Raw genomic sequence first — 57,671 nt, 5'->3', positions numbered from 1 at the left:
AGCCGGCAGGGTTTTCACGGCGGTAGCGAGCCGGCGGTTTACCGAACAACCGGGTAAAGGCTTGGGTGAAGCTACTTTGGCTGGCAAAGCCTGTACTCTGTGCCACCTGAGCAACGCTCAACTGAGACTCTTCAATCAGATCCCGGGCTAATTCCAATCGCTTCTTCAGCACATACTGATGAGGCGTAACGCCTGTTTGCTCTTTGAACAGAAAGTGAAATTGACTCTCACCCAAAAAGACCAGTCCCGCCAGTTGGGCAACCGAGATTTTTCTCGTCAGGTGTTGGAGAATGTATTGATCAATCACATCCATATTCAGCCGATAACTCTGACGATCATCTTTGAGCGGTTTGAAATGGCGATGTAGCACGCACATCAAGGTATCGGTACAGGCCCGGCTTAGCAACAAGTCATCGGGGTGTGCAGCCATTTCGGCGGTCAGTGCCTGAATCAAATTCTGTGCCTGGCGGTCAAGATGAAAATACCCAGACTGATCAAACAGACGGGCGATATGATCCTGAGTGTAACTGGCCTGATACAGTTCTGAGGCGACATTGAGCACCAAGATTTCATTATTGCCAATCCCAGAAAAGCCATGTTCCGAATCCGCCGTCACTAAGCAGCCCTGACCAGGGCAAACTAGATTTCCCGCCCCTTCAATATCAAACTCCGTCTGCCCGGATAAACCAATCACCACCTGGTTGTAACCGTGGTTGTGGTGATCCATCTGCTCCGGCAGTTTGACAATTTCTGAAGGTTTGAATATTGGCGAGTTTAGCTTTTCATTCATGCTAAATAACCGAGGATTTGGCGGTGATTCGTAGAGGGATAATACCATAAATCCCTACAGAGCTATACTTCGGAACAATGATCAAGTATGGAGAAATTACGGCCAGTGTCATTCTGATGCTATTCTGTTGATTTAAAAACCAGTTGCTTGAAAACCTCAAGAACCAAGCCAGCGACACCAAGCTAATAACATGTTAAGACAATGTTTACCTTTCAATGAGTTAACTAAAAATACACTATTTGGGTTTGCTCAAGATGTTTATTTGTTGAAACTTTGGCCACACGACAACGGCGTACGGCTTGATCATTGTTCTGTACCAAATAGTGTTGATCATGATCTAGCTTGATCATCGTTCCAGTCGGAAATACATCGCCCGTTAACAGGCTAGCCTTGATCATCGTTCCATCTACTTTCAATAAGTTGCCCTGTATATAGCGCGTATACTTTACTGGCAGGCCAGATCGAAACAATGATCCTTGATCATGTTTCCTTTCCCGACACTATTTGTGTTACAAATAGCTTTCTTAATAGGGATAGGCGACCATGACAGAACTGTTTGCACAACTACACTATTCATTTTCCATCACCGGCCCCATCTTTCTGATGCTTGGCCTGGGGATCTACCTCAAGCGTATCGGCATGCTGACGGAAGATTTTGTCGAAACCGGATCCAAGCTGGTTTTCAATCTCACACTGCCCGCCATGCTGTTTTTGAGTGTTGCCCGCTCCAATCTCTCAGAAATCGGTAACCCTGACCTGTTGTTGTTTGCATTGACAGCCAATATCCTAACTTATGCCTTGTTCGAGCTGTTGGCCAACAAGGCAATAAAACAGAAGAAGGATCGCGGGGTTGTGGTCCAGGGTGCCTTCCGTGCCAACACCGGGATCATTGGCCTAGCCTATGCCAGCAATGCGTTTGGTGACACGGGCCTCGCCCTGGGCTCACTCTACGTGGCCGTTATCACTGTTGCCTACAATATTCTTGCGGTTATCACCCTGTCGCGTTCAAACCCGAACTTACCGAGCCTCAATGCCCGTTTCCTGCTCCGTTCGATCATCAAAAACCCGCTGATCATCAGTATCCTCTTCGCGCTGCCATTTTCCGTGTTCACCATTCCCCTGCCAGACATTATCACCAAGTCTGGCGGCTATTTTGCAGGAATGACACTGCCACTAGCGCTGCTTTGTACCGGAGCCAGCCTTGACTTCAACCAACTGCGCCAAGAGCCGACCAATACCCAGTTTGCCAGTATCGGAAAGCTCATCGTCGCCCCACTACTTATTACGCTGGCGGGGATTGGATTTGGTTTCAGGGATCTCGAATTGGGTCTTATTTTCCTGATGAGCGCAGCACCGACTGCCGCCGCTAGCTATGTCATGGCAAGAAATATGGGGGGTAACGCTTACCTGGCAGCCAATATAATCGCAGTCACTACACTTGGCTCCATATTTTCCAGTAGCTTAGGGATCACTTTGCTAAGGACATTTAATTTCGTGAAATAATCACTCAATATAGTTTGGCTTTAATTACCCTTATCAAATCAGAGGATATTAAAGAGCGACATAACGACTAAAGTCTCAGAGATTTTGGTCGTTTTTTATTTGGGCATTCAATTTGCTGTAAAAATAACTGCACTTGGAAAGTAAAATGTAGTGCCAAAAAGAAAAAGATAAATATATAAAACCGGTCGATGCAGATGTATGCATATATGGACAACCGTCTTCATGCTTGCCGTCTCAATGGTTGACAACAATGAAAAAGGACTGAACTCGCCGGAAAAAAAACTATGCAAAGTTACTGAATAAGCTCTCGTTTTTATCTTTTTCATTATTTCAAACTCCGCATTGGCAACAGGTATGAATCAGACTAAGCATTTGTATGCTTTGATTTTCATAGGACATCCCTTGAGGGGATAATCATATTGTCAAGTCGGTGTCAATAGGTGATTTCCCCCCTTACTCCCCCTCGGTACTATTGCTATAGTACTTTCCGTAGACAGGGGATGGTGTTCACCGCTTTCTGTTTACAGTATCCAGCTTTGGATACATGCCAAGCGGGTTTACTTTGGTATACACCCTCATACCAAGGAATATGAATCTGATTGGATACCTCTTCTACACGTCGTACAGGATTGTGCTCTTCGGAGTCAAACTCTTGTCTTTGCCGACCTATTTGGTCGGCTTTTTTTTATCATTTTTTACAATTGTGCCCAAAAATCCGTCACTCAGATATTGTAACCTCTGCCCATTCAATTAAACTTCATTATTGCAACTGCTCTATTCTATTAACTCAGGCAAACGTAGTGAAAAATAAAGTAGAACCCTCTTTACTACATATATTTAATCAACTCCCAGGGTGTTGGGGATGTAAAGATAAGGATTCAGTCTTCGTTTATGCTAATTCCGAGTATGGGAACATCATTGGTGTGGATCACCATTTAGATTGTATCGGCCGTACCGATTTCGATATGCCAAGCCCAACGGTTGAATGTGCAGAAGCATTCCGTGAACAAGATAATCTTGTCGTATCATCCGGCAAAAGAATGCGGGTATTAGATATCCACCCCTATTCTGACGGAAGTTGGCGTGCACACTTATTCACTAAAACGCCGTGGATGAATGAAGAAAACGAAATAGTCGGCACCATCTTTTCTGGTGTCGAGCTCAAAGATACGGCAGTACTCGAAGTCGGCCACTGGATTTGCCGCGCAGCAGGTATCGATCCGAAAGAGCAAGCCTCCTTCAATCTCGAACTCAACCACAGCGCCATCAATCTCAACACCCGCGAATCCGAGGTCCTGTTTCTTCTACTCTACGGCAAAAAACCTCAGTATATTGCCAAGGTACTTAGCGTATCGGTTAAAACCGTCGAGAATTATGTCATTCGCCTGCGCGAAAAATTCAATGCACGCTCGAAGAATGAATTGATCGATATCGCACTCGATCTCGGCTTTGGCTCGCATATCCCAGAAAGCATGCTAAAACGCCAGCTATCTGTGATTTTGAAAGAGTAGCAGCACGCGGCTAACCACAAAACACGCAGACTAAGTTTGCCTTTTTGCAACCCAAAGCCTGTTTCCAGATCAATTTTTGTACTGGGCCGATTTTCTATAATTCGCCCAGTTCTTAAATTAAACGGCCGAAGAGCCAATTATCAGCTGGAAATACCATGAAGCAATTTACAATTACCTACGTTGTCCATCCTCATTTCAATATCCCTTGCAAATACCAAATCCAAGCGGTCAATGAGATCGAATCCATTGCCAGTGCTGAAAAGGCATTGAAAGTCCGCCACCCTGAAGGCGTCAGCATTGTCACCAGCCAACAACAATTGGCCGCATAAAAAAAGAGCAGCGATGGCTGCTCTTTTCATATTATTTTCATATTATTTTCATATTATTTTCATATTATTTTCATGTTCTATTTATATTAGTACGCTGCATTAGGGTGCCAGTCGTTCAACATCCCACACTAGGCTGTTTTCTTCACTGCGGGTATACAAAAATCTATCGTGCAAACGGTTCGCCCCGCCCTGCCAAAATTCAATCGAATTGATTTTCACCCGGTAGCCGCCCCAAAACGTCGGGACCGGCACGTCACCTTTGGCAAATTTTTCTTTCAGCTCAAAGAATTTGCTTTCTAGCGCCTGCCTTGCGGAAATGCGAGAGCTTTGCTTGCTGGCCCACGCCGCAATTTGGCTTTCTTTCGGGCGCGACGAGAAGTACTTCAGCACTTCCATCTTGGAGAGCTTTTCTGCCGTGCCGGTAATGTGGACTTGGCGCTCGAGTGGATGCCAAGGGAAATGCAAGCTGATCTTGCTGTTGTCAGCCAGTTGGGATGCCTTGCGGCTGCCTAGGTTGGTATAGAAGACAAACCCGTCTTTATCAAAGTGCTTCAATAACACAATACGCTGATAAGGCTGACCGTGTTCGTCGACAGTCGCCACTGTCATCGCAGTGGGATCGGTCAGCTTTGCCTCTATCGCCTGTTCCAGCCAGGTATTGAAAAGTTGTTCCGGCTGCTCCGGCAAATCATGACGGCGCAACCCACCCTGCGTATAGTCGCGACGAATATCAGACAATTCCATTGTTATCTCCGCTGATTCTGTAGATGTCTCTTATAACGCTGAAATTGTGCGCTTAGTCTTGCTGAAACACAAGTAAATTGCCCAAGTCTCTGATCTGGCATAGCAGGATGCAACCAAGCTCGACGTTTCCCCTTACTCAATTTGTTACCTTATACCCAAGTAACCTCAAGGTGCTCGGTTCAGCGAGAGTGTCTTGGGTATGGTAATAAAGGCCTTCATATGTCGAGCAAAAAACAATTCTTTTATTTCGCCCTGCTGATCGGCAGTATTGGCGCCATGCTGATTGGTTGGATCACTTTCTTGCAAATTCAACAGCACCTTAGCGAGAATATCACCGCCGATGTGGCCCAACTCGGCAACAAAATAGACAGCCAGCTTGAGCGCTACAGTCAACTGCCCGCAGTACTTGCCAGTGATCCGCGTCTTCTTGCCCCTCTCCTCGCTAACACCGGCAAGCACGCAGACACCTCCAACAATGACGCCCACCAGTCCGTCAACCAATTGCTCGCCCAGTGGAATCAAACCCTCGGCGCTGACACCCTGTACCTGATAGATATGACCGGCACCACTCTGGCCTCGAGTAACTGGCAGCAAGCCGACTCATTTGTAGGACAAAACTTTAGCTACCGTCCCTATTTCCAGCAGGCCGCCAATGGCCAAAACGGCCAGTATTTTGCCCTCGGCGCCCGCTCTGACAAACGGGGTTATTACTTTTCTGCACCGGTATTGCTCGCCCATCGCCCTGTCGGTGTACTAACCATCAAGGTTGACCTCTCACTGCTGGCTGATATCTGGCAATACGAAGACATCGAATATGCCATTACCGACAAACTGGGGATCATCTTCTATAGCTCAGAGCCCGAATGGCTCTATCATTCGTTGTTGCCTCTCGGCGAGGGCATCAGGCAGCAAGTTAAACAATCGCGACAATATGGCAAGGTGGATATTAACGCCCTGACCGAAGCGGACAGCTTGGCGGCATTCAACCAAGAGTCCGTGCAGCCATTGCGCATACAACCTGGCACACCAGCCAAAACCTACATCACCGCCCAACACGATATGGACAAGGCCGGTTGGTATATCTACGGCTTTACCCCACAAACCAAAGCCTTTGAATATATGGGGCAGGTGCTACTGCTGTTTGTTCTGATCTACACATTACTTTGCATCGCGATACATTCCTGGTGGCAGACTTATCGTGCCCGCATCGCGCTGGCCAACCTCAACAGCCGGTTGGAAAAACGAGTCAGCCAACGTACCCGCCGGCTGCAGGAAACCAACCAGCAACTCAAAATCACCCTGAGCCAGTATGAGCACAGCCAAGCCGAGTTAAAGCAAACCCAGGACGAATTGCTTCAGGCGGCCAAGCTGGCCATGTTGGGAGAACTCTCGGCGAGTATCAACCACGAAATTAACCAACCGTTGGCAGCGATCCGTACTTATGCCGAGAATAGCCGCAAGCTCCTGGCAAAACAGCGTTACGACACCGTTGGTCGCAATCTCGATGAAATTATCCAACTAAATACGTTAATTGCAGAGATTATTGCCCGGTTCAAAGTGTTTGCTCGCAAACGTAATTTACAGCAAACCACCTTGCGTACCCATGCTGCCGACTCCATCCGCTCGGCATTATCTTTGATGCGCAGTGCGCTGATCAAACAAGGCGTAATACTGCGGCTCGAAGATTTCCCCGAAGACATGGTTATCAATATCGATGCCGTACAGTTTGAGCAGGTGCTGGTCAACCTGATCCAAAACAGCCTGCAGGCGCTCAACGATCAGCCCGAGCCGCAAATCGGCATTACCCTCGAAGCCCATGCAGGCCGTGCGCTCTGCCGAGTATGGGATAACGGCCCCGGTTTGAGCCCAGAACAAAAACAACAGGTTTTTACCCCGTTTTATACCACCAAGGAAGATGGCTTAGGCCTTGGCATGACCATTTCCAAACGGATTATCGATGCCTACCAAGGCACACTCACCATCGGCGACCACCTCGGTGGCGGTGCCGAGTTTACAGTGACTTTGCCAATAGATAGCGAGATCAACCCATGAATATCCCAGTCATTTTTATAGATGACGAGAAGTCCATCCGCGACGCCCTCGGCCAGACCCTTGAACTCGAGGACTATGACGTCAGTCTTTTTGCCAGTGCCAAGCCCGCTCTTGAGCAACTCACTAATCAATTTTCCGGGGTGATCATCTCTGATATCAATATGCCGGGTATCGATGGCCTGACCTTTCTCAAGCAGGCGCTGGCCTTGGATCCCGAGCTGTCGATAATTATGCTAACCGGGCACGGGGATATCTCAATGGCTGTGGAAGCGATGCGACAGGGCGCGTATGACTTTTTGGAGAAACCGTTTTCAACCGAGCACCTGCTTGATGTGGTGAAGCGCGCTAGCGAGAAACGCGAGCTGGTCATGGAAAATAGGGATCTACGACGAGAGCTTGAAGTCCAAAGTGGACCGGGGCCCCGGATCTTGGGTAATGCCCCATCCATAAAACAGCTAAGAAGGATCTTGGCCCATCAGTCAAAAACGTATGCGCCATTGTTTATCCACGGCCCGAGCGGTTGCGGCAAAGCCTTGGTCGCCCGTTTTGTCCATGACCATGGCTTGCAGCCTCAACAGCCTTTTCTGACCATTGACTGCGACTCTACAGGCGCAGAATCCCAGCTAAGCGAACTCACAACCAAGCCAGCAGTGACTTTCGCAACACTGTATCTCAAGCACATTGACAAAACACCCTCTCAACTACAACCTACGCTGCTGCATTTTATCGAGTCTATAAGCAAAGCCGACAAGGCAGTCCGGGTTATTGTCAGTGCTGACAGCGACAGCCACCAACAATGCCAAACCGGCTTCCTCCATAACCTCTATTTCAAGCAGGGCTTCATTAGCATTGATCTGCCGCCTCTCAGCCAGCGGCAGGAAGATATTCCTTTACTGTTCCACAATTTCCTGCGAACGGACTGTAGTCGTTTTGGCCTTGAGCCTCCTCATATCGATAACCAGCTTGAACAGTGGTTGGCAGAGCAAAGCTGGACCGGCAATGTGCGTGAACTAAGACTGTTTGCCGAACGATATGCCTTAATGGGCGCCAAGGCGATTGAGCCCCAGCACCATGATCCTAACCAGCAAGCGCAAACGGCCACGCTGGCAGATCGGGTAGCCGATTTCGAATGTAAAGTGTTGCATGATGCCCTTAACCGGCATCATGGTCGGCTCAAAGAAGTCCAGCAGGAGTTGGGGCTGGCACGCAAAACACTGTATGACAAGATGAAGAAATACCACATCGACAAGAACGAATTTAAAGCCTAGCAAGCCAAGTTATGTCGCCATGGGTCAAACACGAATGTAACCTGTGGCGGCATTGCAGGTTTCTTCGAACCATCTTCCGAAAACAATATCTCTCATACAGCAAAACAACGAGTTACCAATAAAGTTTGGTAATTTACTCCTATGCAAAGCACGAATTGACACCCTCAGTCGCCTGAACGCTTCCATACACCTATTTCTCTTCAAGCTTGCTGAGATAAACTATGAATTTATTCCGCTATACCTATGCTTGGATTGCCAGCTGCCTAACCGTAATGCTGCTATGTTTCCTTGCTCTCTATGCCATGGGGATCCGATCCACCCTAGTCAGCGTGACTCAACAGCAGCTTAACTCTCATGCTGCCTATATTGAACACCAACTTGAGCGTACGCGCGTTGAGGCCGGTGCAGAGCAAACCAACGAACCAGATTACCCAGCTATACTAGCGCAGCTGAGCCTCGTCTCACCGCTAGTGGAAACACGGATACATGTATTGGCTACCAACGAGCAGTACACCAGCACTTCTTCATTTACTGGGCCAACGAAGAATACGCTACCAGACCAGTCGCGAGATAAACTGACAGGTACTGTGCTCTCAGACCCAACACTAGCTGCGCTATCATTCAGTACGGCTGCGTTCTGGCCTGACCTATCGGTACAACGGACACAGCTAGTTAACAGCAGCCAGGCCATCAGCTATAGTGCCTCAATGCCCATCGGAGTCATCAGCCATAACTTCGTCCAACAATTTATACCCGGCGCTTCCATGGGCATTGGCTTCTATCTGTTTTCGATGCTGACCCTATTTTTTGTTTTCAAACGAAAACTCTTGCCACTTAGCCAACTTGCGCAGCAATCGGCCTCGCTGAATAAGCAGCTCCCCGATATAGTACTCAATAGTCTCGAAGCCCAGGCATGGGTAAACATGCGGGGGCATTTCAAAAAACAGCTGGATGATATTTTCAGGCAACAGGCCCTTGAGGCCAACAAACTCAAAGCGCAGGCCTATCAGGATAAAGTGTCTGGCTTGGGTAACCGACACTATTTCATCAACCAACTCAACGCCTGGCTCGATACCCCCCAGCAGGGCGGTCTGATCTTACTTAAATCGACCTTGCTCGATGAAGTCTACCAGCAGAATGACTTTGAAAAAGGCGACAGCTTTACCCGTCAGCTTGCAGAGGATCTCAACAGCAACATTGTCCATGCACAAGTTTATCTTGCCCGATTATCTTATGACGAGTTCGCTGTTTTGCTTCCGAATATTTCCACAGAAAAACTCCAGCACATCGCCAAAGACATGCAGAAGGTTCATCAGCGACAGGAGAAGGCCTATCGCGGTGATACCTCCGACAGTGTCTTTCTCGGTTTGTTGATCATCGAACAGGCCAGCAATGCTAGCCACGTCCTAGGCCAGCTAGATAATATCTTGGCGCAGGCCACCCGAAATCCTGCTGAGCCAATCCAACTAGCCAAAAAACAACACCAAGTACCCAGCTTCGGCAAACAGCAATGGAAGTCTTTATTACTCGAAGCAATCGAAAACAATGCCATGGATTACAAGTATCAGCCCGTCATCAATGAGCGCCAGCAGCAATACCATTTCGAGGTATTCTCTTCACTGAAGTCTCAGCAATCACGTTACCATGCCAACCAATTCTTGGGGGCTATCGAAGATGTCGGAGCAGGGATGCTGCTGGATAAGCATGTCATCGCCCATCATATCAATATTCTCAATGCAGACCCGAGCCGAGGCCCATTTGCCATCAACCTCAGCACCAACAGTATTACCGACCCGGCTTTCAACCGATGGCTCGACCAAGCACTTGCGCGAAACCCGCATCTTGCTGAGCGCCTACATTTCGAAATCCCTGAAACCTGTTTCATCCGTACGCCAGATGCCTGCAGCTTGCTGTGTTCAGCCATTCGTTTCTATAAGTTCAAATATGGAGTCGATGGTTATGGTCGCTATTTTAAATCGCTGGCTTACCTGGAAGAATTCCGTCCCGACTATGCAAAGGTTGATTATTCCTATACCCATCAGCTGAATGATGAACTGAAGAAGCAGCTACTATCATCCATCTGCCGTACAGCGCACAGCCTCAATATCATGACGATTGCCACTCGGGTAGAAACTGAAACGCAGCTAGAGAGATTGTCTGATCTGTTCGTGAGCGGATTCCAGGGTTTCTACACCGAGCAGACACAGAAAGATAGACGAGCGTTCAAGTCTGCTAATCTACGTGTTCAGTAGCCGTACTCATCAGCCAGTATTAGTCAGTGAATTTTGATTGTGATTTACAGTGTAAATTTAATTTACACTGTAAATCCAATACGATCATTTAAAGGGGGGTGCACTGGAAGATCTGTTCAGATATATGGAGCTTGGAGGGGCCGTGGTCTTGGTCGATAAGCAGTGTTTCTTTTTCTAACCGGCTTTGCACGCCGGAATAGAGCCGGTTAACCGCAGTGATCATGACGCGAGAGCGTAATTCCTCATACTCATCGCGCAACTGCTGATAGTCAGCTTCAAGATAAGTGATTTGCGTTTTATGCTGCTCGGCAGCGTGCTGAATACGCTCACTTAGCTCCGCTGGTCGCTTGTGTTCAGGCAATTTCAGCAACTTAAGCTGTGCCTGCCTTATCTTCTCAACATTCTGGATCTCTAGTTGGTAATCTCGGTGCTTGTCCTGTACTTGCTTCTGTAAGGTCTCAAACTTGGTAAACGCATTGACCACTGTCGGGATGCCAGCAAGTGCACCGAGGTTAACAGTACGAATGCTATACCCCGCTTCGGTGATCCCACCGCTTAATGAGCCATGGCGCTTGGACTGATCCATCACGATAACTTCACCCTCTGCCCGTATCACGCTATGCAACACATGAAGGGTAAACTGCGCATTCTGGCCACAGGTAATTTCAGCAAACTGGGCAAACTTACTGGTCACATTGCCCTTTGCTTCTATCGTACAAGCTAACTTGGCGTCATGTTGCTTACGGCCAATTATCCCTTTAATAATTGAGATATCGCCACCCGCTTTGAGTTCTGCCAATTCGACGAATCCAGCCACCGTGATATTTCCAGTCGCAGAAACACGCATTCCAGGAGTCACATCACCGCTGATCAATATGCTGCCATCAAAATTAATATGCCCAGTTGCTACATTAACCCCAGTGAGAGTCAAGGCTTCATCAACCTGCATCCCCCGAGGTTTACGCACGGGAATACCGGATTGTTCCGCCAGTAATAGATTCGGATCATGGTCGCAGATCACTGTTCCTTCACCGGGCTGGAACTCATTGTCTTTACCTGGCTTGGCAGGCAATACCTTGCCTTGAACCGTAAAACCGGGCACACCATCAGTAGCCGGTATGCGTTTCATCAATGGCTGGCCCGCTTTGACGGTAATAAGTTCGCCTAAATCGCGCATGTCCACCTTGCCATCATCAGAAGCTTGCGGCTTAAGGATACGGTGGCTGGCATCTTCGACTAGCGCTTCAAATCGAGAATCTCGCCCATGTTCGGGTAAACGACCAAAGGCAATAGGGAGCGTCAGTTTCTCTCCGGGAGAAAGTTGCTGGGTTTGTTCAAGTAACTGCTGAAGTTGGGTTTTGCGGATCCCTTTAACAATACGGTTTTGCTTGAGGGCTTCGAGTATGTCTGATCCTGTGAGAGGCGCCCCGCCAAAAGGAGCCGTGACGGTAATTGATGCACGCATGAAATCAGGCTCAGCTTTGACAACCAAGCTTGCATTGCGCCGCTCTGCGATAACAATAGACGGCAAGTCAGAGCCAACAGCCTCCAGCTCCGCATCTTGGACAGTAATTGCCAATGCCGAATCAATGGCTTTTTCAAATAAGTAGAATGAATCAGCCCCAAGAATATGGAGCTGCTCTAGTAACAACGCCCTTGTCGGAACCGATTCATGGCCGGGGAGCGCCGCGAATAACACTGATTGTCCATCATCAGAGATACGCAGAAAAAGATCTGCCATATCAACTCCTTTTTCCTGCTATTAGCGAACACTAAAACGTAATGGTAGCTCCTCAATAGTACAGTAACGAAACAGTTACCAAGTATCTGTTAAGTCACACTTTTATCTGAAAACTATCTATATTATTACCATAAACAATAGATTGCATATGCATTTTTACAAGAAATTAATTAACTCATCAGACCAGAGCAATTGCTCGAATCTGTTGCTCACTGAGCCAACTGTCAGTTACGAAGATATAACTGTTATGCGAAGGATGCTTCTTATTAACTGAGATAGCGTCTTTTCTCAGGAATCCTTCCAGCATGCCCACCGGTTGCAGGTATAACTGATAGCAGGCAGTTAGTGGCAACGCGGCAGCAGATTCGATATAAATGCACTGACGGCTCAGACGATTGGCCGTGACCTTCACACCATAATCTTGGCTATCAATGGTCTCACCACTGCTGAGCAAATGACCGTAGATCCGGCCAGCAATACCGCCACGCCCTACTGAAAAGCACTTATCAACATCAGCATCATGGCAAATGGAAGGATGAAACATTTCTTTTAGCGCTGGGGGTAAATCTTTAACCAAACTCATGCTCTCTCCTTATTATTATTTTATGTCTGCCATAACGAGCAAAACAGGTAGGATGGCAGGCTCCCACGCTGGCCACAAATATTGCGGGGATTCTATAACCCTAGTCAACAAGTCAAATGAATACAAATCTTGATCACAATGGTCTCTAAACTAGGATTTACAGTGTAAATTTGGACAATAAAAAAGGCGGCTAACGCCACCTTCAATGAGAAAAATCAACACAGAAATTTACAGTGTAAATTGGGTTAACGTAATGACTGAAATTCAGCAATTGGCGAACGGCCACGTCGATGAAGAAATGCCAAAAAGCGAGAAGCACTTGTCGTGACAATACTCGATTCATCCACTTTCACTTTATCAAATAAAGCCAATGCAGAATCAAACTTACCGACATCGTAAGCAAAGTGTGCATCAGAACCCGTAGTGAACATCACGCCCACTTCTTTTCCAATTTCTGCAATACGTTCGCAACGAGGTTGACTGCCAACACGAGACCCCGACAATGAAGAATTATTGATCTCAATAAGCACATTGGCTTCGGCTGCAGCAACTAACACTCGCTCGAAATCAAAATCAAAATTCGGATTGCCTAAATGGCCCAACGCATCGACCCGACCAGAGCGGATCACATTGAGCAACGCTTGGGTATGAGCTTCTCGCGATGAGGGAGCAAAAACCGGTTCATGAAAACTGGCAAGGATCCAGTCAAGGTTATCTTCAACTTTAGGCAAGATATCAATCTCACCGTCAGTGTTCATGATATTTGCTTCGACACCACGCAAGACCCCCACGCCATGAAGAAAACGAGGCAGTACTTTCTGATTAGCAAAATGCCAATAATGAGGAGCACCAGGCATTGATGAAGCGTGGTCAGTCACACATAACAGCTGTAGACCTTTCTGTGCTGCTGCAGCTGCATTTTCTAATACCGTGCTGTAAGCATGGCCACTTGAAACAGTGTGGCTATGGGTATCAACAACAAATTTCATTACTTGCTCCTTGCTAAGAATTTTTCTGGATATCAGCACTGACAATATCACGTAGCGCTTGCTCTGCTTGCTTACGGCCGGTGAAATTGAATTGACTAACTATATCACCCCAAGGTTTACGCTGGATGACTTTAGCAACAACCAATGCCAATGATGAAAAATTTGATGGGGTATCTGGGTCCGTCAGCCGCTGCCAGACATACTGCTGCAATGCGGGTAACACCAATTCATATCCCAACCCGCCAGCACCAAATAAACGCAGTTGTTGCTCAACCCACTCACTCGGCAATGATACCGGAGCAGGTTGGAGTGAAGCTACATCGATCAACAGAGGCACGAACTCATCGGTTGGCATCTCTCTGTAAGCTTCGCAGGCATTTGCCATTAAGCCTGAAGAGAATAATAACCGGGCATTGGGAAACCAGCGCTGACTACAATCACTGATTGGCAACACACACATCAGAGAAGGGTAGCCACTTGCCGCATCTTTCTGTAACCCCAACCTAACCGGCTGATAGCCCGCGCGCTGCCAGAAGTGCAGGAGCTCGGGAAGATATCCAAAACTGGTTGCTAAAAAGTCATAACGCATTTGTGCCCAGCCCCGAACAAAGCCCAGCAATTGCTGGCCAACACCTTGTTGCTGGAACTCGGGATGAACAGCAATACGAAGAATACGCCCCGAGCGTTGAGTGGCCCCTTCGGCAATACCTAAATGGGCAGCAAGAGACTGAGCCAATAAATGGCCACGAGGTCGTCTTGTTCCGAGCTGAACTTGGTTGGCGAGTTCTTGGCTAAAACCGCCTTCGTCAACAACCAAGCAGCAACCTAGGACATGATCGCCATTGCGGCATAGCCAAATATGGAGCGAATCATCGTCAAGCAAATTCACCAAATCTGCCGGCGAGGTTTGATAATGGGCATTGACCAGAAGGCCAAATAAAGAAGAAAGCAAAACCGATGAATGAAGCAACGCCGATTTATCCAGATATTCGTAATGCGCAGTTTGAGGATCAAGCCCGGCAGTCACAATCTCTGCATCGAGTAGTAGCGCAGTGAAAATCCACTGCTCCAAAGGATCATTGTCAGCCCAACGGATAGCTTGCTTCATTTCAAAGCCACGCCATTGTGGCATAACATTATCAAGTTGTTGGCGGAACTTAACCGCAAAGCCACGGCCTGTACCCTCATAACCATGGACAGTACTGGAGAAAACCAGTCGATTAAATGATTGCAACAAAGATTGCAGCACAGGAGATGGAATAGCCGCAGCTTCATCAACCATCACCACATCAGCAGATGGGAGCTCAGACAGTAAAGCATCCGGGGCAATAAACTCGATACAGCCTTTGCCTGCCTCAAGCCGCTTTTGATCGGAAAATGGCAGCCCGAACTGCAAAGCGACATGTCGGAATACCGTTTGGCTCGCAAGGTAGGAAGGGGCCGTAACAACAATCTTGATATTACGATCGGCCAATAAACTGGCCGCTGCCAAACCGAGAGCCGCCGATTTGCCCCGGCCGCGATCCGCGGTTAATACCAACGGGCGCTTGCGGTGACCGGTGACTACTTTTCGAATAGCTTCAACCGCACCCACTTGGCAAGTGGTCAATGCGCCAAAAGGTAAGGCTTCTGTGCTTGCAGCTGAATGTTCTGGCTCAGAGGTTGCAGCTCCGTTTGAATCGCGCTGAATAGCATTACGGTTAGCTGGCAATGTCGGCAAAGCTTGACCCGATTCCAACCAGACAACATCCGGCTTTTTCAGCAACAGATTAAGCCGATGGTTAAACTTAGAACCAGTATTCTCAAACCATTCATCCGGTAATAGCAGCAGCAGGATCCCACCGCCAACCACGGTGCCAGATAAAGCACCAAGGGCTTGGGCATCCAAACCTTGATGACCATTGATCGTAAGCATCTGGCATTCACGTCCTAGCCATAGCTTGGCCTTTTTGAAAGGAATACTTTCGCAACCATCAGATAATGGTTCGCCGCAGAAAAGTTGATCCGCATAATACTGGCTGAAGGCTGCAACCACTTCTTCCGACCACACTTTACAGCCCTTTGCGACAACAAGATGGCGGATATTTTGCTGGGCCGCACGCTCTGCGAGCATACGACAAAAATGAGAAAGTTGGGACATGCTATGACTCAATGGCAAACAACACCTGATAATACCAATATGCCGATAACGGTGCGAAAAAAACCACGCCCTAGAGCGTGGTTTTACAGGAATAATCGTCAATGGCCTTGGCTTTGGGCACTTACCCGATACAAGCGCCGACGATTATTTGAGGTAGTCAGCCAGATAAGAGAGGATTTCATCCGCCTGGCGTTCAGTCAGCTTTTTCAGTTTCAGCTGCAGTTTATCACCATCGCGCAAATAGCTGATTTTGCCTTTGATCAAATCCTGCGGTTTGGGTTTCTCGACTTCGACTTTAGGCTGTAGCGTCTCACCGATTTGTTCAAGTTTGCTTGTCACTTCACGGGTGATCCGCGTAATGCCAGAAGCATCAATACTCTTCCACATCGCCTCATCGCCGGATGAGATCTCGCTAACAAACAGCTTTTGTTGATCTTTGTTGAGCCCAAAGAACAAACGGTGCAGTTTAACAATCGTTGGACGACCGAGCTCACCAACACTTGGGTATGCCATCAACAATTCCATTGGCAACGATGCCGCTTTCAAGGCACCACTGACCAAGGCCTCACTGCACTGGCAGTACTTCGCCAACTCTTTTTGATCGGCAACTTTACCACCGTCAAGCAACGCCTGCATTTCCTTACCACGCTCGAAAAGCGATAAAGGCTTGTGGGCATTGGCCACATCGGACAAGAATTTGGCATGTTCGCTGTTAATTCCCTTACCGACATAGATAAGGAAATCCTTCTCAGCCAGGATACACGACATGCGACGGCGGCTACCATCGAGGACTTCAATCCTACCATCGTCTAACCAGCGGCCTACCGCAGGGTATTGCTGACCTCGATCTTTAAGCGTGTTTAGGATATCAGCCAGTGCATGTTCGTTCAGGAAAGCCTGTTCACGGGCATTTTCAGCAAAAACACGTGTTTTATCAGCAACCTGATTAGCCTGGATTTTAACCAATTCAAACGCAACAGTTTCCTCGCCGGCAACTGCCAGCTCAATCACCGACGCCTTGTCGCGTGCAGCAGTCTGAGCTTCCGTCGGCGTTGTCGCGCGACGCTTGTCCGCTTTGCCAAACAAGCGTGCATTCAGATCTTTGGTTTTAATCGCCATCCGCTAATTACTCCCGGTTCAGGTTAGCCCAGTGAGAGTGCATTACGCGCTCTAACTCCAGGCCAACACGTTGGATCGCTTCTTGCGCTGTCGAAAGGGTCTTCTTACCCCCTTCAAATTCGGCTGCCGTTAGGTCGAACACAGTGCTGTAGGTATCGGCACAAGTCTCGAAAGCACGGCTACGCGGTACCGTGGCCATCATGACTTGATCACGAAGCAGGTAATTCATCTCGGTCAGTACCGAAACCTGCTTCTTGTTATCGTCCTCGAACATGGTCGGCATCAGGCGAATAAACTCCAAACCATGCCAATCTTCGGGGAACATCTCGTAAACTGTAGGCAAATGCTGGAAAAAGTTAACTGTCGATGCCCAGTCAAGACGCTTGGCAGCACATGGAATAATCAAGGCATTGGAGGCATACATGGCGTTCCAAACCAAAGGATCAATGTGCGGGCCGGTATCAATCATGATGATATCGAACTCGTCGGCAATCGGGTCGATCACCTTTTCCTTCAATAGGCGAACAATGTTCAAGTCCTGGTTTTCAGCCAAATCCTGCCACGCGTCAGCATTGAACATCGCATCTTCAGGGAACGCCGCAATGGTTTTCAAGTTTGGGTACTGGGTAGGCATCACCACATTCCCCATCAGGAATTCTTTGTCGATTACCTGACCCTCTGGCACATTTTCCAGCATCACATCGACTGCGGAGTAGATGGTTTCCTGATCCCCCACACTGATCTGCGGGTTAAGGAATAGACGTAATGAACCCTGTGGATCAAGGTCAATCAAACAGATACGGTAACGCTTATCGAGATCAAGCGCCAAACACGCAGCAAGGTGAACTGCTGTCATCGACTTGCCCGTTCCACCTTTCTGGTTCTGGACATTGACAATCCACGGCTTGCGACCGGCACCCTCACGTTCATAAAAAGCAGGCTTCTTGGTCGCTTCCATCAACTTGTGCGCTTCTTCCAAGCTAATGGAATAATGGTTGGCGTTATTTTTCGTAAATTGATGATCATTGGCTTCCATGCGTGAAATTGCATCATCAAGCTTACGACGGGTTAGGCCTGAGCGACTTTCCATCAATGCCTTTGACATTGGGGGAAACGCTTCTTCGCGGCGTTCTTCCAATACAATCTCAATACGGTCCGCCTGGACCTGTTTCGTCTGCTCGGCGATATTGAGCAAGTTGTCTATGGTTTGTTCCCTGTTCATTGTCTTTATTCACCTTGAAACATTTTGCTTTATTGTACAGCAAAAAAACACCAAAACAATAAAAAGCTGAACAACACCATGTGATATTTATCTCAGCATAAAGCATTAACAAGAGCAAAAAACCGACGTTTTTCATTGGATTTTTGATGCTCATCGAAGGTGATTAACTTGAAATAAGTGACAAAATAAAAGTGTTACAGCGTCACTATTTTACAATGTAAATCCCAATATGGTTCGTTTTCACCGGAAGCGTGATAATGTCTGGCTATTTTACGGTGAGTGCGTATTTGACTATCTTTCATACTAAAATCAACTTGCTTAGCGCCAAACATGAAAACAAGCTAAAACGATGATGAAATCGATCAATTTCATTATGATCACAAGAAAGCGGTATTTTCGAAGCACAACGATCAACGTGAAATCACTCAAAACCCTGATCTCGCTGAAGACCAATAAACATTTGCTTGATCATTGTTCCAAACAAAACTCACTGATCATGAAGCATGATCAAGGTAAAATAGAGGCTTAGCGTGGTACCAAAAACGAGGCTTAACGATCGGAAAAATGATCAAGCAAATGAGAGTGTAAATCGGACAGTCTCAGCCAATTCCCGAAAGCATGGAAAATGATGGGTAATTTACGGTGAGTGTAGGTCTGATAAGGGCTTAGCGCATAAATATCCACGTGAAATCCAGGCCAACAGCCTGTAAATCGCCACTTTGCCATGAAGTTGAAATACATCGCCACTGGCTTGATCATTCATCCATGCCGGACACATGCTAAATCCCAAGTAGAATACGGAAAGTGTCAAATCAACTTTGGCTAAAATTGCACCATGAAAAACCATTGAAAGGGGGAACAGCCCTGATATCGGCTCGAATGACACCACCGTGATCATTTTTCCGGGTAAAATTTAATAGAAATGGCAGCACCAAACGCGACAACAACAGCTCGTCCTTGGTTTTATGCCCACATTTCAGAAACCGTCTGTGGATAACCTGTGCAATTACCATGATCATGCTTTCATTACTGCGATGATCATGCTTACAGATTGATGATGATCATATTTCCAGCCCTGGTTTGATCATCGTTTCAGTAAAACGTTGATCATTTTTCCACAATCCTTATGATCATGCTTTCGATCGGGTGATTTTTTATCTTATTAAATTTCAACCATTTACGAAGATTTAGTCAACCAGATCATAAGATCAGTTAATCAATAAGATCAAAATAAACAAAAAGATCAGTTTAAAAAAAGCCAATAAAAGATCTTTCTTTCTTGTTGTATTTCTATTAATCTTTCACGGAAAAATGATGCATCTACGGCTAATGACAAATGAACTCCGCGCTTTCAGCTAACAATAAGAATACTGACAAGATATTGATCCCCGCTCCACGATCCCACAAAGACGGGCATTTGTTTTCGATCCCGGCTAACTTGATCGACTGGCTTCCGCAATACCAGCACTTCAAAGGTGTCACCAAAAGTATCATTGAATTGCTTAACTTGATTTCATTGCGTGGCCTATCCAGCCATGACGGGATGGTATCAACCACAGAGTTGGTCGAAGCTACAGAAGGTCAGTTAACCCGCGCTGCAATCCAGCAGCGCTTGCGGGCTGCGGTAAATATTGGTTTGTTTAAACAACAGCCTGTGAGGTTCGAAGAGGGCCTGGCAGGCAAGACCATGCTACATCATTTCATCAACCCGGCCATGCTGATCTCCCAGCTTGGTACCGGCAGCCTTAACTCAGAACAATCGAAAGCGAAAGAGAAACAAAAACGTTCGAAGGCCTTGGCCCAGAACCATGTCAATCGCCAGCTGCTGAGTGAGCACGGTTTGGGTACGCCACCAACAATGCCGGATGAAGCAGATCAAATAGTGATCTCACCCACCAGCTGGGCGGGGATCATCGATCAGGCTTTGGCACCGCCTCGGACCAAGAAAAGCTATCAGAAATCAATGGTCGCAATCAGTGGTACCAAAGCGATCATCGAGACACGTTCGTCAAAATCGATCATGACGGTCGACGATCTGATGACCTTGTTTGCGCTGTTCACCCTGACAGTCCAATACCATGATCATCATATTGCCGACTATGAGATCCAGTCGCGTAATATGGGCAATAAAACCCCGGTATATATCACCGATATTCTTGCCTTGCGAGGCAAGAAAGACAGTGGCCCGGCACGAGATTCGATCCGTGAAAGTATTGATCGTATTGAATTTACTGACTTCCAGTTGCATGAACTTACCGGCCGCTGGATGAGCGAGAACATGCCGGAAGGCTTCAAGAGTGACCGCTTCCGCTTCCTGGCCCGTACCATTACCGCCTCCGAGGAAGCGCCGAAGGAAGGCGATGACGGTGAGATCCGGATCAAGCCGAATCTTTACATTCTGGTGTGGGAGCCCTCGTTCTTTGATGAGCTGCTGACCCGGGATTATTTCTTCCTGTTCCCGCCGGAAATCCTGCGCCAGCATACCCTGGTGTTCCAGTTGTACTCCTTCTTCCGAAGCCGGATGTCGCGCCGCCTCAATGATTCGATGATGCTCAGCGAGCTAAACCAGAAGTTGGCCCGCAACATTGAATGGCGCCGCTTCTCGTCCGATTTGATCCGCGAGCTGCGCAAGTTGGCGGAAGACAAGATCACCGAACATGTCTTTGCCGTAAATTTGTGGGGTTACCACCTGACCATCACACCGCATGAGGAAGACAAGCGCTATTGCGATTATCAGATTGATATCCGCTGTGATGTCGACGAAGTGATCCGGTTCTCGCGGGCGAAAACCACCAACGAAGGCAAGCGTACCATGGCGCCGACCATGCCTAACCCGCTGCGCAATGAAATATTGCCCAAGCAGGAGCTTGATCAGCTTTCCGAGATCATCGATGGGGAGTTCGAACCCATCCAGCGCAAGGAAAGCCGACCTAAGGGCCGTTTGGGCCGCCGGGTGAAGCTGCGCAAGCACTTGGTTGAGATTAACGCCGATGAATTGACCATTACTCTGTCCAAATATACCTCCTCAGAGGCTCTGCAACGCAGCATAACGGCTTTATCGGCAATGAGTGGACATTCTATTGCCTCCATCAGCGAAGAGTGTCACGGCTTGCTGGAGAAGCTTGACTGGCTGAGAGTCGGTGGTGAGGTAGTAGCCTACGAGACCTTGAGTAAGACCATCGAGCTATACAACAGCCAGCATGACGAAGGCCATCTGTCGATTGAACGACTGATTTCGGGTCTGGCGGTGAGACGCAAAGTCTGCCAGCTGGTTTACGAGGGCCATATCAACGAACAGGTGATGAATGCGCTGAGTGATATTGCCAGCGGTAGCTAAGTTCGTACTTTGATTAATAAAAAAATCCGGTTAGCCGCTGCTGACCGGATTTTTTTATGCCTTTTGTTCAGCTAACTTGGGTATATTATTGCTATTAATCCAATTATTAGGATATGTCATGGAGTGGCTCAAAATATGCCGGCGCTGGCAGGGGGGCACATTGTTCGCATTGGTCGGCGTGTTAGCCGGAGCGGCTAATGTCTCAGCGAGTGAAACCCGCCCTCAGATCGGCTTGGTACTCAGCGGCGGCGGTGCCAAAGGCGCTGCCCACATTGGGGTGCTGTCGGTGCTGGAGGAAAACCGGATCCCGGTCGATGTGATCACCGGAACCAGCATGGGGGCGTATGTTGGTGGTATGTATGCGATGGGCTTATCAGCTCAGGAAGTGCGCTATAAAACGATGGCGGCCGATTGGCAAAGCGGGTATGAAGACCGCGTTGGTCGAAATGATCTTGAGCTTCGCCGCAAGCAGCAGAACGATAACTACCAAATCTACACCGATATCGGCATCGATCTGAAAGGGAACTACCAATCGAAACCCGGCGCTTTTCAGGGCCAGGGGATGGCGACCCTGCTCGGTAACCTGACCGATAATCTGCCAGCTCTTACGAGCTTCGATAACCTGGCTATTCCATACCGGGCTGTGGCGACTGATATCGTGAAGGTCAAACCGGTTGTGTTGGACAAAGGCCATCTGGCAACTGCCATGCAGGCATCGATGACGGTGCCGGGGGCATTGCAGCCGGTAAGGATAGACAGCCGGATCTTGGTCGATGGCGGGATCGTCAACAACATGCCGGTCGATGCCGCGCAGGCGCTGGGGGCTGATACGATCATTGCGGTTGATCTCCGTGATGCGCTGTTCGAAGAGCAACAGCTCAACAGCGCTTTCAATATTATCGGCCAGCTCACCACCTTCATGACCAATACCAGCTCCGATCAGCAAATGGGCTTGATGGGAGAGGGGGATGTATATCTCCAGCCGGATGTCTCTTTCATGCTGGCACCTGATTTTGACAAGATGGAGCAGGCCTACTTGGCTGGGCGTAAAGTGGCCACGGAGGCGCTACCACAACTAAAGCCCTATCAGCTGTCCGAGGCTGACTATAAAACCTATCTGCGCGAAAAACTCGACCGCCGTTCGCAGGTGCAGGCCAGTCCGGCGTATTACATTGATCGGATAGAGATTGCCAACCACACCGAGCGTTCAGATCAGGCTCTACTTGAAGTGATGGCTCTCGAGGCTGGGCGGGTGATCACCAACCATGAGATGGATGAGGCGGTCAAGAGGCTCAACCGGCAGGACGTGTTCGAGCGGATCACCTACCAAATCGAGCAACAGGACGATGAGAATGTGCTGGTGATGGATGTGCGCGAGAAGTCCTGGGGGCCGGGTTACCTCAACCTCAAGTTAGCCTTCGAGGATGATTTTGCCAACCGCTCGGACTTTGCTTTTGGTACCCAGTATATATACACCAGCCTGACAGATAAGGGCGGCGAGTGGCAATTTGAATGGCAGTTGGGCAGCTGGAAGAAGATCGATACCAGCTTCTATTTTCCACTCGATTACAAAAAAAGCAGTTACACCTCGTTTGGCGTTAACTGGAACCGCGAAGTGCGCGAGTTTATTTTGTCCGAGGAGCAGGCCGACTTGATAGGCAGGGAGCCGGGTAGCAGTGCCGAAACCGAATACAGTGTATACAGTGGCTATGCTGAGTTGGGTTGGAACCTCCAGCCATGGAGTTCGCTGGCTATCGGCTACCGTGGAGGGGTGGGTGAAGTCAGTGAAATCAATATCAGCAATACCCAAGACTATTCGGTCCATGGCCCTTATGTGTCTTTTGTTTATGATGATCTGGACAGTTTGTTCTTCCCGCGCGAGGGGGTAATGCTCCGGACTGAGTTTGGACTGGGCTCGAGCCGCAGCTCTATCAATGATCAGGATACGGTGTCGAGCGAGAGTGTTTATGGCCAGCTGAAGTTGATAAAACCGTTCAGCCATGACAGGCATAGCCTTGTCACGACCTTCCAGGCCGGAGGCTATGACGGTGATGATCTGCTGCCGGTATATGTTCAGGACTTGGGAGGTTTGTTCAACCTCTCGGGTTATCACCGCTACGAGCTCAATGGCCGCTACAAGTTATTCGGTGCCCTGGTCTATAGTTACCGCTTGCTGGATAACAATTTCGGGGCCGTATCGATACCGGTTTATGTCGGTGGCTCACTGGAGCGCGGCGGGGTATGGGATGACCAAGCGGATATCGATTTTGATTCCAGCTTATCCGCTGGCAGCCTGTTCTTGGGCTTGGATACCCCAGTAGGTCCTGTCTACCTTGCTTACGGTATGGCAGAGGATGGTCAGAATTCCTTCTACCTATCGTTGGGAACTACCTTTGATTAATAATAAATCCATTAATTCAACCAAATAGGTATATCCGGCGGGGGTTGCTCCCTGAAATGCCGGTATATACCTAGAAGGTTTCATCAAAAATGGAACCGCGACCTCATAGGTGAACATTGTTTTGTTATTCCTGACATTTTCCTGACATCAGGCCCGCGAGCTGAGGCAAAATTAACAACGGATATAACCTTTGTCCCTTTCGAGAGTTAGGTTTTCACTGGTAAGGATACTGGGATTTCCTAGTCACCCTCTCGGAATGCAATATATGAGTTATTTTGCGAGCCATCGACCGGCTCGCTTTTTTTTGCCTGCTATTTCCGGTAAAACCCCACCAATTTGCACCGACCTGTAACTCCCTTTCTATACTGACTATATCAGCTGTAATTTTTCCCCCTCCCTCAGAAGGATACTGCGTGCGATTGAAAGGGACTCTGATCAGTCTATTGCTTCTCGTTGTGCTGGCGGGTGCCATCACGTACAAGGAATATTTCTCTTCCGGTGCGGCTGCTGGCCGTTCGATGCCCACGCCTAGTGTGGTGGTGGCCGAAGTGGAGAAAAAACTGGTCCGGCGTGAAGTGGAAGCGCTCGGCACGGTGAAATCCCGCGAGTCGGTGATGCTGACGGCCAAGGTGACCGAAAAAGTGGACCGGGTGCTGTTTGAGGATGGCCAGTCGATCTCGCGCGGACAACTGCTGGTCACGCTCAATGCCGACGAGCAGCAGGCTAAAGTGCGGGCCGCCAAGGCCAACCTCAAGGAGCAGCAGCGAGAATATAAGCGTATTGAAGGCCTGGCCAAGCGCAACACGATTGCCCGCTCCGAGCTCGATGCCATCTATACCGATATCGAGGTCGCCAAGGCCGTGCTGGCACAAAACGAGGCCGAGCTGGCTGCTCGATATATCCATGCGCCATTTTCCGGTGTTTTGGGTTTTCGCCAGATCAGTCCCGGCGCGTTGGTGACACCGGGGGCGGTGATCACCACTTTGGACGATATTGCTACCGTCAAGCTCGACTTTTCTATTCCCGAAGCCTTTCTCGGCTTGGTCTCTCAGGGGGCGGTGATCGAAGCCCGTGCCGCGGCCTATCCCGATGAAATCTTCCTTGGTCAGGTAGCCAGTATCGACAGTCGCATCAATCCCCAGACCCGGGCTATCGTGATACGGGCTGATATCGCCAATTCCGATTTGCGGCTACGGCCCGGCATGCTGATGACCCTTTCGTTGATTGTCGGTGAACACCAGGGGTTGGTGGTACCGGAAGAAGCCCTGGTGTCCCGTGTGCAACAGCACTTTTTGTTCGTGGTGGACGAGGAGGGGGCCGTTGAGCAGCGCGAGGTCGAAATCGGCTTCCGTCGCCGGGGGGAGGCGGAAGTCGTGGCCGGGATACAGGAAGGTGAGCAGGTGATCACCCGCGGGACCCAAAGGGTGAGGCCGGGGCAAAAAGTGAAGATCCGCCAACAGGAGCGCTTCACCTACCGGGAGGCGGGCTGATGTGGCTGTCGGACATTTCGGTTACCAGGCCGGTATTGGGGTCGGTAATCAGCCTTCTGCTGGTGGTGTTTGGATTGGTGGCCTTCGACAGGTTGCCGCTGCGGGAATACCCGGATATCGATCCGCCGGTGGTGAATATTTCTACCAGCTACCGGGGTGCGTCGGCAGCAATTGTCGAAACAAGGATCACCCAGCTGGTGGAGGATAGCATCGCCGGGCTCGAGGGGATCCGAGCGATCAGCTCGCAGAGCGAGGATGGCCGGTCCGATGTGACCTTGGAGTTTTCCATCGGCCGCGATATTGATGCGGCCACCAATGATGTTCGTGACCGTATCGCCGGCATTCTCAACAACTTGCCAGACGAAGCCGATCCGCCGGAAGTGCAAAAAGCCGCCGCCAGCTCAGAAGTGATCATGTGGCTCAACCTAGTGTCCGACCGGATGGATACGCTGCAGCTGACTGATTATGCCCGCCGCTATCTGGTCGATCGCTTCTCGGTCATCGATGGTGTCGCAGGGATCCGGCTCGGTGGTGGGAAATCCTATGCTCTGAGGATCTGGATCGACCGCCAGAAGTTAGCGGCAAGAGGCTTGACTGTCACCGATATCGAAGATGCCCTGCGCGATGACAATGTTGAGCTACCTGCAGGCTCGGTGGAATCCGAAAGCCGGCAATTTACGGTGCGCACCCAGCGCAGTTTTATCGTCCCGGAGGACTTCGTTCGGCTGGTGGTCGGCACGGGAGAGGATGGTTATTTGATCCGGCTTGGGGATGTGGCTGAAGTTGAGCTGGCGGCAGAAGAAGAGCGGATCACTTTCCGGGGCAATACCCAGGATATGATTGGGTTGGGGATCACCCGCCAGTCGAAGGCCAATACGCTGGAAGTGGCCCGGGCCGCCAATGCCTTGGTCGACCAGCTTAACCCGACATTGCCGCCGGGGATGGAAATCAAGCGCTCCTATGATTCATCGGTGTTTATCCAGGCGTCGATCGATGAGGTCTATAAGACCCTGATGATCGCCCTTGCTCTGGTGGTGGTGGTGATTTACCTTTTTCTTGGCAGTATGCGCGCCATGCTGATCCCTGCCTTGACCTTGCCGGTGTCGCTAATTGGTGCCTTCACGGTGCTCTATGTCCTCGGCTTTACCCTTAACCTGCTGACCTTGCTGGCATTGATTTTGGCAATCGGGATCGTGGTCGATGATGCGATTGTGATGCTGGAGAATATCCACCGCCGGATCAGTACCGGCGAGCCGCCACTCAAGGCTGCGTACCTCGGGGCGAAACAGGTCAGCTTTGCCATCATTGCCACCACCGTGGTGCTGGTTGCGGTCTTTCTGCCCATCGGATTTCTCGAAGGGGACTTGGGCAAACTGTTTAGAGAGTTCTCGATTGCCATCAGCGCGGCCGTTATTCTTTCCTCGTTGGTGGCATTAACGCTCAGCCCGATGATGGCATCGAAACTGATGCAGCCGGTTGAGCAGGAAAGTGGCTTGGTACGGGGGATCAGCCGGGCTATGGCGGCGTTGACAGCCAACTACAAATCGATACTTTCCCGTGCCATACAGCGCCCTGTTCGCGTCATCGTGGTGTTGCTGGTAGTGCTGGCAACCTGTGGCTGGCTGCAGTACAAACTGCCGTCTGAATTTGCCCCGCGCGAGGACAGGGGGGCGATGTTTATTATCATCAATGGCCCACAGGGGGCGAGCTTTGATTTTATCCAGCCCTATATGGATGAAGTAGAGCATCGCCTGATGCCTCTGGTGGAGTCAGGCGAGATCAAACGGCTGTTGATCCGCGCTCCGCGTGGCTGGGGGCGGGTTGCCGATTTCTCCAATGGTTTTGCCATTGTGGTACTTGAAGACTGGGCCGAGCGGCGTCCGGCAGGAGCTATTATTGGCGATATCCGCAGACGACTGGGTGATTTGGCGGGGATCACGGCTTTCCCGGTCATGCGCCAGCCGTTTGGCCGCGGGGTCGGCAAGCCGGTGCAGTTTGTACTGGGGGGCGGCAGTTATGAAGAGCTGGCGCAGTGGCGGGATATCTTGCTCGATGCCGCAGCCAGCAACGCCAATATCGTCGGGCTGGATCATGACTACAAGGAGACCAAGCCACAGCTGAGGATCGTGATTGATCGCGACCGGGCGGGCGATCTCGGTGTTTCGCTCAAATCAATAGGACAGACGCTGGAATCTATGCTCGGCTCCCGCCAGGTAACCACGTACACCTGGCGCGGTGAGGAGTACGATGTGGTGATCGAAGGCCAGCGTGAGCGACAGAATACCGCCGCGGATCTGGCTAATCTGTATGTCAGGGCCGAGCAGGCCGATGAGCTGGTTCCGCTCTCAAGCCTGATCAGTGTCGATGAATATGCCGGCGCGCCGCAGCTCAATCGCTATAACCGGGTACGGGCAATCACCCTCGAGGCCAACCTTGCCGAGGGGTATACCTTGGGTGAAGCGCTTGGCTATCTCAATGGTTTGGTTGAGGAGTTGCTACCCACTGACGCCGTGGTCAATTACAAGGGCGCTTCCAAGGATTATCAGGACTCCAGCACCTCGATTGTGTTCATCTTTGCCCTGGCGCTGCTAGTGGTCTTTTTGGTGTTGGCGGCACAGTTTGAAAGTTACATCCACCCATTGATCATCATGCTTACCGTCCCGCTGGCCACGCTTGGGGCGCTGCTCGGGCTTTATTTCACCGATCAGACCCTCAATATCTACTCGCAGATCGGACTTATCATGCTGATCGGCCTGTCGGCAAAAAACGGCATATTGATTGTCGAGTTTGCCAACCAGCTGCGCGATCAGGGCATAGCATTTGACGATGCCTTGCTCGAGGCTGCTTCAGAGAGATTGCGGCCAATACTGATGACGGCGATTACCACCATTGCTGGTGCTGTCCCTTTGATTCTGGCCACCGGCGCGGGGGCGGAAAACCGGATTGTGATTGGTATTGTGGTACTTTGCGGGATTACTGTGGCGACCTTGTTCACCTTGGTGGTGATCCCGGTGATGTACCGTTTGCTGGCTCGCCACACTCAGAGCCCTGAGCATGTTTCACGCCAACTGGCGCAGCAGATGGAAGAAAGTTGAGGGAGAGGAGTGGGAAAATAGATGAGAAAGCCTCGAATTCATCAATAAATGTGCTGTTTTATACTGGATCTGAGGCTGTTGATACGACAATTCCGCATGATTTCGTTACTATCACAGCAAGACTTATTCTGGTGATATTGATATGAAAATTTCTGTTGATGGCGGCTCGTTCAAAGTCGCGATTGAAACTGAATTCGACGGGCTTATAGATGAAGCCGTAGCAATTTATAGTGAGACCTTCGAGCAGGCAAAAAACAACGACAAGACGATTTTGCGCCTTTTGCAAATCATCCTTGAGCACCGTGACACCGATGAGGCTATCGGCTACGCCGTTTTGGGCCTGCTCGGTTGGTACCACGCCAACATCAACCCGGTTGAAGATCAGGACATCGAACTGAATCTGCCGAAAATCCTACCGCACTTGATCAACCCTGCGGGTGATTTGACCGCAACCAGTGCCAGCGAGGGAAGTACTTTCTTGCATTAACAGGCCCTGTGTCGCTCTGATATTGAATCACAGAAAGAAAAGCCTGACGGCACTGCCGTCAGGCTTTTTGTTTGGGAGCTACATTGGTTAGTATTCCCAATGCTCGATACTGTGAGCACCGAAGAATTGGTTTTCAAAGTAATCTTCGCAGGTACCTTCTCGCCAAACATCGGCGGTTGCACAGTGGAGACCGCCACCAAAGGCATAAGCATCGCGCAGGTCGACAGGAATGACCTCAAAGCCAAGTTTGTCGAACTGTTCCATCTGAGGATGCTCAGAGGCTTCAACACATACTGTTTTGTGATCAAGGATCAAGGTATTCATTGATAGCCAGGTACTTGAGTAACAAAGTGGTGGTGGGTTATCCCAAGCTGGTGCTACGGCTTCAACAATCTCCCAACCGTTCTTCTCGAAGATATCACGTTGCCCTTTAAATAGTGGGCGGTGTGGATTGAGTAACATCAATCCAGGGCGTAATGGGCAGAAAGTCGCATCAATATGGATTGGATGGTTGTCCTCAAAGCTGAGAGTATGTACGCGGTATCCTTGTGGCTCGTACTTGCGTTTAATCCAACGTATCCCTGCTAAGTTGGTTGTCAGCCCGTGCTGGACAAAAATGTCTTTGCCCAAACGCATGACATCCGCCGCATCGAATAGAATATCATGCTCGTTGGTGCTGTACTCCTTGCGTAGGGAGCGCGCCATGGTCTCTTCATCGGATAAATATTCATAAGCGGCAACGTAGTCCATCCGGAAACTTTCATCGGCTAGACGAGGACGTGGAGCCTGTTCGATTAGGCAATTAGGGTCTGACTCGAAGTATTCGCGCAATAGGTCCACATAGGCTAGGTATTCGAAGTAGCGGCTCCTGAAGCTCATCGGTGCCATCAAAATGCTTTTGCCCATGGTGAGCAAGCAATCTCGGGGTGGCATGCAACCGAATCCGGAGCTGATAGTAAAGTCCGGTGTGGTGATACGTTGATGCCAATCAACCGCTCCCGGGCGGTCAACAATGATCCCGCGATCTTCCAAGATTTTGGCAAAGCCATTTAAGCACTCATTGGCACGGTCAATGGTTTCCTGGGTTCGGCGGCCAGCTTTGCTGCCTCGCATTGGCGAGTCTGCAGGGATCTTTTCATTACTGGCTGGGCAGGCTTCGGGGATGTGTTGGTTATCGGCGATACCGACGATGACATGGCGGAGTGGGTCAAAATCATTATGGGACTCTACGTGTAACCCTTCTCGGACATAGGGTACGCCTGATTCTTTCCTCTCTAGGGGCTGAGATGCATTTGGGTATAGATCATTGGAAACACTCATGACAAACACTCCACAAAATAAACTGATTAATGATGTTGGTTGAATAACACTGTGTTGCTATCCATGAGCTCTATTTTGCGAAAATAGCGGTTTTCTAATAGCCAAAAAATGCCGAAAACTGGTGTTTTTCTGCTGGTTTAACTCTAGGTAAATAGCGGTGAAATTTTTGTCACTCAAAAAGAATAATTACCCATGGTTAATGAAATAATTGGGTTTACGGTCTGGGGTTGAATTATTTTTATGTCAAATTAACCATATTTGAACTATTGGTCAGGGGGATATCACGCTTTAGTTAGCATGGGCTGGAGATTTATTAAAACAGTGGTAAACATAGCTACTACTGTCAAGAGAGGTGAAGGCCATGTGTCCACGGGTTATTGCCAATACTCCGAAGTTTCTGATGTTTGACCTGCAGAAAGTCAATGAAACTGAGCATATGATATTCGGCGCCGACTATATTTTGGTTGCGCCACGTACCGCTGGGTGTACCTTGCACCTTGCATCGACTCATTACAAGCTGAAAGTCGGTCAGTTAGTGTTATTGGCACCATTCAACCCTTTCCGCTTATCTTTGTTATCGTCCGGCGGGCAGGGGAGCGCTGACTGTGACGTCTTGCACTTTAGGTTAAATGCATTGGGACAGACTTTTGTCGATAGCATCCAGTTCAAACCCATTAAACAGATGCTGGATGATTCCCGCAGTGGACTGTTGTTTGAGGACCGGCAAAATGAAGCTATTCGGCAATATATCGAGCCGATGGAAAACACGTTCGACTTTATTCAAGTGCTGAACTTACTTGGGCTACTGAACCATTTAGCCGTTAAGCAACCTATTCAGCGCTTAATTAACAATTGCGTCGAAATATCCAATTCTAAGCGAGCTGAAGATAGGGTGCAGTTGGCCCTTAAATATATTGACCAGCATTTAGGGGATCCTATATCGGTTGCCAAGGTGGCCGATCAGCTTCACATGGCAGACAGCACATTCTCCCGTTTTTTCCACGCCAATATGGGTATTACTTTTCGCCAATATCTAATTGAGCTGCGGGTAAGGCAGGCTGCCCGATTTTTGGTGACAACGGATTGGAGTATTTCCCATATTGGTACGGAAGTTGGGTTTTCATCATTATCTAACTTTAATGCCAAGTTCAAAGGGTTACTTAAGGCGACACCGCGAGAATACCGGGCCAAGCATATTGATATGAGAAAAGATATTGATACTTCACGTTCTGTGGTTGGCCAGGTGACCAAACAGTTTTTCGATAATGTTTGCTGATTGAAGAGGAAAACGGGAAAACGCAAAAACGCAAGGATGCGCTTTCCCTCTCAGTATCAGCCTACCTTGGCCGGAGAATGTGCGCAGGGTGTTGGCGCTGAGAAACGAGTGATACAAACCAGTAGCTACCGCAGGCCAGGAATGAGGCATATAGCGGAGCTTCTACCCACCCAAGGTTGAATTTCCAGAACAGAAGGCAGCCAGAGAAGAACCCTACCAATATTGAGGTGAGTGCGGCGTAAATATTCGTTTTTACCACCTGGGCCAGCAGTGTGGGGGCGACTAAAGCCGCCATCAAGGTACCGGAACCCAGGATAGCTAGCATTGATAACATAAAGGGTGGCGCCACCAGCATCAGCAGGAATCCGGTCAAGCCCAACAGAATAACCGCTAGCCGGTTAAGCCTTAGAAGTTGGCGGTGATTGAGGGTACATTTTGGCCAAACTGCCTGCCTTAGATCGTGGGAAACAGCACTGGCGATGGCATGCAGCACCGAGTTGGCGGTGGACTTCATTGCAAACAGGATAAACAAGGTAACAATCGCTGACACCGCTGGGGATAGAAATAGCATCAGGAATGTCGGCATGGCCTCATCCGGGGTGGCCAAGTGGGGAACCTTGATTTTGACATACAGCCCGGCGAGGGGAACGAGGCTAAGTAAGCAGGCTATAGGGGTCATATAAGCGGCGACATGGTGGAGCTTGGTCGTCTTGGCTAGAGCCATAAACCTAATAGACATATAAGGTAACGTGGCGCTGTAGATGAATGCATAAGGCAAGACCAAAAATACATGCCAAACCGAAGTTCCGTAGGGGCCAGAATCTTTTGGGGCAAGCAAGCTCGGATCAATAGTGTTGAGCCCTTCAAGCAACTGGCTGGGTGACAAGTCTGCAAATATGGTGACCACAATAATCAAAGCCGAGACACACATGCCGATAACCATAAAACAATCGGTAAAGGCGACGGCTGCCAGACCACCAATCGAGGTATACAGAATAATGATTGCCACCATTAGCAATGAGGCTGATGTCACATCAATTCCCAACCATTGACCGGCAAGAAGCCCCAGGGCTTTGATTTGCCCTACGAGGAAAACCAAGAGCAGTAACACTGTGATGATTGCGGTAATGGCTTGGGTGAGCCGTTTTATTGACTCAGGGCCACCATGGCTGCAGGCGATGTACTCAGGGATGGTCAGGCTACCTATTTTGCTCGCACGCCGATGTAAGAATCGAGCACAGAATAAAACGGCAAAAACCATTGCCGGAGCGAAGAAAAAATTACCCAGCAGCTCAACGGCACCGTACTTATATGCCACCCCCGGCGAGCCCATAAACCCCCAGCCAGAGAAGCCGGTAGCGACGATGGTCGCCGCCCCGACGAAAGGGCCTAGGGTGTTAGCGGCCAGTAAGAAGCCGCCTTCACCATTACCTTTTCGGACAATTTTATCGCTGTAGAGTGCGAGCCCGGCCATCACAATGACGGTGATTAGCAAAAGACTCCAATTTAGCCAGGCATCCATGTTCGCCTCCTAGTGTTCAAATTGCGCGTGTTTGGGTAGCTGTTGTTTTTTCCTCATGCCGATGACCACTTCTCCCATTCCGCCACCAATGACGAGCAGTCCCCCGATAGCTTGGAGCAGCGTGAGCGATTCACTGAACAGCAAGATCCCGATACCGGCACCAACGACGGTTTCCAGATAGGAGACACAGGCCAACTCCGCGGCCTTAAGGTGTTTTGCAGCAATTGTGAGCAAGGACAGGGCACCAAAGCCGATAAAGAAGCCCATCGCAATCAACCAAACCCAAGAGGAGGTATCCATCTCTGCTAGCGAAGGCGGGCTGATGAAGAAGTAGACACCGATTGCCACGGCACCAAACAGGAAGTTGAAGAACGAACGCACATCTGAACTGACGTCAGCGCGGTAGCGGCTTAGGAATAAATACAGGCCATACCCGACACCTGATGCAAGCCCGAGCATGTCGCCGATAAAGGTCTCCCGAGAGAAAGAGAGGGTGATTATCAAGCCTGACTGGCTGTCATAACTGATGATGCCGATAACAAAAAGGCAGCCGATGAAAACGGCAGTAAGAAGCATCGCAGTCAGCCGTGATATTTTCTCTTTGAGGAAGATAGCTGCGAGAATGGTTGAAAACACCGGGCCGGAGTAAATCAGAAATACCGCATTGGCCAAGGTGGTGTATTGCGTTGCCGATACATAGGCTGCAAGGCAAAGGCCAAGGCAGGCGCCACTGGCAATAACACTTGGGGTTAACTTGGTCGAGGAAAGTAATGGTACTTTCCGCTTGTATAACAAAATGGCCAAAATGCAGATAGCACCGACTGTCATTCGGGTAAATGCAATGACATCTCCGGAGGTGTTGATATTACGGGCAAATAAGCCAACAAACCCCATCAGCGTCGCAGAGACGATCATGGTGCTATATCCTAGCGTCTTCGTATTCATGTTCACTCCTTGGAGCTATGCTGGTGGTGAGATGGCGCTAAGTTGCCTCCTCCTGTCCATTCCAGGTAGCCAAAAATTATTGCGACAATGATACAAAGCGTCACCATCGCAATAATGAAGGCATCAATGGACCAGTACCCCGTTAGCATGCTCTATCCCCTTATCTTGAAATGGATGTACTCGATATATCGCCGGCAGATATATACAGATCACTCAATATATTGCCGACAGGCAGGTAATAAACTAGTTAAAAGCTGCTGTAAAACTGCTGATTGCTGCCCTTGGCGGATTGATGTGATGTCGGTTGAACAATGCGGGAAAAGCAATAAGCCTGACGGCACTGCCGTCAGGCTTTTTGAGGTTTGAATGTTGAGGCTTGGAGTGTGCTTTAAACCACTTGGGTCGTATTGGCCACGACCTTGTTGTTTGGCTCGACTTCATTGCTCAATGCTTTCTGGTCTAGGCGTCCGCTTAGGCGGGTTAGCAGCAAGGCAACAATAACAATTGCAGCGCCGGCCCAAGGGGTATGCATCAGTCCAGCTTCGGCGACGATGTGGCCGCCACCCCATGAACCAAGGGCAATACCGATGTTGAAGGCCGCGATGTTTAGGCCAGAGGCGACATCGACTGCATCCGGGCTGACTTTCTCAGCCAGTTTTACCACGTAGACCTGCAAACCCGGTACGTTACCGAAGGCGAAGGCACCCCATACCAAGATGGTCGCAACAGCTGCAATCGGGTTGTAAGCGGTCACATTGAACACCAATAACGTTACCGCGAGGCCGGTGAAAATAATGGTCAGGGCTTTGATTGGGCCCATCTTGTCAGCCATTTTACCGCCCCAGATGTTACCGATAGCCACGGATACACCGTAGACCAGCATGATCAGGCTAATTGCACCGGAGTTGAAACCAGACACATCTTCCAAAATAGGTGCCAAATAGGTAAAGGCTGTAAAGGTACCGCCGTAACCTAGCGCAGTGATGGCATACACCAGCAGCAGGCGAGGCTGGGTCAATACATTTAGCTGTGACGATAGCTTGGCCGCTGGTGGCTGCTTGAGGTTGCCTGGGACCAAAAATGCACTACCAATCAGGGCAATTAGGCCAAGCAGGGCAACAATCAAGAAGGTTGCCTGCCAACCAAAGGTCTGGCCGATATAGGTACCTAGTGGTACACCGGTTACCAGGGCCACAGTCAGGCCGGTAAACATGATGGCAATGGCACTGGCGGCTTTCTCTTTCGAGACCAGCCCGGTTGCGATGGTTGAGCCAATGGAGAAGAACACCCCGTGGGCCAGGCCGGTCAGGATACGTGCCAATATCAGGGTGTTATAACCCGGGGCCTGCCATGCCAGCAGGTTACCGGCAACAAATAGGCTCATGACTGATAGCAGGACAACCTTGCGGTTCCATTTACCGGTTAGGGCAGTCAAAACCGGGGCGCCTACGGCAACACCCAGGGCATACAAACTGACTAGCAGGCCGGCAGAAGGTAGTGAAACATTAAGGTCGGCTGCCATGGTTGGGATCAAGCCCACGATGACGAATTCTGTGGTTCCGATAGCAAAGGCGCTTAGCGTCAATGCCAATAGTGCTAAAGGCATAGTCTTTCTCTCTATTGATGTAATCAAACCGCCGCTTCGACCTTGTTTAAGGTCTCAAGGTTTTCAGCTTTATCGCTAACCTTTCGCGGCACTCTCTCTGTTGGCAGGCATTATTCAAAAAATTGCTATTGCTAAAAACAGCACCTTTTACAAATGATTTTTGCTATAAATGAAAAAATGCGAAGGTGTTAAAAGACGTTGAAAGGAAAGGTGCCATGCTAACGCGCTCTGATGATTTGGAAATTTTACTGACCGTGGTCGATAGTGGTGGTTTCTCTGCCGCTGCCGAGGCATTGGATATCCAGGTGGCACGGGTCTCAAGGGCCGTCAGTAAGGTCGAGAAACAGCTCGGCGTGTCTATTCTCAACCGTACCACCCGCAGGGTAGAGCTGACTGACGAGGGGCGGCAGTTTATCGAAGCGGTGAGGATGGGCTTGCAGCATATCCAACAGGCCGAGGAAGACATCATGCAGCGCGGAGAGTTGCCCAAGGGGCGGCTAAGGGTAGATGCGGCCAGCCCGTTTGTGTTCCACCAGCTGGTTCCGTTGATCCAGCCGTTTAAAGCCGCTTACCCTGAGATTGAGCTCGAGCTAACGTCCAATGAAGGTTTTGTCGATTTGCTGGAAAAGCGAACCGATGTGGCGATCCGTATCGGCAAGCTGGATGATTCCACCTTGCATGCCCGGCCACTTGGCAGGAGTCCGCTCTATATTGTCGCTTCGCCGGAATACCTTGCCAAGCGTGGTATCCCAAAGCAGGTCAGTGAACTTGGCCAGCATGATTTGATTGGTTTTGCCGGTGCCAAAATCCTCAATCGTTGGCCGCTCAAAGGATTGGATACCATCAACCCTTCGATGATCTCGAGCAACGGCGAGACAGTCCGCCAGCTGGTGCTGGCCGGTAATGGTATTTCGTGCCTGTCGGGCTTTATGGTCAATCAGGATTTGGAGGAGGGGAGACTGGTCTCTGTGCTGGAAACAGAAAAACTGGTCAATACCGGCCGCGAGCAGGTCAATGCCGTGTTCTATAAATCGTCCTCGGTGGCAAGACGGATCTCGGCCTTCATAGATTTTATCCAGCCGCAATTGACGCTGTAGCTATGTAGTTTGCTGTGAGTATCAAAAAGCCAGCACTGGAGGCTGGCTTGATAGGTAATGGCAATAGAGCTATCGCCTAGAACGGATAGTGGTTGAACACATCCTCAATCATTTGTTTTAGCGGAGCGCCATTTTCATCGTCATCCGAGCCGTTGACGCGGGCATAGGTGCGAAGCCCTGAGATCTGTACCTGGATATGGCGGGCCAGTTGGTGCGGGTCTTTCTCTTTGTCAATCTCACCCAGCTCCTGGGCTTCGACGATCAGCTTTTCGAATTCACTTTCCATTTTGCGGAAAGAGCGTTTGGCCTCTTGCAGCAGTTCCTCATGCTCGCCGGTGAGCTCGGCCACCGTCTTGGCCAGCATGCACATGCCGCTCGGTGCCCCGTGCTGGGTGTTGATCACCAACTGCTCCATGAACAGTTTCAGGGCAGCCACGGGCGAGGGACTATTTGCTCGGCAAGCGGCCAACTTTGCCACCCCTTGTTCGGTGTAATGTTGCAGGGCTTCTTTGAACAGCCCCTCTTTGCTGCCGAAGGCGGCGTAAATGCTGCCGGGACGCATATCGATGACGTCTTGCAGGTTGCGCATCGACGTCGCGTGAAACCCTTTTTCCCAATACAGGCTCGTGGCTTTGTCGATGACTTGCTGACGGTCAAATTTTGCATGGTTTGCCATGATGAGTTTCCAGCCTAATTTGTGAACGATAGTTCAATTTTAAGCTGAACATGGACTCAAGTCTAATTTTGTGTTTTTCCACCAATTAGACTTGGCTTCTTGCATAGCCCATAGCCCATAGCCCATAGCCCATAGCCCATAGCCCATAGCCCATTCCCTTACAATACCTGCTCGCTGGCTACCAGCTCGACACGGGTCGAGACTGCATGCAGGGCGATGTTGTGGATCATCTCATCGACCGTGGTGCAGCAGTCCATCAGTATTGAGACCTTGTACTTTTCGGCGGCTTTTGAGATTGCGGTGTGGGTTACGCAGTTCTGGGTCATCATGCCGCAGACCAATAGTTCATCGACACCATGGCGGCTCAGTACCTGCTCGAGGTTGGTCTGCTCGAAGCTATCGGCAAAATGCTTGATCACCACTTCACCTTTTGGTGCTGCTGCCATGATCTCTGGATGGATCTCGGCACCTTGGGTGCCTTGATTGAAAAATGGAGCGAGGCCCATCGCCGGATCAGCAAGGTGCTGGATATGGATCACCGAGATGTTTTGCTGGTTGGCTTTTGCAATAGCTGTTTTGATATTGGCGAGGGTTTGCTCGGTATTCCACAGCGGGAATTTACCACCTGGGAAATAGTCATTCTGTAGGTCGATTACGAGTAGTGCTTTCTTAGACATTAGCGGACTCCGGTTACGTGTGTGAGTTTTAAACCAAGGGGTTAAACAATGAATATGGAGCCAGTATAGGGATTGATTTGTGTGTTTCTCAGTGTCTAAAATGACATAAATAAGGTTAAAACTGACAAAGAGCCTTTCCCCATGAATTCTTCTGTTGTTTCTATCGCCATTGTCCAGTACCCCAACAGCCTCCGCTCGGCGGTATACGGCTTGGAGGAGCTTTTTGCCATGGCGAACCATGCCAGTAAAGAGCAGGTGATAGATGTAACTTTCAAGGCTGAGCTAATAGCCTTTGATACGCCTAACATGCCTGATCCGGCCCCCTTGGATAACAAGGATGCAAGCTATGCAGTTGTGATATTGCCGCCGAGCCAACTTGGCGATGATTACCTCACGCCTCCCAAAGCGTTAATTGAATGGCTGGGTAAGCAGCACCAACAGGGCAGTATTTTGGCATCGGCCTGCGCCGGGGCATTTATCCTCGCCAAGACCGGATTGCTGGCAGGCAAGCCAGTTACCACCCATTGGGGATTGGCACCGTTGTTCCGGCAATATTTTCCTAGTGTGGAGCTAGCGATTGACCAAATCCTTGTCAACCAAGGCGATGTGATCACCGCCGGGGGCATGATGTCGTGGCTTGACCTGGGGCTTGAGGTTGTCTCGCAATTGGGTTCGCCAGCACTGATGCGGCTGGTGGGCAAAATGCTGGTGGTCGATACCGGCGCCCGTGAACAGCGCTATTACCAGCAATTCAGCCCCAGTTACCAGCATGGTGATGGAGCTATCGTGGCGCTGCAGCACGAGCTCAACAACGTCTACAGCCAGCCTATGACGATTGCCGGCCTGGCGCGCCGTGCCAACTTGACTGAACGGACTTTGTTGAGGCGTTTTGTCAAAGCGACCGGTTTCAAACCCACCCAATACCTGCAGCGTCTGCGGGTACAGAAGGCCTGTGAGTTGCTGGAAGCAACCATCGAGCCTTTCGAGTCCATTGCCTACCAAGTTGGGTATGAGGATGCAGGTGCGTGCCGCAAAGTCTTTATCAAGGTAATGGGGCTGAGTCCTGGCGAATTCAGGAAGCGCTTCGTGGCAAATCGTACAGCTTAAATAGGCCGTGTTGATTATTTCATTTTCTACAAAAGTTATTTGTCATTCTTGCTATCAATGAAAAACTGATGACTTGCTAGACTGCCCCCATCCTAATTGAGAGGGCAGCAGTTATGACCAAGTCACTATTCCAGCCGATGACACTCGGCCGCCTTACCCTGAAAAATCGCATTGTCATGCCTCCGATGACACGCTCACGCGCCAGCCAACCGGGCGATGTGGCCAATGATTTGATGGCAACTTACTACGCCCAGCGCGCCAGTGCCGGCTTGATTGTTTCCGAAGGGACCCAGATTTCATCGATGGCCAAAGGCTATGCCTGGACTCCGGGTATCTATACCCCGGAGCAAATCGCTGGCTGGAAAAAAGTTACCGATGCGGTCCATGCCGAAGGTGGCGCTATCTTTGCCCAGCTATGGCATGTCGGCCGTGTGACCCACCCTGACAATATTGGTGGCGAGCAGCCTATTTCTTCATCGGCGATCAAGGCTGAAAACGTCAAGGTATTTATCGACAACGGTACAGATGCACCGGGTTTTGTCGATGTGGTTGAGCCGCGCGAGATGACTGTTGAAGAGATCAAGGACGTTGTTGAGCAGTACCGCCAAGCTGCCCTTAATGCAGTAGAAGCTGGCTTCGATGGTATCGAGCTGCATGCCGCCAACGGTTACCTGATCAACCAATTTATAGACTCAGAAGCCAATAACCGCACCGATGCCTATGGTGGCAGTCTGGAAAATCGCCTGCGCTTTTTGGAAGAAGTGGTAGCCGCCATGGTTGAAGCCATTGGAGCTGACCGTGTGGGTGTTCGCCTTGCGCCTTTGACGACGCTTAACGGCACCGTTGATGCCAACCCGCAAGAAACCTATACCGCCGCTGCAGCGCTGCTAAACAAGCACAATATTGTGTACCTGCACATTGCTGAAGTGGACTGGGATGACGCGCCAGATACGCCTAAATCATTCAATCAGGCGCTGCGTGAAGCCTTCCAAGGCGTACTGATTTACGCCGGCCGCTACGATGGCGACAAAGCCGAGCAGGCCATTGGTGAAGGTTTGGCAGATATGATTGGCTTTGGTCGCCCGTTTGTGGCCAACCCGGATCTGCCTGCCCGGATTGAAAACGGTTACCCACTGGCCTCCCATGACCCAGAGACCCTGTTTGGTGGGGCTGAAAAAGGTTTGATCGATTACCCAACTTACCAGGCTGAAACCAGCCCAGAGTGTGTTTAAGTTTTAGCTGGAGAGAAACAATGCTATTTGAATCATTTAATTACGGTCAGCAGTCGTTCGAAAACCGTATTGCGATGGCCCCTATGACCCGTTCGCGTACCTCGCAGCCGGGTGATGTGCCAAACGACATGATGGCAACCTACTACAAGCAGCGTGCCAATGCCGGTTTGATTATCACCGAAGGCGCGCCAATCTCTGCGGTTGGCCGTGGTTATTCGATGACCCCGGGTATCTATACCCAGGCTCACATCGACGGTTGGAACAAAGTCACAGAGGCTGTACATAGTGCCGGCAGTAAAGTCTTTGTTCAGCTTTGGCACGTAGGCCGCCGCAGCCACGAAACCATCGCCGGTGAGCAGCCGGTATCGGCATCGGCGGTAAAAGATCCTGATCAGGTGTTTGGCCCATTGCCAGAAGGCGGCTTTGGTATGGTGGAAACCGATATGCCACGCGCTTTGAGCGAGCAGGACATCCAGGACACCATTGCTGATTTTGTCCAGGCGGCCAAGAATGCGATGGAAGCCGGTTTTGATGGCGTTGAGATCCACGCTGCCCACGGTTACCTGATTGACCAGTTCATGCGTATGGCAAGCAACCAGCGCACAGACCAGTATGGTGGCAGCCAGGAAAACCGCATGCGCTTTATGCTGGAAACCGTTGAAGCTGTTGCCAAAGAAATCGGCAGTGACAAAGTGGCTATCCGGGTGTCACCGCACGTGATTGAGGGTTATGCCGAAGAAGATCCGGAGATTATCGAGTTGACGCTTAAAGCATTGGCAAAACTGGCACCGATGAACCTGGCCTATGTCCACTTCTCGGAAAATATTTCACGCTATGTAGAAGCGCCGGAGTCATTCCGCCAGCAAGTGCGGGAAGTGTACCCGAACCCGATTATGGTAGCGGGCAAGCTGACCAAGGAAACGGCTCAGCAACTGCTTGATAAGCAGTATGCCGACTTGGTGGCCTTCGGTACGCCGTATGTCACCAACCCAGACTTAGTGCAGCGTTTCAAAAATAACTGGCCGCTTACCGAGTTTGATGCTGATGCCCGCCTGACCCTTTATGGAGGCAATGACAAGGGTTACATCGACTACCCGGAGTACCAGCAAGCTCAAATCCAAACGCAGGCCCAGCCAGCCTAGCTTGTAAATCAGCACATTAATTGTACGTGGCATTAACGGAACGGCCCCAACCATGCATTGCCAATGGTTGGGGCCTTTTTTTGTTTTGTTGCCTAATTAACTGATGGTCATTTTCAGCACATGCTCCTCGCCCGGCTGTAAACAAACCGGTTGCTGGAATACTGCTGGCTCGACACAGAACATTCTGAGGTAGTCATCGTCTGTCAGATCTGCCATTGCTGCAGCTCCTTCCCGCCAAGGCGACCAGGCCACCAAGCTGTCATGGCCGGTTGCGGCTATCTGCGTTGTTCCTTGTGGCAATGAAAGGACACAGTTTGTTTCTGGGGCGGTATAAACATGATCCAGCGCCTTGGCAAAGGCCAGGGTGCCATTTCCATTACAGGGAGTGCCGTTATCCACACTGTCGAGATATAGCCGGCCTAGGCCTCTCAGCTCGCTTTGGCGGATATCGTCAGTGGCAAAGTAGCTATGGAAAGCACCGGTGAACGACCAAGGTTTGGCGCCGGTGTTTTTGCTGGTCAGTCTTAATGTCAGGGATTCACCGATAGTGATGTCTAACTGCAGCTCAAAGTGGTGTGGCCAAAGTGACAAAGTATGCTCATTGGCACGGAGTACCAGCCGAAGCCGGGCCTCTTGTTCATTGCTTTCACTGTGGTCTAGGTTCCACAGTGACTGGCGGGCAAAGCCATGGGCGGTTTGTGAAAGTGGGTCGGGACCCGGCTTGTGGTTTCCAAACCATGGCCAGCATAGCGGGATACCACCGCGTATAGCAGTGCTGTGGTTGAATATGGCCTTTTCACCCAGCCATAATCTTTGATGGGAGTTGGCCGGCTGGAAGCGCAGCACCTGGCCACCAAACAGTGAGATATCGGCCGTTGCTTTGGGATGGCGGACATGGATGACAGGCACATCCTGGATGCTACCAAGGCGAATGGTGTTCATGTAATAGGACTCTCTTGATTGGATTCGATCGAAAACAGTGGAACGATGATCAAGGTGACATTCGGATCGTTGCTTGATCATCGTTCCAGAAATCGTGCACTAGCCGTTGTCATTGGGATCCGTGTAGCCGCAGGACTGGCGGATCACTAGTTTCGGCGGGATGATGATCCGCTTTTGCGGTTCGGTATTGCCGCGAATACGCTCTAGCAGTGCTTCACCGGCACGGCGGCCGATCTCCCTCGCCGAGACAGATATTGTTGTCAGGGCCGGGTAGGTGTCGGCGGCTTCCGGGACATCGTCAAAACCGGTAATGGCAATATCCTTGCCTGGCTCGAGTTGGTGCTGGCGCAAGGTACGGATCGCCCCGAAGGCGACAATATCGTGGTAGCACACCACCGCAGTAACTTCCGGGTGATGCTTGAGTAGGGTTTCCATTGCCGCAGCGCCGCCATTACGGGTTGCCGGGCAGGTGGCCATCCAGCCCAGTTGCGGGGTGATGTTATGCTCGATTAGTTTGCTCATGTAGCCGCCCATCCGGCTGGCCCGGTTTTTCGACGCTTTGTCACCGCCGATAAAAGCGATGTGGCGGTGGCCGAGATCAAGCAGATGTTGGGTGACCAGTTGCCCACCATAAAAGTTATCGGTGCCGACATAGTCATAGTCGGTGCCTTCAATATCCCTTACTGCCAGGATCACCGGCAGCTGGCGCCGTTTGAGGGTGGCAAGGAACTTCTGATCTGTCCCTTTGGCCGGGCAGAGCACCAGCCCGCCGGCTTTCTGGCTCAGCAGGGACTCGATAAATTTCTTCTGCCGCGCAACGGCATCTTCGCTGTTGGCTAAAAACAGCATCAGGTCGTTGTCTTCCATCTCCTGGCTGAGTCCAGCTGTCATCTCGCTGTAGAACGGGTTGGTAATATCATTGAGCAGCAGGCCGATCTGGTTACTGTGCTGGTTACGCAGGTTGGCGGCGGTTTGGTTGTAGACATAGCCCAGCTCATCAATCGCCTGGAGCACGCGCTGGCGGGTCTTGTCGGAAATTCTTCCTTTATCTCTCAATACCATAGACACGGTAGCGGTGGAGACACCACAGTGTTTGGCAACATCAACAATGGTAGCCATGATAGATTTAAACCTAAGGTTAATCGTTTAATCTAATCATAATGGTTGAAAAGCGACCTTTTTGTGACATTAATCACGTCAAAAAGCCAAGGTTAATCGTTTAAACCATAACTGAGTGGTTAAACACATTAACCAAATTGATGGCTGGTGGTTAATCGATATATCTTCACCTCAACGAATTGATGAGGTGCAATCATGAGCTATTTGAACAACCAAAAAGCAAACTACGACAAATTCCCCCATATCGATGTGGCAGGTTTCGCCGGCCAGAGTTGGCAGGGCTGGGATAACCTGTTTGATGCGGTTGACAGCAAGGTCCACGCTTTGGGCCAAGACAAAACCGTACTGGTTGTCGACTGTTACCCTGGTGTTAACCTAAACGATTTGGAGCAGGCCCTGGCGGCTGCATTCCCCCAAGCTCTGCTGTTGTGCTCAGAGCAGGCGAAATACCCAGAAGAGAAAATCTTCGCCATGATCGAGCGCCATATCACCGATGACAGGGTGTTTGGTGTGATTGCCCCGCACAAGTTGGTTGAGTTCTTCGATGATGAGCAGGTTTATGCCCTCAAGCGCAATGTCCATGAGAGCCAATCGAAGCTGGTGGTGGTTTATGGCCCGGGTGCCTCGTTGATCCACGATGGCGATGTCCATGTCTATGCCGATCTGGCCCGTTGGGAAATCCAGCAGCGCTACCGCCGTGGCGAAATTGGCAACTGGGGTGTCGAGAACAATGACGAGGATGTACTGCGCCGATACAAGCGTGCATTCTTCATTGAATGGCGTGTCTTCGACCGCTATAAAACCCCGCTGCTCAAGCGTACTGACTTCCTGCTTGATACCAATGTGGCTGATACCCCGAAATTGATCAGCGGCGAGGCATTCCGCGCCGGTCTTGATCAAGCGACCAACCAGCCTTTCCGCCTGGTACCGTTCTTTGACCCGGGCGTATGGGGTGGCCAATGGATGAAGGAAGTGTGCGACCTTGATCCGGACAAACCAAATTACGCATGGTGTTTTGACTGTGTGCCGGAAGAGAACAGCCTTTACTTGATGGTCGATGGTATCCGCGTCGAAATCCCATCACAGGATTTGGTGATGCTGCAGCCGCGTGCGTTGCTGGGTGAAGAGGTCCATGCCCGCTTTGGTGCCGAGTTCCCAATCCGTTTCGACTTCTTAGATACCATGCAGGGACAGAACCTCAGCTTGCAGGTCCACCCGCTGACCGAATACATCCAGCAGGAGTTCGGCATGCACTACACCCAGGACGAGAGCTATTACATGCTTGACGCTGGTGATGATGCAACGGTTTACCTCGGCGTGAAAAACGATGTCGACCCGGATGCGATGATGGCCGATCTGCAGGCCGCGCAGCGCGGTGAAAAATCGTTTGATGACGAGCGCTTTATCAATAAGTTCCCAGCCAAGAAACATGACCACTTCCTGATCCCGGCAGGGACAATCCACTGCTCCGGCAGTAATGCGATGGTACTGGAAATCAGTGCAACGCCGTATATCTTTACCTTTAAGCTGTGGGATTGGGATCGCCTGGGAATGGACGGCTTGCCACGCCCGGTTCACCTTGAGCATGGTAAGGAAGTGATCCAGTGGGACCGCGATACCGATTGGACTGAAGAGAACTTGGTCAACCGTGTTGATTTCATTGGTGAGGGCGATGGCTGGCGCGAAGAGCGCACCGGTTTGCATGAGCGAGAGTTTATCGAAACCCGCCGCCACTGGTTCAGCAAGGCTGTGACCCACCACACTGGCGGTAACGTCAATGTCCTCAACCTGATTGAAGGCCGTGAGGCGGTTGTCGAGAGCCCGACCGGTGCCTTCGAACCTTACGTGGTGCACTACGCGGAAACCTTCGTGATTCCAGCGTCGGTTGGTGAGTACGTTATCCGCCCGTACGGCGAGAGCGAAGGCCAGGAAATTGCCACCATCAAGGCTTACGTGCGCAACTAACCCTGAATCTATCTGTTCCTACAGTTAAGTGGCCCTGCTGGCAGGGCCGCTCATTACAACAAAAGAGAGTTTGCCATGATTACATCTCTTATTAATGAGAATTTGATGTGCCTCGATTTGAAGGTCACAAACAAAGACGACGTGTTTGATACCTTGTCCGAGTTCCTGTTACGCGAGGGAAAAATCAGCGACAAGGCCCAGTTTGTTGCTGATCTCCAGGCCCGTGAAGCCCAGGGCAGCACAGGGTTTGAAGATGGTATTGCGATCCCCCATGCCAAAAGTAAGGCGGTAGTTGAGCCTGCGGTTGCAATTGGTATCTGCCGCGAAGGCATCGATTACGGTTCGGAAGACGGTTTGCCATCTAAGCTGTTTTTCATGATTGCCTCCCCTGATGGCGGTGCCGACCACCATATCGAAGTGTTGGCCGAGCTATCTAGCAAGCTGATCGAAGACGGGTTTGTCGATGCGTTGCTGGCAGCCAAGACTCCTAAGGAAGCGCTTGCTTTGCTGCTTGAAGAGAAACCGGCGAATCCTGCGCAAGAGTCAGCAGCTGAAGTTGCAAACAAAGGCTTTTTAATCGGTGTCACTGGCTGCCCTGCCGGGGTTGCCCATACCTACCTTGCCGCTGAATCATTGGAAAAAGCAGCAGCCGAGCTGGGTTATGAAATCAAGGTCGAAACCAATGGTTCGATAGGGGTCAAGAACAGCCCGAGTGCCGAAGAGATTGCCCGTGCTGATGCCATCATTGTGGCCTGTGACAAGCAGGTAGACATGAATCGGTTTGCCGGTAAAAAACTAATCAAGAGCGGTGTGAAAGAGCCGATCAAACGCGGCAAGCAGATGATTGAGAATGCGCTGCAGGCGCCAGCTTACCAAGCCCAGGCCGGTGGTGAGAGCCATCAGGCGCCAGCCCAGAAAACCAAGGCGACTTCGGCGCTTTACACCTACCTGATGAACGGCGTGTCTTACATGATCCCGTTCGTGGTAACTGGTGGTTTGCTGATTGCCCTATCCTTGGCCATTGGCGGTGTGCCAACCGAACAAGGTATGCAGATCCCTGAAGGCAGTTTCTGGCAACCGGTATTGGATGTCGGTGTCGTGGCATTCACCCTGATGATCCCAATTCTGGCCGGCTACATTGCCTATGCTGTGGGTGACCGCCCTGCCTTGGCCCCGGGCCTCATTGGCGGCTGGATTGCCAACAACGGTTCGTTCTACGGTTCAGAAGTCGGGACAGGCTTTATCGGTGCCATTATTGCTGGCTTGCTGGTGGGTTATTTCATCCGCTGGGTCACCAGCCTAAATTACCCGAAAGTGATGCAGCCGCTGGTTCCAATTATCATTGCGCCATTATCCGGTACATTCTTCATCGCGGTGATTTTCATTACCCTTATCGGTGCGCCAGTGGCGGGAATGATCGACTCGATGAATGCAATGCTGGTGAACATGAGCGGTGGCAACATCATTATCTTGGGAATGATCCTCGGTGCCATGTCCGGTTTTGATATGGGTGGCCCGGTTAATAAGGTAGCCTTCTTGTTCGGTGTCGGCATGATTGCCAGCGGTCAGACCCAGTTTATGGGTGCCTTGGCTTGTGCCTTCCCGGTTCCGCCGTTGGCGATGTGGATGTCTACTGTTATCGGCCGCAAGATGGGCCTGTTTGACCAGACTGAAATCGAAGCGGGTAAAGCGGCAGGGGCGATGGGATTTGTTGGTATCGGTGAGGGTGCTATCCCGTTTGCCGTCCGTGACCCACTGACTGTTATCCCAGCCAATGTCATTGGTAGTATGGTGGCTTGTGTAATGGCGTTCCTGTTCGGCATTACCAACACCGTTGCCCACGGTGGCCCGATTGTGGCGCTGCTGGGTGCGATGAACAAGCCGGTTATCGCTGTAATGTGTATGATCGTCGGTGCTGTTGTAACTTGCTTGATTACGGTAACCCTGAAGAAATACCGTTTGGTAAAGTCACAAGCGGCTGAGCTTCAGGTAAGTTAATACTTACTATCCAACCAGCCAACACCTTTCAAGATATGCGGGAGCCTAGTGCTCCCGCTTTTTCATTTAGGCTTTCTCTTGGAAAGTCACTTGGTACTCACCGATGCCGTCGTATTTGATCGTCGTTGGTTTATCAAATTCGACTTCAACAATACCGCAGTATGAACCGGTGATAATGGCTTCACCTGCCGCGAAATGCATGCCACGGCGGGTCATGTAGTTGATTAGCCAGTACACTGGGTTCTGCGGTAGCGAGTTCGGGTGCTCGCCCGCGAATGTTTGTACTTGCTCACCTTGGCTCACCGTAATGTCAATCTTGGCTGCTGCGAATGCTTGCTCACGATCGATTTCCGGGCCGATAAACATCCCTTGGTTGACCAGGCAATCTGCCAGTTTCTCGAAGAACTCGGCACCGCTGTCGTCGGCAAAGCGTGCCTGCATCAGCTCCAGTGCCATGTGGCATGGGCCAATTGCATCATTGATTTGTGCTTCGCTGTAACCTTCAGGATTCGCAGGGAGATCCTTGTTCAGGATAAAGGCGATTTCTGGCTCGATGCGAACGACATTGTTGTCAGCGAAAAGTGCACAGCTGTTACCTTGCTGAGCTGTACCAGTTTGAATCGTGTCGGCAAAGATAGGCGCTACCACAAATTTGTCGTCTGAAAGTGGTAGTAGGCACTTCCACCCACCGACTTTGTCGCTGTGCTGGTCAATCATTGCAGCATGAATTTTCAGCGCATCTTCGACGTTGGCCGGGCGCTGCTGCTCGTCAAGGCGTGCCGCTTTGGTACCGGCTACGCGGCGGTTGAGCAGCTCGGTTGCTGCCAATGCAAAGTTCTTGTTGGTCATATTGTATTACCTTTGGGCTTGATCCCTCAATCATATCGGGATTTGCCGGACTGGGGTAGTGAAATCAGCTCGGCGAAGACCAATAGGGGGCGGCCTTATCCTCCCATCGCCTGGCTGATGCCATCAAGCAGCAGCTTAAACCCGGAAATAAACAAGAACAGGTAGCACAAGCGGTAGATCAGATCTTGGCTTACTCGGTGCAGCAGGTAGACACCGATACGCACCCCGATAGGTGCCAGCGGCATCAGCACAGCAGCGGTCATCAAGTTATCGATGCTCATCCCGCCCAGATAAGTGTATGCACCCAGCTTGAGGAAATTGATAATGGCAAAAAACCAGACGATAGTGCCAATAAGCTTGAGCTTATCCAGTTTCTGCGGAAGTAAGTAAATACTTACCGGTCCGCCGCCAGCATGGATAGCAGTACTGGTAAAGCCGCCCAGCCCGCACCAGACGCCAGCGCCTAAGCGGCCGCATTGGTGTTCGGTTGCGCTGCGCTTGAACAGATAAAGCATCACAAAGCCCACCGAAATCGCCCCGATTAGGATTTGCAGCCCGTACTCCGGCAGTTGTTTTAAGAACAAGGCCGCAATGACCACTCCGGCAACCCCACCCGGCAGCATTGCTTTGATTTGCTGCCAGTCGACATTACGGCGGTGGTGGCGCAGGGCAAAGATGTCCATCACGATCAAGATTGGCATCAGGATAGAGGCAGCCAAAGAAGGGGAAATTGCAAGTGCCATGAAGGGGACGACAACGTCGCCGACGGCACCGCCCAGACCCCCTTTGCCGATACCGTAGACCAGGATGGCAGGCACGGCAACGAGGTAAAAAATAGGATCATCAATCAACATAGCGAATACTCAGGCAGTGGCCGGCATAGGCCGGCCACTGTTACGGGGAGGTTAGGCAATACGGACAGTTCGAAGCTCACCCTGGCGAAGGGTTGGCGTGACTTCGCCCTGGCTTTGCTCCAGCAGGTTAGTCAACTCGCGTGGCTGGTAACCATGAACCGTGTTGATTTGGCCGGCTTCGATTGCTTGCTCTTCGCAGTTATACATACGCAGCAGGTAACCATTGTTATCTTTCGCCTTGGTCAGGGTAGAGAACACCGCATCGGTTGCTTCTACTTCAAGTAGGCTGAAGTTTGCAGGTACTTGCTCACGAAGAGGGTTAGTGGCAAAGAAGCTGATGTTGTATTCACCGGCGCGGCATAGGTTCTGCTCGTGGTAGAACACCGTATCGGTCGCAAACTCAACGTACTGTTGGCGGACAAGGTTTGACTTGTAATCTGAGCCCGTCACGATACCAAGGTCAAACGTCAGGCGCTTCTGCAGTTGGCTATCTGGCGTCGCGGTAATCTTGTTCGGTGTACCAGAGGCACGTCCTGGGCGACGTGATAGATCCGGCAGACCAAAGTGGCCACATGCACGGAATAGCGTGACCGCAATCTTGTCAAACGACTCACCAACGATTTGGTACTCTTTACAGCCCTGGGTAAAGATCGCGGTGTATTTACCATCTTCTTTCAGTGCAACGGTGTTCAATAGCGGTTCCGTGGTTGTCGGCTCTTCCAACCAACCATCTTCTTTCCAAGTTTTAAGCTCTGGCGGGTTCACTTCACGGGCGATTTCAGAGAACTGGGTACCGGCATAAGAGAACTCACTCGCTACCTGGGAATCGACCACCATGCGCAGACGGTGGTTGAGCGCTTTATTATCCACTTCAATGTGAACACCAATAACATCAGAAGTGTTGCATAGCGACAGAGACAGCTCGTACGCAAGCTCGCTGCTTGTGATACGTGCTGCGCGCTCTTCCATGTTTGCCGGTACCAACCACTTGCCTTTGGCCGTCAGGGTTTGGGTAGCTGGCGTTTTCTCGATAGTTACCAGGGAGTTGTTGAGGTCTAGATCCAGTTCCCAATCATTTTCCATTGGGCTGTGGTCGTAGTTGTCACCGGCATCCGAATCATTGCTAAAGCGAATGGCATCTGTGTACGTTACCCCTGTCTTGCGGTTGGCAATCGTCAGCTCGCCACCTTTTAGGGTGATTTCGTAATCATCGTTTTCAATCACATTGGCGGTTTCGTTGATGGCGACTGTGACATCAGCACCCGCTTTTGAGTCATCCACTTCAATGGTTTTGTAAGAGAAACCATTCATTTCCAAAGTCATTTCCACTTCGGTGACGAAGTAGTATTTCTCTTCATTGTGCAGGCTTTCATCGCCGCGGATAACACCGCCGTATGGTCGGGTTTTGCCAACGATCGAGTAAGGCAGCTCTTGGCCATCATTGATTAGCGCGAAGTGCTCATTCTTGGTGTAAATCTTGAAGCGGTCGGTGAGTGTGCGCTTCGTCGGTAGGGTATTTGCCACCACCATAGGCGTGCTGTTATCACCGTACTTGGACGATACCGCCAGCTTACGGGCGATGAAGGCTTGTGCGGTCAGCGCCAGATCATAGGCTTCTTTCAGGCGTACATAGATACGCTCGTTGGTTTCGTCGGTGTTGGTACAAACGCTGTGGGTCTGGGCGCGGGAAAGCAGGTTCCAAACCTCTTTAAGCAGGCCACGCTCGTATGGCAGGCCAACTTTGTCCGCCATCGCCATTAGCGGTTGGACGGTGTAGGTCATCAGGCGCTCTACCTTGTCATGAATTTGCTTCACGTCGTAGCGCACCGAGTTGATGGACTTGTGGATACGCGAATATTGCGGGCATAGTAGCTCGCCCTTATACGTCGGCAGTGAGTCGCCGGCTTCTTCGCGTACCTTGGCAAAGAACTCGTCGTAAGTGGTTTCGACAAACTCGTACAGATCAGACTCTTTGTTGTATTTGTCCAGCAGCTCGTAGAAGTTGGCAAATGCCGGAGTCTGATCTTCGCCCAATGGCAGCAGGAAGTTCTTGGTCGGCGCTTTGTGGGCCGCAAGCTCCAGTGAGGTCATGTCGTTAGTGGTGCACTCAGGTCGGATGTTACGTGTCAGCAAGTCACCTTCGAAGTACGGGTCTACCGCCCAGTGGTAACCGTCGATTAGCACGTTGGTCATTATCTTGGAGCCGTCGTTGCTTTCCCACCAGAATTCGGTTGGGACATTGTGCTTGTCACCCATGCCACGGCGGATCGATAGGTTTTCGATATTCAGGCCGTTGAAGATTTTAGGGAAATCCGTCGGGTGGCCAAAGCTGTCTGGCAGGTATGACACGTAAGATGAGCCACCAAGCTGGTCGGCATATTCAATCCCGTAGATCAGGTTGTTGATCATCGATTCGCCTGAAACCGCAAACGTCTCGGCTTGGGTATGCCAAGGACCGATAAACAGTTTGCCTTCCTCAACCAGCTTGACGATGCGGCTGCGGTCTTCCGGGCAGACATCGAGGTAATCCTGGATAGCTGCAGTCTGGCCGTCGAATAGGAAGTATTTCATCTCGCCGCGTTCCAGCATGGATAGGATTTCACGCACGTTGTAGGTCAGTTGGACCTGTGCCTCACGGTCTGTGAAGTACCATTCATTGTCCCAGTGTGTTTGCATTACAACGTTAGCGATTTTTTTATCAGACATCTTATTTTTCCTCAGTAAAGCGGTGTCCGTCCCTTCCCGGCGGGAAGGGCGGGCTTATATTTGTTTGTTAATTGGGTTATTCGAATGCGAGTGGGTTCGCTACGTTTGATGTTTGGCTTCTGGCTTCGTCGACATAGTCTTCGAGCTGGATCTTGATGTTACTCACCGATGCGCCGTAGATGGCTTGGATATTGTTGCCACCGGCATCGACCACATCCAGTGCGCCGAGCTTTTGCCAGGTCTTCTTGCTCATATCGACCTTCGACTTGTCGTGGACCGACAGGCGCAGGCGGGTCATGCAGTTATCAATGGTATCGATGTTGTCGAGGCCGCCAAGGACATGGACCATGGCTTCGACACGTTTGTTGCTCTGGCTGGCCATGCGGGTAACGAAAGAGTCATTGGCTTCTTCGGCTTCGTCTTCTTTCTCGCGGCCCAGGATAGTGACGTCCATCTTGCGGATGATGAAGTTGAAGGTCACACCGTAGATCAGGAACCAAATCACCCCGGTACCGAACAGAATCACTAGCTCATACCAGCGGCCCAGGATAAAGCCGACTTGTACCAGGTAGTTGGTCAGCAGGTTCGGCAGGCCACGGAAGTACCAGGTCATCATCGCCGGGTCATCGAACATGTGCTTGAAGAAGTCCGGCATCATCGAAATGATTGACTGGAAGGCCACATTCACCCCGTACAGTACCGGTGAGGCGAATACGAACATGAACTCCAGTGGCTCTGAGAAGCCGGTGAAAACCACGGCCAGGGTCGTACTTAGGTAGATAGATTTGATTTTGGCGGTACGGCGCTCTTTCGGGATCGCAAGGTACATACCCAGTGCCGCGCCCGGTAGGGTGAACAAGCCATGGAAGTCTTGGTAGAACATCATCTTGTTCATCATCGGGTCGGCCAGGATAGCCTGGGCGTCCGAAATGCGGCCAAGGTTGAACAGCTGGACAATTTCATCAAGGCGCGCCGGACCAACCTGGTGCAGGCCGATGATGGTCATGTCTTTAAGCTCGGAGTAGAACTCGCCACCGATTGGGGTGTATTCCCAGACAGCGTTGGTCACGTGGTGAAGGCCAATTGGGCGCAGTGCGGTTTCTAGGAAAGCTTTGGAGAAAGGTGCTGCATAATCACCGTTTTGTGCCGCCCAAATACTGAAGGCATCCAGTCCGTCACCGACAATCGGCCAAACCACCATCAATACTGCAGCCATGATAAAGGCGTAAATAAAGGTGACGAACACGCAGAAGCGCTGGCCGTTGAAGAAGTCCAGTGCCATAGGTAATTTGTCGAACGTCTTGTACTTTTCCCAGATACGGGCTGACAGGATACCGACAATGATGGCGCCGACAATACCGATACGGAAGGTTGGCATCCCCAGCACATCCTGGAAGATGTTGACGTATTCCGGGTTGGCAATCGGTGATAATAGATCCATCGGGGACTGGATATCGGTAAAGCCTTTGATATCGCCAAAGTACCAGACACTCATTTCACCAATCAGCTTGTGCACCATCAAGAAGAACAGGCCAGCGATGATCACCGGCCCGGCTTGCTTGTTGCCGGTCAGGGACGAGGCGACACATAGGGCGAAGAAGAAAGGCAGGTTGGCAAGGATCACCCAGCCGCCGACATTGAGGTATTTGCCGACAAAGGCAAAGAGGTCACCGACATAGGGGATCCCGCCCAGCAACATGGGGCTCATGCCGATGGTTCCGAGCGATATCATGATGGCGGCAAACGGTAGGATGAAGGTCACGGCAAAGAGCATGGCCTTGGCAAACCGCTGTACCGAATCCAGGTTTTTCAGGTTCATAGGGCACCGTTTCGTTGTTGTATTTGGTAGAGGTTTGATGTTGTTTTGGCGGGAAGGGCTTACTTATTCCCGCCGTCGTTATCTGTGTCCTACCTTAAACCCATACAAATTAAATGGCCTAACTGGTAAACCCGTTAAACCACTCAAAAACCACAACAATCCCGCGCCATATCTGGGATTGTGTGAGGTTGTTCACGAGAAATCGGGGTTTTTTCTGGGATAAATGGTTTAGCGATAAATCAGGAGTTAACCATGGCTAAACCCACCATCCATGATGTCGCCAAACTCTGTGGGGTCAGTGCGACGACCGTGTCGCTGACCCTGCGGGGCAAGGGGCGGATATCAGAGCACACCCGGGAGCGGATTTTTTCTGCCATTGAAGAGCTGGGGTATGTGTACAACCAGTCGGCGGCGAATTTGAGCAGCAAGAAAAGCAACCTAGTTGGGCTGGTGCTTCATGACATCACCAACCCGATCTATAACCAGCTGACTGCGGGGATCAGCCATAAACTCGACAGCGACGGCTACCTGCTGTTCCTTGCCAACTGTGAGTCCGATGCCGAAAAGCAGCAGCGCTTTATTGAGTCGCTGATGAGCCAGAACACCTCGGGGTTAGTGGTATGCCCTGCCAAACGGCTGGATACCGACTACCTCCATGCCCTCAAGCGGCGTAATGTCCCTGTGGTTTTTGCGGTGCGATCGCCGGATCTCGATGAATATGACTTTGTCGGGATCGATAACTTCAAGGGGGCGCAGATAGCGACCGATTACCTGTTGGGACTCGGCCACCGCAAGATTGGTTTTGTCGGCAATCTTATCGGATCGAAAACGGCATCACACCGGGTCAGCGGTTATATGGGGAGGTTGATGGAGCAGGGGATTGAACCTGACTATCAACTGGTACGAAGCTGCGAGAACAACAGCCGGCAACAAGGATATTTGGAAACCCTGCACCTGCTTAACGAGAGGCCGGATGTGACCGCCCTGGTCTGCTACACAGATACCATTGCCTACGGGGCAATGCGGGCATTGGCGGAAAGGGGATTGCGCGTTGGGGAAGATATAGCTGTGATCGGCTTTGATGACTTGCCCGAATCTGCCGAGACGGTTCCTCCTCTCACTACTGTCTCGGCCTGTGCCAAGGAACTTGGCAGGACCGCCGCGGAAGCCTTGCTATTGCGGATCAATGGCAGTGAAGAGCCCGCCAAACAGATCATCCTCTCACCCAAGCTGACCATCCGGCAGTCATGCGGGGAACAGATACACCAAAGCCAGAAAAGTAACGCTATGGCGTAGCTGGAAAGGGGGAAAGCTGCGGGTATGAACTCTTCTCTTTATTGCCGTTCAATGTCGCTCTAGGATGCAATTACCAATGATTAAGAGGTAAGTATGATGCAAAAAGATGCGGTTATCTTTGATATGGATGGAGTGCTAATCGACTCCGAGCCTTATTGGCGACAGGCACAGGTGGACGTATTGGCAGGCTATGGCATGACTGCTACGTTTGACGATTGCATTCGCCTGACTATGGGGCGCCGATTAGATGACATTGCCAAGATTTGGTGTCAGCACTTTAATCTGAATATACCATCGGAAGAACTGCAGCTTAGTATCATGCAAGCCGTTGTCGCACTGATTCGCCAGCATGGAGAGCCTAAGCTAGGGGTCGTATCATTACTGCAAACGCTGCAGGGCGCCGGAGTGAAAATTGCGTTAGCCACCTCATCAAGCATGCCGATCATTGATGCGGTACTTAATAGCTTGAATATTAGTCAGTATTTTTCGGTGGTGTGCAGTGCCGACAATGAAGAACATGGTAAGCCCCATCCATCCGTGTATCTGACAGCAGCTCAAAAATTGGATGTCTCTGCTAACCAGTGTGTGGTGATTGAAGACAGCGTGACAGGCATGATTGCTGGCTTAGCGGCAGGTATGACGACGTTTGCTGTACCGGACAGTATTGATGACCCTCGTTTTGCTGTGGCGAGCGGTAGATTCTCTTCATTAGAGGAGCTTGAGCAGCACTTGATAAAAACGGGGGAGGTGAAGGGAGTGATGGTTCGCTAACCTTCAACTTTACGGCCAATTTATTGATTAAATTGGTATTGTTTTATCTGATAGCGATTTGGCGCTATTGGCTAACACCATGGCGCGATCGGACAGTGTGGTTTGTTGCCCATTCACTACTATATCCCTAACGAACACATTTATTACTCATTAGGGAGTCCGCCATGTCAGAGTCAAACACGGTATCAATCACAGCCACTCAATCTGCCATTATGTCAAATGTTGCGCTGATCACCGGGGCATCGGGCGGGATCGGCGAAGAGCTGGCCCGCATCCATGCCGCCAAAGGAGGGGATTTGGTGTTGGTGGCCCGTAGCTTGGATAAGCTGGAAGCGCTGAAGCAGGAGTTAGAGTCGCAGTTTGGTATTCAGGTGGTCGTGGTGGCAAAAGACCTGTCGTCACCGACGGCTGCCCAAGAGGTATTCGAGCACACTGAGGCGCAGGGTATCGAGGTCGATGTGCTGATCAACAACGCCGGCTTCGGCGGACACGGTAAGTTTTATGAGCGTGATCTGGCAGCAGACCAAGCGATGATGCAACTCAACATGGTCACCCTGACCAACTTGACCCACTATTATCTGCAGGGAATGGTGGCCCGCAAACGCGGTAAAATTCTCAATGTTTCTTCCACCGCATCGTTTATACCTGGGCCATTACAGGCCGTGTATTACGCGACCAAGGCTTATGTCACCTCGTTCTCGCAAGCCATTGCCGAGGAAGTGGCTGATAAGAACATATCAGTAACGGCACTTTGTCCTGGCGCGGTAGCGACGGGTTTTGTAGCGGCGGGCGATCTCGACGGTGTCGATATTTGGAAGAAAGCCAAATCAGCCAAGTCGGTTGCCGAGTGTGGTTATCAGGCGATGGAAAAAGGCGAACTGGTGGCATTCAACGAAAGCCAGCTGCGCTTTGTGCTGAACTGGATTATTCCATTGCTGCCTCGCAAAATGGTGCTTAAGGTGTCCCGCCAAGCAATGGAAAAACAATAAGATAGTAGCGGGCAAAGTATGGTGGGAGGCAGGCTATGAAGCTGGCATCAAAATTTCAGGTGCATCCGGGATGGCGGGTATGGTTAAAGGACATGGCCGTTGACGCTGCCAATTTATTGCGGGTTGCCAATTTGCCCAAAGATTTGCTCAGCCGGGATGATGCTTACATGAACAAAGAGGAATATTTCCGTTTCTTCTGGGCATTGGATGAAATCGCCGGCGAGCTGGATATTGCCCTTATGATGGCGGAAGTGTTTGCGGTAGAGAGCTTTAATCCACCGCTGTTTGCCAGCCTGTGCAGCCCAAACTTCAATGTGGCCCTTGAGCGTATCCAGCGTTTCAAGCCGCTGATCGCACCGATGAGGATGGAATTGGAGATCACCGATGAGTGTACGACTGCCCGTATCTGCCCTGAATTTTCCGGGGAGTTATTACCTCGGTCTATGGTTATGATTGAACTGGTTTTTTTCACCCAGTTGGTGCGAACTGCCACCCGCAAGCACATTGAACCTATAGCGGTAAAAAGCCCGATACTCCCAGCCAACCCTGCTCGTTATGCCGCATATTTTGGTACCAAGGTTGTGCAAGGAGAGGTGGTTGAACTCGTATTCAGGGCACAAGATGCCAAGGCGCCGTTTCTCACCGAGAATGCTGGGATGTGGCAGTTCTTCGAGCCTGAATTGCAAAAGCGACTGTCGAACCTGAGTGCC

Annotated in this window: 42 protein-coding genes (2 of these 42 cut by a window edge); 22 read left to right on the top strand and 20 right to left on the bottom strand. The window is 50.6% G+C overall.

Features of this window, described 5'->3' with window-relative positions; all coding sequences use genetic code 11:
• Positions 1-790, bottom strand: partial view of an AraC family transcriptional regulator gene (locus tag R2X38_RS12915; RefSeq protein ID WP_317522655.1) — the 5' portion only. Its footprint begins 2 nt before the window's first position; the window shows 790 of its 792 coding nt (coding positions 1-790); it begins with the start codon at positions 788-790; its stop codon straddles the left edge of the window (only 1 of its three bases is visible, at position 1).
• Between the two features lie 543 nt (positions 791-1,333).
• Between R2X38_RS12915 and R2X38_RS12910 the strand changes: the two genes are divergently transcribed.
• From R2X38_RS12910 to R2X38_RS12900, 3 genes are all read left to right on the top strand, one after another.
• A complete protein-coding gene (locus R2X38_RS12910) occupies positions 1,334-2,293 on the top strand; it encodes an AEC family transporter (protein WP_317522654.1) in 960 nt (319 codons plus the stop codon).
• 800 nt (positions 2,294-3,093) lie between these two features.
• Complete coding sequence (locus tag R2X38_RS12905) at positions 3,094-3,804, top strand: helix-turn-helix transcriptional regulator (protein WP_317522652.1); 711 nt, start codon at positions 3,094-3,096, stop codon at positions 3,802-3,804.
• A 155-nt stretch (positions 3,805-3,959) separates the two neighbouring features.
• Complete coding sequence (locus R2X38_RS12900) at positions 3,960-4,133, top strand: addiction module component (RefSeq protein WP_107299426.1); 174 nt, start codon at positions 3,960-3,962, stop codon at positions 4,131-4,133.
• Between the two features lie 99 nt (positions 4,134-4,232).
• Here R2X38_RS12900 and pdxH read toward each other — a convergent pair whose 3' ends face one another.
• The gene (pdxH, locus tag R2X38_RS12895; protein WP_317522650.1) at positions 4,233-4,877 is read right to left on the bottom strand and encodes a pyridoxamine 5'-phosphate oxidase; all 645 of its coding nucleotides are present in this window, start codon (positions 4,875-4,877) and stop codon (positions 4,233-4,235) included.
• 219 nt (positions 4,878-5,096) lie between these two features.
• Here pdxH and R2X38_RS12890 point away from each other — a divergent pair, with 219 nt between their 5' ends.
• From R2X38_RS12890 to R2X38_RS12880, 3 genes are all read left to right on the top strand, one after another.
• The gene (locus R2X38_RS12890; protein ID WP_317522649.1) at positions 5,097-6,929 is read left to right on the top strand and encodes an ATP-binding protein; all 1,833 of its coding nucleotides are present in this window, start codon (positions 5,097-5,099) and stop codon (positions 6,927-6,929) included.
• Positions 6,926-8,197, top strand: coding sequence for a sigma-54 dependent transcriptional regulator (locus R2X38_RS12885; protein WP_317522648.1), 1,272 nt, complete (start codon positions 6,926-6,928; stop codon positions 8,195-8,197). Before R2X38_RS12890 ends, R2X38_RS12885 begins: the two co-directional genes overlap by 4 nt.
• 221 nt (positions 8,198-8,418) lie before the next feature.
• A complete protein-coding gene (locus tag R2X38_RS12880) occupies positions 8,419-10,449 on the top strand; it encodes a GGDEF domain-containing protein (protein WP_317522647.1) in 2,031 nt (676 codons plus the stop codon).
• Positions 10,450-10,537: 88 nt separating this feature from the next.
• Here R2X38_RS12880 and R2X38_RS12875 read toward each other — a convergent pair whose 3' ends face one another.
• The 6 genes from R2X38_RS12875 to R2X38_RS12850 all read right to left on the bottom strand — a co-directional run bounded on the left by R2X38_RS12875 (position 10,538) and on the right by R2X38_RS12850 (position 18,243).
• The gene (locus R2X38_RS12875) at positions 10,538-12,190 is read right to left on the bottom strand and encodes a FapA family protein (RefSeq protein ID WP_317522646.1); all 1,653 of its coding nucleotides are present in this window, start codon (positions 12,188-12,190) and stop codon (positions 10,538-10,540) included.
• Between the two features lie 178 nt (positions 12,191-12,368).
• Positions 12,369-12,773, bottom strand: a complete 405-nt coding sequence (locus R2X38_RS12870; RefSeq protein ID WP_317522645.1) for a hypothetical protein — start codon at positions 12,771-12,773, stop codon at positions 12,369-12,371.
• 245 nt (positions 12,774-13,018) lie between these two features.
• The gene (locus tag R2X38_RS12865; protein ID WP_317522644.1) at positions 13,019-13,762 is read right to left on the bottom strand and encodes a phosphatase; all 744 of its coding nucleotides are present in this window, start codon (positions 13,760-13,762) and stop codon (positions 13,019-13,021) included.
• Between the two features lie 13 nt (positions 13,763-13,775).
• A complete protein-coding gene (locus R2X38_RS12860) occupies positions 13,776-15,902 on the bottom strand; it encodes a GNAT family N-acetyltransferase (RefSeq protein ID WP_317522643.1) in 2,127 nt (708 codons plus the stop codon).
• A 144-nt stretch (positions 15,903-16,046) separates the two neighbouring features.
• Complete coding sequence (locus R2X38_RS12855; protein WP_317522642.1) at positions 16,047-17,021, bottom strand: ParB/RepB/Spo0J family partition protein; 975 nt, start codon at positions 17,019-17,021, stop codon at positions 16,047-16,049.
• Positions 17,022-17,028: 7 nt separating this feature from the next.
• Positions 17,029-18,243 carry a ParA family protein gene (locus tag R2X38_RS12850; protein WP_317522641.1) on the bottom strand — a complete coding sequence of 405 codons (1,215 nt, stop codon included), beginning with the start codon at positions 18,241-18,243 and terminating at the stop codon, positions 17,029-17,031.
• A gap of 1,336 nt (positions 18,244-19,579) precedes the next feature.
• Between R2X38_RS12850 and R2X38_RS12845 the strand changes: the two genes are divergently transcribed.
• From R2X38_RS12845 to R2X38_RS12825, 5 genes are all read left to right on the top strand, one after another.
• A complete protein-coding gene (locus tag R2X38_RS12845; protein WP_317522640.1) occupies positions 19,580-21,580 on the top strand; it encodes a replication initiator protein RctB domain-containing protein in 2,001 nt (666 codons plus the stop codon).
• A 118-nt stretch (positions 21,581-21,698) separates the two neighbouring features.
• On the top strand, positions 21,699-23,981 hold the full coding sequence (locus R2X38_RS12840; protein WP_317522639.1) for a patatin-like phospholipase family protein: 2,283 nt from the start codon (positions 21,699-21,701) through the stop codon (positions 23,979-23,981).
• Between the two features lie 413 nt (positions 23,982-24,394).
• Positions 24,395-25,471 (top strand): efflux RND transporter periplasmic adaptor subunit, encoded by a 1,077-nt coding sequence (locus R2X38_RS12835; RefSeq protein ID WP_317522638.1) that lies wholly within the window; start codon positions 24,395-24,397, stop codon positions 25,469-25,471.
• A complete protein-coding gene (locus R2X38_RS12830; protein WP_317522637.1) occupies positions 25,471-28,566 on the top strand; it encodes an efflux RND transporter permease subunit in 3,096 nt (1,031 codons plus the stop codon). The genes R2X38_RS12835 and R2X38_RS12830 overlap by 1 nt, the downstream gene beginning before the upstream one ends.
• Before the next feature lie 142 nt (positions 28,567-28,708).
• Entirely contained in the window at positions 28,709-29,053 is a 345-nt protein-coding gene (locus R2X38_RS12825) for a hypothetical protein (protein ID WP_317522636.1), read from the top strand.
• An 87-nt stretch (positions 29,054-29,140) separates the two neighbouring features.
• Here R2X38_RS12825 and R2X38_RS12820 read toward each other — a convergent pair whose 3' ends face one another.
• Positions 29,141-30,373 carry a serine/threonine protein kinase gene (locus R2X38_RS12820; RefSeq protein ID WP_317522635.1) on the bottom strand — a complete coding sequence of 411 codons (1,233 nt, stop codon included), beginning with the start codon at positions 30,371-30,373 and terminating at the stop codon, positions 29,141-29,143.
• Between the two features lie 361 nt (positions 30,374-30,734).
• Between R2X38_RS12820 and R2X38_RS12815 the strand changes: the two genes are divergently transcribed.
• Positions 30,735-31,649, top strand: a complete 915-nt coding sequence (locus R2X38_RS12815) for an AraC family transcriptional regulator (RefSeq protein ID WP_317522634.1) — start codon at positions 30,735-30,737, stop codon at positions 31,647-31,649.
• Between the two features lie 61 nt (positions 31,650-31,710).
• Here R2X38_RS12815 and R2X38_RS12810 read toward each other — a convergent pair whose 3' ends face one another.
• The 3 genes from R2X38_RS12810 to R2X38_RS12800 all read right to left on the bottom strand — a co-directional run bounded on the left by R2X38_RS12810 (position 31,711) and on the right by R2X38_RS12800 (position 35,722).
• Positions 31,711-33,171 carry a sodium:solute symporter family protein gene (locus R2X38_RS12810; protein WP_317522633.1) on the bottom strand — a complete coding sequence of 487 codons (1,461 nt, stop codon included), beginning with the start codon at positions 33,169-33,171 and terminating at the stop codon, positions 31,711-31,713.
• Positions 33,172-33,180: 9 nt separating this feature from the next.
• On the bottom strand, positions 33,181-34,116 hold the full coding sequence (locus tag R2X38_RS12805) for a DMT family transporter (RefSeq protein WP_107299408.1): 936 nt from the start codon (positions 34,114-34,116) through the stop codon (positions 33,181-33,183).
• A gap of 388 nt (positions 34,117-34,504) precedes the next feature.
• Positions 34,505-35,722: an MFS transporter gene (locus R2X38_RS12800; RefSeq protein WP_317522632.1), complete on the bottom strand. Its 1,218-nt coding sequence runs from the start codon at positions 35,720-35,722 to the stop codon at positions 34,505-34,507.
• Positions 35,723-35,937: 215 nt separating this feature from the next.
• Here R2X38_RS12800 and R2X38_RS12795 point away from each other — a divergent pair, with 215 nt between their 5' ends.
• The gene (locus R2X38_RS12795) at positions 35,938-36,819 is read left to right on the top strand and encodes a LysR family transcriptional regulator (RefSeq protein ID WP_317522631.1); all 882 of its coding nucleotides are present in this window, start codon (positions 35,938-35,940) and stop codon (positions 36,817-36,819) included.
• A 76-nt stretch (positions 36,820-36,895) separates the two neighbouring features.
• Here R2X38_RS12795 and R2X38_RS12790 read toward each other — a convergent pair whose 3' ends face one another.
• Together R2X38_RS12790 and R2X38_RS12785 are read right to left on the bottom strand one after the other, a co-directional pair.
• Entirely contained in the window at positions 36,896-37,495 is a 600-nt protein-coding gene (locus tag R2X38_RS12790; protein ID WP_317522630.1) for a TetR/AcrR family transcriptional regulator, read from the bottom strand.
• Between the two features lie 158 nt (positions 37,496-37,653).
• Complete coding sequence (locus R2X38_RS12785; RefSeq protein ID WP_317522629.1) at positions 37,654-38,172, bottom strand: cysteine hydrolase family protein; 519 nt, start codon at positions 38,170-38,172, stop codon at positions 37,654-37,656.
• A gap of 141 nt (positions 38,173-38,313) precedes the next feature.
• Between R2X38_RS12785 and R2X38_RS12780 the strand changes: the two genes are divergently transcribed.
• The 3 genes from R2X38_RS12780 (at position 38,314) to R2X38_RS12770 (ending at position 41,653) form a co-directional block, all read left to right on the top strand.
• On the top strand, positions 38,314-39,279 hold the full coding sequence (locus tag R2X38_RS12780; protein ID WP_317522628.1) for a GlxA family transcriptional regulator: 966 nt from the start codon (positions 38,314-38,316) through the stop codon (positions 39,277-39,279).
• 113 nt (positions 39,280-39,392) lie between these two features.
• Positions 39,393-40,511 (top strand): alkene reductase, encoded by a 1,119-nt coding sequence (locus R2X38_RS12775; protein ID WP_317522627.1) that lies wholly within the window; start codon positions 39,393-39,395, stop codon positions 40,509-40,511.
• Positions 40,512-40,531: 20 nt separating this feature from the next.
• Positions 40,532-41,653 (top strand): alkene reductase, encoded by a 1,122-nt coding sequence (locus R2X38_RS12770; RefSeq protein ID WP_317522626.1) that lies wholly within the window; start codon positions 40,532-40,534, stop codon positions 41,651-41,653.
• Positions 41,654-41,749: 96 nt separating this feature from the next.
• Here R2X38_RS12770 and R2X38_RS12765 read toward each other — a convergent pair whose 3' ends face one another.
• Both R2X38_RS12765 and R2X38_RS12760 read right to left on the bottom strand, forming a co-directional pair.
• Complete coding sequence (locus R2X38_RS12765) at positions 41,750-42,595, bottom strand: D-hexose-6-phosphate mutarotase (RefSeq protein ID WP_317522625.1); 846 nt, start codon at positions 42,593-42,595, stop codon at positions 41,750-41,752.
• Between the two features lie 99 nt (positions 42,596-42,694).
• On the bottom strand, positions 42,695-43,714 hold the full coding sequence (locus R2X38_RS12760) for a LacI family DNA-binding transcriptional regulator (protein ID WP_317522624.1): 1,020 nt from the start codon (positions 43,712-43,714) through the stop codon (positions 42,695-42,697).
• Between the two features lie 195 nt (positions 43,715-43,909).
• On the opposite strand from R2X38_RS12760, the gene R2X38_RS12755 reads away from it, so the two are divergent.
• Together R2X38_RS12755 and R2X38_RS12750 are read left to right on the top strand one after the other, a co-directional pair.
• Positions 43,910-45,679 carry a class I mannose-6-phosphate isomerase gene (locus R2X38_RS12755; RefSeq protein ID WP_317522623.1) on the top strand — a complete coding sequence of 590 codons (1,770 nt, stop codon included), beginning with the start codon at positions 43,910-43,912 and terminating at the stop codon, positions 45,677-45,679.
• A 75-nt stretch (positions 45,680-45,754) separates the two neighbouring features.
• Positions 45,755-47,677 carry a fructose-specific PTS transporter subunit EIIC gene (locus R2X38_RS12750; RefSeq protein WP_317522622.1) on the top strand — a complete coding sequence of 641 codons (1,923 nt, stop codon included), beginning with the start codon at positions 45,755-45,757 and terminating at the stop codon, positions 47,675-47,677.
• Positions 47,678-47,743: 66 nt separating this feature from the next.
• Here R2X38_RS12750 and R2X38_RS12745 read toward each other — a convergent pair whose 3' ends face one another.
• From R2X38_RS12745 to R2X38_RS12730, 4 genes are all read right to left on the bottom strand, one after another.
• On the bottom strand, positions 47,744-48,526 hold the full coding sequence (locus R2X38_RS12745; protein ID WP_317522621.1) for a hydratase: 783 nt from the start codon (positions 48,524-48,526) through the stop codon (positions 47,744-47,746).
• 95 nt (positions 48,527-48,621) lie between these two features.
• Positions 48,622-49,377: a sulfite exporter TauE/SafE family protein gene (locus R2X38_RS12740; RefSeq protein ID WP_317522805.1), complete on the bottom strand. Its 756-nt coding sequence runs from the start codon at positions 49,375-49,377 to the stop codon at positions 48,622-48,624.
• 54 nt (positions 49,378-49,431) lie between these two features.
• Positions 49,432-52,086 (bottom strand): glycosyl hydrolase-related protein, encoded by a 2,655-nt coding sequence (locus R2X38_RS12735; RefSeq protein WP_317522620.1) that lies wholly within the window; start codon positions 52,084-52,086, stop codon positions 49,432-49,434.
• Positions 52,087-52,162: 76 nt separating this feature from the next.
• A complete protein-coding gene (locus R2X38_RS12730) occupies positions 52,163-53,905 on the bottom strand; it encodes a PTS transporter subunit EIIC (RefSeq protein WP_317522619.1) in 1,743 nt (580 codons plus the stop codon).
• 252 nt (positions 53,906-54,157) lie between these two features.
• Here R2X38_RS12730 and R2X38_RS12725 point away from each other — a divergent pair, with 252 nt between their 5' ends.
• From R2X38_RS12725 to R2X38_RS12710, 4 genes are all read left to right on the top strand, one after another.
• Positions 54,158-55,201, top strand: coding sequence for a LacI family DNA-binding transcriptional regulator (locus tag R2X38_RS12725; RefSeq protein WP_317522618.1), 1,044 nt, complete (start codon positions 54,158-54,160; stop codon positions 55,199-55,201).
• A gap of 93 nt (positions 55,202-55,294) precedes the next feature.
• Positions 55,295-55,972, top strand: a complete 678-nt coding sequence (hxpB, locus tag R2X38_RS12720; protein ID WP_317522617.1) for a hexitol phosphatase HxpB — start codon at positions 55,295-55,297, stop codon at positions 55,970-55,972.
• A 212-nt stretch (positions 55,973-56,184) separates the two neighbouring features.
• Complete coding sequence (locus R2X38_RS12715) at positions 56,185-56,961, top strand: SDR family oxidoreductase (RefSeq protein WP_317522804.1); 777 nt, start codon at positions 56,185-56,187, stop codon at positions 56,959-56,961.
• Positions 56,962-56,996: 35 nt separating this feature from the next.
• On the top strand, positions 56,997-57,671 hold the 5' portion of the coding sequence (locus tag R2X38_RS12710; RefSeq protein ID WP_317522616.1) for an AraC family transcriptional regulator. 324 nt of this gene lie beyond the right edge of the window; 675 of the gene's 999 nt are visible here — the first part of the coding sequence; its start codon is at positions 56,997-56,999; its stop codon lies beyond the right edge, outside the window.

The organism is Photobacterium rosenbergii (assembly GCF_033022775.1).
Lineage (GTDB): Bacteria > Pseudomonadota > Gammaproteobacteria > Enterobacterales > Vibrionaceae > Photobacterium > Photobacterium rosenbergii_A.
Note: the sequence above shows the minus strand (reverse complement) of the source record. Positions and strands in the feature narration are given on the sequence as shown.

Bases quoted from the DNA above. Each gene is read 5' to 3' on its own strand.
- R2X38_RS12730 (WP_317522619.1), bottom strand. From the start codon at position 53,905: ATGAACCTGAAAAACCTGGATTCGGTACAGCGGTTTGCCAAGGCCATG.
- R2X38_RS12820 (WP_317522635.1), bottom strand. From the start codon at position 30,373: ATGAGTGTTTCCAATGATCTATACCCAAATGCATCTCAGCCCCTAGAG.
- R2X38_RS12860 (WP_317522643.1), bottom strand. From the start codon at position 15,902: ATGTCCCAACTTTCTCATTTTTGTCGTATGCTCGCAGAGCGTGCGGCC.
- R2X38_RS12780 (WP_317522628.1), top strand. From the start codon at position 38,314: ATGAATTCTTCTGTTGTTTCTATCGCCATTGTCCAGTACCCCAACAGC.
- R2X38_RS12725 (WP_317522618.1), top strand. From the start codon at position 54,158: ATGGCTAAACCCACCATCCATGATGTCGCCAAACTCTGTGGGGTCAGT.
- R2X38_RS12745 (WP_317522621.1), bottom strand. From the start codon at position 48,526: ATGACCAACAAGAACTTTGCATTGGCAGCAACCGAGCTGCTCAACCGC.
- R2X38_RS12805 (WP_107299408.1), bottom strand. From the start codon at position 34,116: ATGAATACGAAGACGCTAGGATATAGCACCATGATCGTCTCTGCGACG.
- R2X38_RS12825 (WP_317522636.1), top strand. From the start codon at position 28,709: ATGAAAATTTCTGTTGATGGCGGCTCGTTCAAAGTCGCGATTGAAACT.
- R2X38_RS12855 (WP_317522642.1), bottom strand. From the start codon at position 17,021: ATGGCGATTAAAACCAAAGATCTGAATGCACGCTTGTTTGGCAAAGCG.
- R2X38_RS12765 (WP_317522625.1), bottom strand. From the start codon at position 42,595: ATGAACACCATTCGCCTTGGTAGCATCCAGGATGTGCCTGTCATCCAT.
- R2X38_RS12810 (WP_317522633.1), bottom strand. From the start codon at position 33,171: ATGGATGCCTGGCTAAATTGGAGTCTTTTGCTAATCACCGTCATTGTG.
- R2X38_RS12865 (WP_317522644.1), bottom strand. From the start codon at position 13,762: ATGAAATTTGTTGTTGATACCCATAGCCACACTGTTTCAAGTGGCCAT.
- R2X38_RS12830 (WP_317522637.1), top strand. From the start codon at position 25,471: ATGTGGCTGTCGGACATTTCGGTTACCAGGCCGGTATTGGGGTCGGTA.
- R2X38_RS12750 (WP_317522622.1), top strand. From the start codon at position 45,755: ATGATTACATCTCTTATTAATGAGAATTTGATGTGCCTCGATTTGAAG.
- R2X38_RS12715 (WP_317522804.1), top strand. From the start codon at position 56,185: ATGTCAAATGTTGCGCTGATCACCGGGGCATCGGGCGGGATCGGCGAA.
- R2X38_RS12875 (WP_317522646.1), bottom strand. From the start codon at position 12,190: ATGGCAGATCTTTTTCTGCGTATCTCTGATGATGGACAATCAGTGTTA.
- hxpB (WP_317522617.1), top strand. From the start codon at position 55,295: ATGATGCAAAAAGATGCGGTTATCTTTGATATGGATGGAGTGCTAATC.
- pdxH (WP_317522650.1), bottom strand. From the start codon at position 4,877: ATGGAATTGTCTGATATTCGTCGCGACTATACGCAGGGTGGGTTGCGC.
- R2X38_RS12850 (WP_317522641.1), bottom strand. From the start codon at position 18,243: ATGAACAGGGAACAAACCATAGACAACTTGCTCAATATCGCCGAGCAG.
- R2X38_RS12845 (WP_317522640.1), top strand. From the start codon at position 19,580: ATGAACTCCGCGCTTTCAGCTAACAATAAGAATACTGACAAGATATTG.
- R2X38_RS12800 (WP_317522632.1), bottom strand. From the start codon at position 35,722: ATGCCTTTAGCACTATTGGCATTGACGCTAAGCGCCTTTGCTATCGGA.
- R2X38_RS12775 (WP_317522627.1), top strand. From the start codon at position 39,393: ATGACCAAGTCACTATTCCAGCCGATGACACTCGGCCGCCTTACCCTG.
- R2X38_RS12770 (WP_317522626.1), top strand. From the start codon at position 40,532: ATGCTATTTGAATCATTTAATTACGGTCAGCAGTCGTTCGAAAACCGT.
- R2X38_RS12785 (WP_317522629.1), bottom strand. From the start codon at position 38,172: ATGTCTAAGAAAGCACTACTCGTAATCGACCTACAGAATGACTATTTC.
- R2X38_RS12795 (WP_317522631.1), top strand. From the start codon at position 35,938: ATGCTAACGCGCTCTGATGATTTGGAAATTTTACTGACCGTGGTCGAT.
- R2X38_RS12890 (WP_317522649.1), top strand. From the start codon at position 5,097: ATGTCGAGCAAAAAACAATTCTTTTATTTCGCCCTGCTGATCGGCAGT.
- R2X38_RS12870 (WP_317522645.1), bottom strand. From the start codon at position 12,773: ATGAGTTTGGTTAAAGATTTACCCCCAGCGCTAAAAGAAATGTTTCAT.
- R2X38_RS12900 (WP_107299426.1), top strand. From the start codon at position 3,960: ATGAAGCAATTTACAATTACCTACGTTGTCCATCCTCATTTCAATATC.
- R2X38_RS12840 (WP_317522639.1), top strand. From the start codon at position 21,699: ATGGAGTGGCTCAAAATATGCCGGCGCTGGCAGGGGGGCACATTGTTC.
- R2X38_RS12735 (WP_317522620.1), bottom strand. From the start codon at position 52,086: ATGTCTGATAAAAAAATCGCTAACGTTGTAATGCAAACACACTGGGAC.
- R2X38_RS12885 (WP_317522648.1), top strand. From the start codon at position 6,926: ATGAATATCCCAGTCATTTTTATAGATGACGAGAAGTCCATCCGCGAC.
- R2X38_RS12760 (WP_317522624.1), bottom strand. From the start codon at position 43,714: ATGGCTACCATTGTTGATGTTGCCAAACACTGTGGTGTCTCCACCGCT.
- R2X38_RS12880 (WP_317522647.1), top strand. From the start codon at position 8,419: ATGAATTTATTCCGCTATACCTATGCTTGGATTGCCAGCTGCCTAACC.
- R2X38_RS12815 (WP_317522634.1), top strand. From the start codon at position 30,735: ATGTGTCCACGGGTTATTGCCAATACTCCGAAGTTTCTGATGTTTGAC.
- R2X38_RS12755 (WP_317522623.1), top strand. From the start codon at position 43,910: ATGAGCTATTTGAACAACCAAAAAGCAAACTACGACAAATTCCCCCAT.
- R2X38_RS12910 (WP_317522654.1), top strand. From the start codon at position 1,334: ATGACAGAACTGTTTGCACAACTACACTATTCATTTTCCATCACCGGC.
- R2X38_RS12790 (WP_317522630.1), bottom strand. From the start codon at position 37,495: ATGGCAAACCATGCAAAATTTGACCGTCAGCAAGTCATCGACAAAGCC.